This is a genomic window from Thainema salinarum CENA647 (assembly GCF_057732415.1).
Window position 1 is genome coordinate 5,468,166 of sequence record NZ_JBYJZJ010000022.1, and the last position, 55,523, is coordinate 5,523,688.

Sequence of the window (55,523 nt, forward strand, 5' to 3'; positions counted from 1 at the left end):
TATCGCCTTTTTGCTGAAAGAGTTGTTGAGATAGTTACAGTTACACCATCAACCGTTCAATTAATTGAACGGTTGATGGATTTCCCAATGTCCTAATCCATGCGAGTTGGGTGCTTCAACTGAGTGGCGACTGTTCTTGTTCAGAAAGTGATTGCCAACCCGCCTGCCACAGTCGTCGATTCTTTAAAAGGCTGGCATTAATCCAAAAGCGCACCTCTGGATCACAGGCCGCCACTAGTTCCGCAAAAACCCATTTCCCCTGATTTTTACGGTTCATCACCTGAAAATGACGCCAGCCCAGCATGGTTTGGCAGGCTGTCCACTTTGAACCAACAAGATGAGGAAATTTCTTCTGCTTCGGCATAACAAAAATAGATGGCTGGGCATACTACGGATGGAGTCTTCCCTTGGATAGATATTCCACTATTTCAAATTGCGATCGCACCACTGCACTGTCGCAACATCGTGTTCCCTGAGTCAACTTTGGATCAGATTGAAAGGTATGCCCGCATTTCGAGTGCCAACGTCTCGCCAGTTTTTAGAACAAGCTGCAACGCTCACGGCTTCCATAACAACGTTGCCCAGACTATTAACAGGAGCTGTGGTTGCGATTTGTATACTGCCTTTTATCCTAAACCAGCTTGGAGTTGATTTCGGCTCAACTTCGCCGAGCGTATCAAACGGATCCATTGAGGCATGGCTAGAGCAATCACCAGATCAGGTGATTGAGCAATTGCACAACACGCTATCGGGCAGCTTTATTCATACGATTTTAGAGTGGAGCGCATTTTGTGCGGCTCTATTCACAGCGACACTCGCCTTTTCTCACTTCAGCATTAAGCGAGACGCAACCACCCCAGTGATTGGGGTGGCGCTGCTATGTGCTGGGTTAATGGATGCTTTTCATACGCTAGCAGCGGATCATTTAATTACCGCCGTACCTGACCCCCAGAATCTAATTCCATTCACCTGGGCCATCTGTCGCATGGCTAACGTCTTGTTGACAATTGCGGGGATTGGTATTTTCCTCATATTCAAACCTGCACGGTGGCAGCGCAGTCTGACGTTTGTATTAATCACCTGTCTGGGCTTCGGTGCGATCGCATATAGCGTTATCTATTTTTGCGCCACGAGTGAAACTCTACCAACGACGCAATTCCCCAATTCGTTGATTACTCGTCCTTGGGATGTTGCACCCTTAGTTCTGTTTGCGTTGAGTAGCCTGTTCATTTATCCCCGCTTTTATCGGCAATATCCCAGTCTGTTCTCCCATGCGCTGATGATCAGTGCAATCCCCAATGTCGCCACACAGATCTACATGGCATTTGGATCATCCACACTGTTTGACAATGCCTTTAACATCGCCCACTTTTTAAAGATTTTGGCTTATCTGGTTCCCCTCATGGGCCTGGTGCTGGACTATTCACTAACCCACCAGCAATCCAAACTGATTACCGCTGGACTAGAGCAGGAAATCTACGAGCGCCAACAGGCCCAGCTTGCGTTGGAACACAGTGAGGCTGAAGCTCAGGAAAAATCACAGCAGCTTGAACAAGCGCTAATAGATTTGCGCCAGGCTCAAGCCCAACTGATCCACAGTGAAAAAATGTCGAGCTTAGGTCAGCTTGTGGCCGGAATTGCCCACGAAATCAACAATCCGATCAACTTCATCTACGGCAATATCATTCACGCCACCGATTATGCCGATGATCTGTTACGGCTCATGCAGGCGTATCAAGCTGAATATCCTCAGCCCAATGCAAACCTACAGCGACAAATTGACAAGGTTGATGTGGAGTTCATTGCCGAAGATTTACCGCGACTGATGGCGTCTATGCGAGTTGGCTCCGATCGAATTCGGCAGATTGTGGTGTCACTCCGCAACTTTTCGCGGCTGGATGAGGCCGATTTGAAGGCTGTGAATATCCACGATGGGCTGGACAACACGCTGATGGTGCTGAAAAGCCGGCTCAAAGCCAAGCGCGATCGCAGATCCATCCGCGTCATCACCCAATATGACGATCTGCCATCTGTGGAATGTTACCCAGGACAGCTCAATCAGGTGTTTATGAATCTGCTCAATAACGCAATCGATGCGCTGCGCAGTTGCCCCCAGTTAGAAGATCCCTGCATCAAAATCCAAACGCGACTGCTACCCGATAATCAGGTGCAGATCTCGATTCGCGACAACGGCCCAGGTATTCCCCAAAAGCTGCAAACACGCATCTTTGACCCATTTTTCACAACTAAACCTGTGGGACAGGGAACAGGACTTGGGTTGGCCGTTAGCTATCAAATTGTGGTTGACAAACACGGTGGATCGTTGATCTGCTGCTCTCAACCGAATGAAGGGGCTGAATTTATTGTGCAGATTCCGTTAGCGGTCGCTGGGGTAAGGTGAGGCAAGAGGCGAGAGGCGTAAGAAACAAAGCAAACTTCATGACAATCCGAAATCCAACATCCAACATCTAAAATCCCCCACCGTTGGATCAAACTGTTACGAGTTGCTTAAGAGAATCCTTTAATCCGCAAGCATTACAGAGCGCAGGCTGAGAATGGAGCTAGCGATCGCAGTTTTTGGTCTTTGATTAACCTGACCGAACTGAATATGAAACTGAATGTGCGATCGCATTAGCACATGATTCAAGAGGACACGATGAGCGACTTTCAAGATTTTCTACGGATTAAAACCGCTTACGTTGCTAAGGGTGAATTCAAGCCGGGTAAATTCAACGAAGCTAAGCAGCTTTATGCCGAGGCTGTTTCAACCTATGGTGCCGGATTTCAAGGAGCTTATCTCCTACAGGAACCGGGCACCGATCGCGGCATTGCCATAATTCTGTGGGAAAGCGTATCAGATATGGCAGAAAATCAGGACGATGCCCACGAAGCTGTGTTGCAAAAGATGAATCCCCTATTTGCTGGCAAACCAGAAACGGCGTTCTACGACGTTGTCTGCGATATCCAACCCAATGAAACCCATGCTGCCACTGAAGTCCGGTAGCAGGAGTGATCAAAGTTGGACGATATGACAGCCGTTTGCAGTTCGCACTCCGGAGTGTGCAGCATTTGGGAAACATCAAACGGTGTGAGTTGTGAGGAACTAATCATGCTTTGTGACACCTGTACTCGCCAACGTCTCTGCCCACCGTGGCAGCTTGCCCAGCGCGATCGCAAAATAGCAGCCATGCTTGAGCAACTGAAGCGCTGTGCATTGCGGATTCAAGTTGCATCCCATGTATCTCAACCTTCTCTTCATCCTCCTGCTCGATGAGTAGGCCAAAAGGGGCAGACTTGACTGCGAGGTTGACCAAGGGATAGACATTCAGCTCACTAAAAGCACCCATATGGAGGATGCGAAACAGGGGATCGGTTTGGGTAGGCTAAGAGCAGTATCGTTAAGCCAAAGGGTCTGAACTCCATATCTGACTCGATTTGAATTTTCTCATCACTCAGGTTCATCTCGCCTGATTTTATCTGGTGACTTCATGTGGGTGGATGCTGAAATGTTTAATCTCGTGCTAATCTCATGTTAAGAAAGGTAACAATTTTACCAGCAGGACTTGATTCCGTTGAGGATACTTGTCCGCAAGTTGTTGTGGTGAGGATCAAACACTCGTGACTTTAGCTGTACCATTCACCCAAGTTGCAGAAACTCCGCTGATTGTCAGCTTCTTCCAGCGGTCAGAAGGGAACTGGCGTTCAGAACGTCGCTATTACACCCTGCCCGATGGCGAAACCAAGGAAATGGTAAGCCACATTACGGTGGAGTTTTTAGAACAAGGATGTCCTGAACTGCGGCATCTAGCAGAACTTCATGAATTGCAAGACCTCAATGCCATGATCTGCGGCACCAAGGTCAGTTGGCAAAGTCATGAGTCAGCCACAGGACGCAAAAAGTCCAAAGGCTCAACCCTGTTTGGCGCTTTAGGCGATACGCTCTATCGCGATCGCGGTTTTGCTACCCTAAAGCCAATCACGGCTCAGTTCTATTTCAATAATCCTGAAACACTCTGTCTCCGCACCGAATATGACGGCTCGATGTTTGAGGAAGAACTGAAGCTTGTGGGCAGTCAGTATCGCACCCGCCAAACTATTATTTCCCGCGCGGGTGAACAGCAAATGATTGGTCAGTACCTAGAAAAGCGCGTAGTGTAAATCCAAACCCAAAAGAGCCGTAGGCCGCCGTAACGGCGGCCTACGGCTCTTTTGGGGTCTCGTACGAAATCTGCTCATAAAAAACCAGTTCTCATTTTGTGCGAAAGTCAGGCTGTGCCTGGCTTTCGCACAAAATGATTCGGCATTACATAGAGCCAGTTGATGAGGCAAATTCAGTCAGCGGTTTCCACATCATTACGGTGTCAAACAGCGACCGATAGCCCTCTACATTCGGATGAATCCCATCCTCGCAAAGCCGCGACTGCCACCAGTCATCTCCCTGACTCAGCCAGTGATCGAAGATATCCAGGTAGGGAACATGCAATTGGCGACAAATCTGCCGCGACGCTTCCTTATAGCGATACTGATCGCGATGGGAATAGTAAAGACAACCCGCGTAAGGCATCTTACGCTCGTCCACAGGCGGCATTCCCACCACCCAAACTGGGCAAAACTGTTTTGCCTGCTCGAGTAAGCGGGACATTTCTTGCTCAAAAACATCCAGCTCGATCATTGCCCGACCGTCAGGCCGACTCACACGCGCCGAATCATTCAGTCCAACACCCAGCAAAATACCGTCCGGTAGCCGATTACGCAACTCGCCCCGACAGCTAAATTCCGTCTCTAATCGCTGGGCAACCTGCTGCACACCATTACCTCGCACACCCAAGTTATAAACAATCACGCCTGGATCATTGGGGTTTTCAGCAAACATCCAGTAGCGGCGCAGCCGCTCTACCCAGCCACCGCCTTCCGGATCGCCATAGCCGTAGATCAAACTATCTCCTAAAGCAATCAGTTTGCGCGGATGGGCAATCACGGTCGATTGCGATCGCAATGGCACAGGACTGATAAGCGTCATAAGCGCGAATAAGTGATTTCAACGCAACATAAATTGGCTTGGCTCGATTAAGCAAACCTACCTAGCCAAAGAGAGTAACATTTCTATCGCCAACTTTGCAATTCTTGATAATCAGCTCAGTTGAATCCACATCATCACAGCCAACTGAATGAACACACTATTAACCGACCACCATCAACAACCATTGACTTACGACTCATGCCGCTCATAGGCCGCCACAATTTTCTGCACTAGCGGATGTCGCACTACGTCAGCTTGGTTCAGGTGGCAAAACGCAATTCCCTCAACGTGCTCTAGAATTCGATGCGCTACGGCCAATCCAGACTGTTGATTCAGCGGCAAATCAGTTTGGGTAACATCCCCTGTCACCACCATCTTGGATTTGAAGCCCAGCCGCGTCAGCACCATCTTCATCTGGGCTGGAGTTGTATTCTGTGCCTCATCCAGGATGACAAAGGCGTTGTTGAGCGTGCGGCCTCGCATATAGGCCAGCGGCGCAACTTCAATCACGCCCCGCTCCATCAGACTAGGAATTTTGGCCGGATCAATCAGCTCATGCAGTGCATCGTAGAGCGGTCGCAGGTAGGGATTAATTTTTTGCTGTAGGTCACCAGGTAAAAAGCCGAGCCGTTCACCCGCTTCAACGGCAGGCCGAGTCAAAATCAGCCGCTCAAATTCCCCTGCCATCAGCGCTTGCACGGCCACCATTGCCGCCAGAAACGTTTTTCCGGTTCCGGCGGGGCCAATGCAAAACGTCATATCGTAGCGACGAATCGATTGCACATAGCGACGCTGACGAAAGGTTTTGGGCCGAATGGTATCGCCACGCCGTGTACGGGCAATGACATCTCGCTGTAAATTCTGTAAATCATCTTGCCGCTGGGTATCGAGCGCTTGCTTCGCAGTCAAAATATCAGGACTGCTAACCGTTTGTCCCTGGCCCCAAATTTCCTCCAGCGACTGCACCAGCCGACGGCATAAATCAACCTGATTTTCCGTACCGGATATCAAAAGCTCCTGTCCCCTCATGACGGCAGTTGCGCCAGTCTGATGAGACAAGAGCTTCAGGTTTTCTTCTTGATATCCAGCCAGTGCGATCGCAGATTCTAAACTAGGCAGTTCTAGCGTAGTAGTGGTTGTCATGAAAGACGTCAAGCTTGTTCAAGAACATTTGAACTCATTCTAATTCAGTTATCACGAGGTTTGGGTCGCGACCTGCGCCCTGAATCAGGCCGAGGTTTCGAGCGGTGGTTGGATGAACTACGGTGCGATCGCTCCCGTGAATCACCGTCATTGCCGCTGGAAGAGCTGCCATGTACGTCTAAGTGAGCAGAATAGCCCGATAGCTGAGCTACGGCTCCCAAAATCGTTCTCACAGCCTGGATATTGCGCCCGCCTCGGCCAAACACCCGCCCCTTATCTTCACCATCGAATGCAACTCGAATTAAAACCCTGCCTCGGGTTGCTGAAGCCTCACAGTCAATCTTCAGCGAATCAGAAGATTCAACCAGAGGCTCCAGCAAAAAGCGAGTCAAGGCCGTGAAGTCAACGGGTGAAGAAGCCGCAACAACTGAATTTTCAGCCGATTCAGGCTTTGAGTTGTTCGAAGACACTAGCTTTCTCAAGAATGCTACGGACAGTATCAGTGGGCTGTGCACCCTGCTTTAGACGGCGCACAATTGCGGGCACATCCAAACGTGTTTCGTCGGTTCTGGGATTGTAGAAGCCCAGTTCTTCTAGAGGGCGACCATCGCGGCGATCGCTGCTGTTCATAGCCACAATGCGGTAGCTAACTTCCCGCTTTTTGCCGTATCGCTTGAGCCGTAACTTAATCATCCTGAATCAGACTACTCCTTAAAAATTTGCCAGTGAAGCGACAGATATTTCAGCTTCCTTCTGAATTCACAATTTTATCACAACAAACTCGACAGCTTGCCCCAATAAGCCAAGCTGTCTATTTGCCGCAATCGCATTGAGACAGAATAACCAAATATCTTAGAGGTATTCCACTATTCGGTTCTGTCTCGGTTATGTAAAGGCTCAGATGCCAGTTAGAATGACTCAGATTTTAATCTTCATGATCTTCAAAGGGATCACTGAGCTGCTTGGCCGGTGGGCCAAACGCCGTATAGACACCAATTCCGGTAATGACGACCAGAATGGCTGCGATGGAAATACTAAGAACTGTTGCAGGTTCCATAGGTTAAATGAGAAAGATAAGTGACCTTCTCCTATAATATTACGGATCATTAAAATAGATTTCAGTACAGGATAGCTATGGCACAACGGACTCGGTTGGGAGATTTGCTCAAGCCTTTGAACTCCGAATACGGTAAAGTTTCCCCTGGTTGGGGCACAACGCCGTTAATGGCTGTGTTTATGTTGCTTTTCTTAGTCTTCTTACTCATCATTTTGCAAATCTACAATTCGTCGCTGCTCCTAGAATCCTTCAACATGGATTGGAGGGGTTAAACCCAAGCAACGGGCTGCTTGTCTCCCCCTGCGGTGCGCCGCGCGGGGAGACTTTTTGTATGATGTCAGTGGCAAAAGCCCTAACATGGTTATAGTGACATTTGGTGAACTGACGCTCTGCTGGGTTCTAGTGCCCTAGATGTGAGGAGCAATACACCGTAACGAGACACAGTAGCTACAGGAGGACACAGCGTGAATATCTTTGGCATCGGTCTGCCGGAAATGGCGCTGATTTTTATCGTTGCCCTACTCGTTTTTGGCCCCAAAAAGCTACCTGAAATTGGTCGCAGCCTGGGTAAAGCCATTCGTGGATTTCAAGATGCATCCAAGGAATTTGAAAACGAGTTCAAGCGAGAGGCGCAAGAGATCGAAAAAAGCGTGCAGATGAAAGCTACGATTGAACCACCCCAACGCAAAGCTTTACAGTCTGATGCCGTGCCCTCAGCCGAAGAGGTAGATAAGGCAGCGGAGCCTACTGCTGAAACAGTGGCAACTGAATCTCAAGCAGATACGACAGAAGAGGTTGCCGCAACTCCATCAGAGCAGCCATCTAATACTTAGTATTTCTAAGCGATTTTGAGTGAAAATGATGAATGTGTCTGCTCAACCAGAATCCCAATCTATGGGCGATGCAACTGAGGCTTTAGTCATTCCTGAACTGATTGTAGGTTTGGGTAATCCAGGATCGAAATACGAAAATACCCGTCACAACGTTGGCTTTCAGGTAATTGATGCCTTGGCGAAACGGTGGCAGGTAAACTTATCCGAAAATCGTAAGTTTCAGGGCTGGTATGGCGAAACGACGGTTGGCAGTCAGCGCAGTAAAGTTCGGTTGCTGAAGCCGACCACATATATGAATCGTTCCGGGCAGTCGGTTCGAGCCGTACTGGACTGGTTCAAAGTTTCGCCTGCCAAGATCCTGGTGGTCTATGACGAGATGGATTTGCCGCTAGGTCGAATTCGGCTGCGTCTCTCGGGTTCAGCGGGGGGACACAACGGCATGAAGTCGATTATTTCCCATGTGAATACTCAGGAATTTCCCCGCCTGCGAATAGGCATTGGCTCACCCAAAGATGAGAATACAGTCACCAACGATGCAGTCGGGCATGTGCTAGGCCAATTTTCCAAAGCCGAACAGCCAATTCTGTTAGAAGTGCTCTATTTGGCGCAGGACAGCATTGAACTAAGCCTCAAGCAGGGCGTAGAAAAAAGCATGAGTCTCTACAACGGTCGAGCGGTTGAGATTTAGAGCATTCTCAAGCATCTAGAAACCCAAGTCCGCTTTGGCTGATTCCGCTGCTTTGAATACGGCAGCGGTCGGCATTTCTTCCCAAGCCGTGTCGCCAATTTCGGCATAGAAGCTTTCGTCATAGGGACGAGTCCGCACCACTACAGGCATCGGGACCGCGTGACCCAGAATCAGTGCTTGCTGTTTGGAATCTAACTTGGCCAGCACCGATCGTAAACTTTGGCTGCCTGCAACTCCGGTAAAAATTGCGTCAATATCTTTCTCGTCATTCAGCAATGCTGTGATCCGCGTGCCGACTTGGGACATCACTTCATTATCAATTCCAGAGGGACGCTGATCGACGACGAGCAGGGTGACAAAGTACTTGCGCATTTCCCGCGCAATCGTGCCGAAAATCGTTTGCCGAGCGGTCGCCGGATCGAGAAAGCGGTGGGCTTCTTCAATCGTGATCATGAGCTGACGGGGGCGATCGCAAATATTTTTGGTTTGCAGAAACTTCTCAGCTTTACGCACATAGCTGGCGTGAATTCGCCGCGCAATCACATTGGTTGCTAGCATGTAAGACAGCATGTTGGACTGAGAGCCAAATTCCACCACGACATGCTTCCCCGCATCGATCGCTTCGAGAATCTGGCCGATGTAATTATGAGGACAGGTGTTGCGGGTGTACTTCAAATCATCAAGTCGCGTCAGCTTGCGTTGAAGCGCCATAATCGATGACTTGCTGCCCATCTTCGTTTCACAGAACTCCTGAATTTCCTCGTTATTAAGGGTCAGTAGCCGCGAAATCCAAGATTTGCCAAACTCGTTACGCAGGATAATTGCATTTTCCAGGCTGGCCTCAGAAAGATTTAGTTCTCCCCGCACCAGCATCAGATCCTCCACATCAATTTGGTCATAGCTGATGTAGAGTTCTTGCGCGTCCCGGACGCCGCGCCGCTTCGTCGATTCCGGGTCGAGCGTAAAAATCTGCACCTGTCCCGGAAAGAGCTGCCGCAGTCCTTTGACCGTGCTGAACTGCTTGCCCTCACTGGCCGCTTCCCAGCCATATTCCGAGTGCATATCAAAAATCAGATTGACCGCCGCCTGTTTGCGAATCACGCCCGACAGTAGCAAGCGCGTTAGGAATGATTTGCCCGTACCGGACTTACCGAAAATGCCGTTGCTGCGCTCTACAAACCGATCCAGGTCAATACAAATCGGCACGTCCATATCAATCGGTTTGCCAATGGAAAAATTGCGCCGATGGGGGTCGTCTTCCCAGCCGAATACCACGCGGAAATCTCGCTCAGAGGCATCATAGACCTGGCTAAAGTGACTTGGGATCGTCTTGACAGGCAGCAGCTCGACAGGTTCACTACTCTGAGCTTGATATGATCCAGCCTGAGCCTGAGTCGAATGGGATTTGGATTGATTATTAGAAGAATCGCGCGACTTGTCCTGCTGGTGCTGGGTCTGAGGCGTAAACATAAGCATGGGCGACAGCGCAATCGTGCCGTAGGTGCCGGAACCGGCTAAGACTTCCTGCAAAAACAGATTACCAGGATCGGGCGGATTGGCGATAATTCGCTGGCTTGAAGTGCCGAGCGTGACGTCGGTAAGCATGCAGAAAAAGCGCGATCTCATTCCCTGCACCACCAGAAACTTGCCTACCCGCATTTCTTCCACCGAGACATCAGCGTGTAGACGTACCTCTAGACCTTGGCTGAGAGAACCTTGAATGACGGAACCCAGCGGCTTTTCTAAATCCATCGAAAACGCCCAATTAGCTCAATACATTTGATCGCTTTGGCCTATCGTAGCTCAGTTATTGTCTGTAATACGAGCGTTCTATTTGCATTTTGTAAGATATTTCCCCCTTAGCAGGCAGGTTCCGTCGCGATTTGGATTTAATACTCTGTAAATCAAGTTTTGATGGTTGATGTGCCGCGCGGAGCGCGGCACATCAACCATCAAAACTCATTAAAACTAAAGTTGACAGACCATTTAACGAGTTCACGGAACTTTTACCAGTGCTGTTCATAATGGAAGCTAGGAAAATGCGATCGCAGATTTGTAGTCAACGTCAGACAGGGGCGCACCGTTGCTACCTGTAACTACTAACTATTAGGAGGCTCAATGTTAATCACACAGCCATTTTTGGAAACTGAGCGCCTAATCATTCGCAGATGGCAGCCTGAGCAAGATGCTCATCAAGCATTTGCCATTTATAACGATGCAGAAGTGACACAGTGGCTCAGCAATCGCAGCGTAGCTGAAACAGTTGCCGATGTGAAAGAGCGGTTGCAGCGGTATGTGGAGCGATTTTATGAACGCGATCGCAATTTCGGCTGTTGGGCAGTGGTTGAAAAAACATCTCAAGACATCATTGGCAACCTACTCTTAATCCCATTGCCGGATGCGGAACACGAACCAACAGATGATTACGAAATCGGCTGGCACTTTCGCCGCCAAAGTTGGGGATATGGCTTTGCCACCGAATCGGCTCGCCGCCTGATGGATTACGGATTTCAGCAGTTACATTTACCCATGTTGTATGCCGTCACCAAGCCCAATAATCTCCGCTCAATCGGCGTTATGGAACGACTCGGCATGCAGCGAATGGGCCTAACACGACAGTACTACGGCGGTCACGAGCTGCTGCTGTATTGCACTGATATGAAATAGAAAGAGAAGGGCAGTGACTGCCCTTCTCCTTTTAGAGGCCGTATCTTGAGTGTTGTTTGATATCGGGTGTTTTTTATGTCATTCAGTGAAATCTAGCGCAGTGCAGTTGCATTGAAATCATTCCGAATTAAACGTTCTAAGCTTGCAACCTGTAGACCACGACTCCGGCGGTGACTGAGATCGCTGGGTAAATCCGGCATTTCCTGCCAGCAGTGGGAGCAAAACCAGTAAACATCAGCGCCACGTGCATGACGGAGGAGAGAGTTAGAGCAGCATGGACATGTTGTCATCTTTTATTATTTCAACCTGATACTGTTGCTTAGGTGAGTTTGGAGGTAGAGAAGTCTATCGTTCAATTGATTGTTCAGTTGACTGCTTATAGAGATTTAGAGAGAACAAATCAGACTTGAATTTCTAAAGCTTTCTTCGAAGACATTCGCGTTCTTTATATAAGGTCTCAAACTTACCCTTAAACTACAACCTGATAAATACCCGGATCAATAGGGAACTCCCCCCTTACTAAATGTAAAGCGCCTCTGTGATCATGCGGATAAACCCATTAAAAAATGTATATTGTAGCCATAAACACAATTTATTTTTAATAGTAGATTATAAGTTTTCATTCTATTCAGCCAGAAACAATAAGTACTTGTAACCCTTTAACAAAAAGAGTTTCAGCACAATCAGCGTCTCACGAATTTGTGACATTTGTTCAATCGGCTAGCTCGCATCAAGAAAATGAACCACAATTGCAATAAATATTTTTGTATCGCAGTTTACGTCTTTTGACAGATGTTTTTCTTATCTAGAAAAAGCTTTTACTAACTTTTTAGTAACTGTTGATTAGAGCTGTATTGATGGAGTTTACTTACTTATTTATTTACTTTTATGACTTTATTCGATTTAGCTTACTCATCTAGCCCAACTGCCCATCTAAGTAACCTTTGTAACCCAGCAAAAATCCTCTCTAGGAAGATGGGCGAATCTTTTCATCGCTCATCGCGAAACCTGAGTCTACGTTGGAGTTGACCTTCGATTCATACTCCACACGGCTGATGGGCTTTATTGCAGCAAACGAGATAGCTGATGTCTCAACTAACCCTTTAAGTGCAATATAAGTCCAGTGGGTAATACCGAATTTTGACCGTAATCATGTCTATCTGTGTTGTATCTAGAATTTAGTTAGATGCACAGCCCATATTCAACGAGGGTAGAAACCATATATGGCACAGCTTAAACGGTGGGAATCGCCCCGCCGCAAAGGACGGAACCGCAAAGGTCGAGGCGGTTCAGCGCGGCAGCGACAGTTAATCAAGCGACAAAAGCAGTTGCAGAAGAAGCTGAAGCAGCAAACTGACCGAGATTCATCAAACCAAGGCTCAACCCAAAATCCAAGCTCAAAGCGAAAGGCGAGAACTCGGTTCTCGCCTTTCGCTTTGAGCTTGGATTTTGAATCTGTAACTAGACTTTAGACATCGCTGGAAGATAGCCCATCTCTTCTAGTTTGGATAGTACCTTGCCCACGCTTTCTTCCAGGGTTTCTTCATGAGTTCTGCAGTTGACCTCTGGGTTGGTAGGTGGCTCGTAGGGATCATCGATACCTGTGAACTGCTTGATTTCTCCAGCCCGTGCCCGCTTATAGAGTCCCTTGACATCTCGCTCTTCACAAACTTCTAGAGGAGCACTAACGTAGACTTCCATGAAATCGCCGATTCGCGCTCGGACTTCTTCACGAATCGCACGATAGGGCGAAATCGCAGACACTAATACGATGACACCGTTGCGGGTGAGTAGATGCGAAACAAAGCCAATGCGGCGAATGTTTTCATCCCGGTCTTCTTTGCTGAACCCCAAACCTTTGGTGAGGTTGGTGCGAACGATGTCGCCGTCTAAAACCTCTAGTTTGCAATTGCGCGATCGCAACTCTTCAGCCAGTGCCTCGGTAATTGTGCTTTTGCCTGCGCCGCTAAGACCTGTGAACCAAATCGTTACGCCACGGTGTTCTTGACTCATAAATCGCGTCCTCTTGTGTAATGACGGGCCGAGAGCATTCAAATCACTCCTGAGCCACTTTACTTCCTTTTGTAAACCTACGTTAATGTTGCCCCACTGAAAAGATAAACATCAACAGAGGTTGGGCTGTGCTTCACTTAATCTTTGACTTTGAGCTACTTTAAGCTAGCTAAATTTACGTTGCCCTAAATTTGGGCAAATTTAACATGAGTCGCCTAATTGGCGTCATCTCATTGCACCAAATCCGAAAAGATGATGTTCCGCCACTATGCGCTCACAACATCACCTCTTCGAGTTCTTCGTTTACGTGATGCAAGATACTCGTGATGTCACGACCACGCCACAACTTGCACCTGCTTCAAGGATCTGCGGATAACTCTACATCTAGCGTGATCATCCTCACACCCGAATCCTGAAGTGAACTGTTAGAGTAAAAGAGAACATCAGTGAGATCTGGTGCTACAAGTCTAAGAGCATAAATGCCGCTAAAGCGTAGATTTCGATGGCAAAACTCATGCTCCTAGTACAAAAAATTACTATTAGCAATCTGCATAATTTATTGTCACTAACAGACTAAGATAAGATTGTCTCTTGCTTGAACCTATTTCAAGCTCACTTTGAGAAAGGTTGAAAGACATTGGAATTTCCTGCACTTGTTGGATACCCTTGGCGACCCTTGTGGTATCTGGATGTCAAATTGAAGCGCAAGCGGGAAAGCAATCCGGGTCTATCCTGGCTTGACCGATGCGAAGCTCCCAGTATGAGCTGATCAGTCCACGACGAATCATCCAGACTCGTTCAGTGGCGCTACACCTAGTAATCCCGTAGCGTCGAGTCAACTTTATTCACCACACGGATGACTTCAGGATTGATCAGTTTGCTTAGTTTTTAGTCTGACCTGAATCGGTAGGTAGTGCTTTTGGGTACTGCTGGGTAATTGACTGAAAAACTCTGCTTATTTTCTAAACCTAGATTGGCGCAGTTTGACTTGAAGGCTCCAGTTGCTCCCAAGCGCGTGAAGCACTCCTGAGAAGGACGTTTCATGAATGCTGAGCTGAGTTTTTATGAGTGAGTTTTCATTGACAGATTGGGTTGTTCCTGCGATTGGCACAAGCTCCACATGCTGGAGGTAGGCCAATTGGATGCTGTCTAGGTATGGGATGGGCTAATAGGGATGTTTGTGAATGTGCGATCGCACATTCGATCTAGCCCTGTGTTTTGAGTCATGACACTACCGCTTCTGCGGCATGCTGTTGCCGCCTGCACGCTATTTGTCATTCAGTTCGAAAGGATCGACCCGATGAAGAATTTATTCAGCAAAAAGATTGCACCCAACCCCATGCCCTCTGAGATCAGTGTGGTGGACTTGGTGAATCAGTATTTTACGGCATACAACTCGGCTCGGCTGCGGGAAGTGTGCCAACTGCTTAGCCAAGAGGTGTTCCAAGCGGGCGTGACCGTTGGCATGAGCCTCTCTGGCGCGATGACGCCCGCTGGTTTTGGCACATCTGCGATCGCGCCGCTGATGCGGCAGGGCTTTGTTGACTACATCATTAGCACCGGGGCCAATCTGTACCACGACATTCACTATGCGCTGGGACTAGACCTGTATGCCAGCCATCCCCTAGTAGACGACACGAAACTGCGAAAAGAAGGACGTGTGCGGATCTACGACATCGTCTTCGGCTATGACGTTCTGCTGGAGACCGATGCCTTTTTGCGTAAGATTCTCTGGGCCGAGCCGTTCCAGCGGCGCATGAGCACGGCGGAGTTTCATCACCTGCTGGGCAAGTGCATTTGGGACGTGGAGCAGCAGCTAGGGATTCAGCATTCCAGCCTCTTAGCAACGGCTTACGAGTGCGGCGTCCCCGTTTATACCTCATCCCCTGGCGATAGCTCCATCGGCATGAACGTAGCTGCGATCGCACTGGATGGTTCTAAGCTGGTGATTGATCCGTCTCTGGATGTCAATGAAACCGCTGCCATCGTATACGGCGCACGGGAGTCCGGCATTGAGGGTGTTACAGGTAAGAGCGCGGCTCTGATCCTCGGTGGCGGTAGTCCCAAGAACTTCCTGCTGCAAACGCAGCCCCAAATTCATGAGGTGCTGGGTTTGGAAGAGCGCGGCCACGATTACTTTGTGCAAATTACCGATGCTCGGCCCGATACGGGCGGTTTGTCCGGTGCAACCCCGAGTGAAGCGGTCAGTTGGGGCAAGGTTGATCCGAACGAATTGCCCAGTACGATTGTCTGCTACACCGACAGCACGATTGCGCTGCCGCTGTTAACGGCCTACACCATGAATCAAACTCCAGCTCGTCCGCTGAAGCGTCTGTACGATCGCCGAGGCGAGCTGGTGCAGCGGCTGATGAAGGATTACCAACAGCAGAAGCAACTGTCAGAATTAGCCGATTCATCCACTGAACCAGCTAAAGATTTAGTCGGTTCAGCCTCTGGATCAGCCAAGGGAGACGTGCCTCGCTATCCCTGTGGGACACCGATCTCTCCCCGCGATCGCTAATTCAAGGCTCTGTATGGGCGGGTTTTGTTCATCATTGTGGGCTTCGACCAACCATTTGACGGCTAAACCTGCCCCTACGCAACGTTTTGGTACGCCATTCATATTGAAATCCAGAAGGGGGGTTATGATGCCACATCGCGCCACAATCCCCCTTCTGAGTTTTGGTGTTACCTGAATCAATTGAACATTCGGCTCAGCAGTACAGGGCAGTTGGCGTGGTGAATTACATAGTCAGCCGTTGCCGTCAATCGCAGCAGCCGTCGTCGTCCAATTGGTGTAGACGGAGAGGATTTGCTACGTTTGGGGTTGGCATCGCTGCCAATGATGATCAGATTAGCTTGACGCTGTTCCGCCACTTGGCAAATGAGCGAACCGGGTTCTCCCGTTTGTACCAGCATTTCCAGTTCCACATCCAGATCCGATAGCGCTAATTCGGCCTGCTGCAAAATGGCTTCGCTTTGTTCACGCTGAGCAGCTTGTAGGGATTGAGTTAATTGCCAGCTTGGATTCGGGGTGGCAAAGGGGCCGAAGAGATAGTGAGATGTCAGCGGCGGTTGAACACACAGTACCGTCAACTGCTGAATGCCAATGGGGACAAGCTGACGGGTCAGCGCGATCGCACTTTGGGTAGATAGTTCTCCTGTAACCACTAGTAAGACATGCTGCCAGTTGGGTTGAGCGGGATGCTCCGGCTCCGCGCTGCGAGCAATCAGCACATGACTGTCTGCATAGCGAGCAATCTCTGCTGAAACGCTGCCGACTAGCATTTCGCGCGCGCCGCCTGTACCGTGACAGCCCAGCGCAATCAGGCCCGCTTGAGACTGACTGGCCTGTTTTAGAATCTCAGTGGCAGGTCGTCCTTGAGCAGCCACTAGGCTAGTGGAAACCTTATGGTTACTGCGCTCTAGTTCAGCCTGTAGAACCGCCAAAGCAGGCGGTAAGTCGGCAATCGCTGGCAGTGCTCCCGTGGGAGGAGTATCAGTGGCATCCACTCCAGAGGATGCTTCAGTTGGCGGTGCAGGCTCAGCAGATTCAGGAGCAGATGCGGAAGATATCGTCTCGTCAGATGAGGCTTGAGCGGGAGTACTGCTGGATGCTGCCGAGAAAGTTGTGGTCGGTTCCGGTTCACGTGAGGCGGCGGCGATTTGACTAGCGGGCTGTTCTTCTAAGTTATCAGGTATCGCTGACAATGACGTAGCTGACGAGGTCATGGCAGGCGGCTCAGGCGCTAGATCCTCTGAACTGCTCGGACTCCGCCCAGGGCGGCGAAAGCGACTGGGTTTCGGCTGCACATGGACGGCAATGAAAGCGGGTTTGGCCTCTGGTTCGTTATCTAGTTCGGCATCTGGCGTTTGGGTGGGCGATCGCAACGCTAAATGTTGCACAAGCGGCATGACCAGTTGTTGCGCTAATACGGCTGTGGGCGAACCGTCCGTCGCTAGCAGGATTGGCAAATGCAAAATAGGTGAAAAGGGTTGATTCATTGCGATCGCAGATAGCAGATGAGCAGATTAACGGGGCGTTTTGCCGAGTTCCAGTGTACAGCGATTTTCAATTGCCTCAAATTCAGCCACTTGAGCAGACTAAACTCTCTAGAACGAGGAAAAACGTTATCCCAAATCCACCAGTGAGAGTTAAGTTGAATCTTTGTGAGTGTTTGTGAATCGCGATCGGCATTTGCGCTTCACAAACATGACTACATCAAAATATTTTTGATCGGTGGATTGACAGCGCTATGCACATTGGTTCAGTACGGTGATGTGGGGCGTGTATGCCCCACATCACCGTTTTTGTACTTAATGCGGTTGCAAACCGCTATATATTTGAATCTATTTCGGCCATATTTGAGCCATATTTCGGTTTGGCGACAGATTTTGTCCCTCTCGTTCCACGTTAAGATGGCAAACTGCGCTTGGGCTACGTTGACCTCATCGCATCTCGGTGTACAAGGAGCAAATACATGCGGATTCTGGTGTTAGCTTGGGAGTTTCCCCCCCGGATTGTGGGCGGGATTTCTCGTCATGTCGCCGAACTGTATCCTGAACTGGTCAACTTGGGACATGAGGTGCATTTAATGACCGTTGAGTTTGGCACCGCTCCTCATTATGAAGTTGTGGACGGCATGCATGTGCACCGAGTGAACGTAGGGCCGAGCCACGATTTTTTCCACTGGGTCAACAACATGAACCAGAGCATGGGGCATCAGGGCGGCCAGCTTCTGCTCGATCAAGGCCCGTTTGATGTGATTCATGCCCATGATTGGCTAGTGGGTGATGCTGCGATCGCACTTAAAGAGCATTTTAAAGTACCGCTCATTTCCACGATTCACGCTACAGAATTTGGTCGCTACAATGGCCTGTTTGACCCGACGCATCACTACATTGCCAGTCGAGAAGGGATTTTAATTTACAACTCGTGGCGCGTGATTGTCTGCACTGACTACATGCGACGAGAAGTGGAACGTGCTTTAGCTTGCCCCTGGGATAAGGTAGACGTGATCTACAACGGCATCCGACCGGAGAAGAAACACACGCCACCGGACTTTGATCACGCCGCTTTTCGAAGTAAATTCGCTGGAGCCGACGAAAAAATTGTCTACTACGTGGGGCGGATGGCCTACGAGAAAGGTGTCCATGTCTTGGTGGAAGCGGCTCCGAAAATTGTGTGGGCAATGGGCGGTCAGGTCAAGTTCGTCATTATTGGCGGCGGTAATACCGATCATCTAAAGCGCATGGCCTGGGATATGGGCCTCTGGCACAAGTTTTATTTCACGGGCTTTATGCCGGATGATGTTTTGGACAAGTTTCAGGTCGTGGCCGACTGCGCGGTGTTTCCTAGTCTGTATGAACCCTTTGGCATTGTGGCCTTAGAGAGTTTTGCCGCCCGCGTGCCTGTCGTCGTCTCTGACACGGGCGGTTTACCGGAAGTGGTACAGCACGGCAAAACGGGTACGATTACTTACACGCATAATCCGGATTCGCTAGCCTGGGGCATTCTCAAGGTGCTGAAAGATCCGGACTATGCCCAACATCTCGTGGCAAATGCCTACGCTGATTTGGATCAGCGCTTTAGCTGGCCGAAAATCGCCAAACAGACAGAATCGGTTTACAAACGGGTGGTAAAAGAGCGATTGCGATCAGATTGGTAAATCATTCGACAGATAAACCCCACATTTCGATTTTCAACCCATACCCCGTAGGGGCGATGCATTTGGCCGATACGTTTATTTTTAGAAACGAAATGTTGCCCAAATGCATCGCCCCTACAGTTCTATCCTCTTTGCGTTTTAATGAGGGCAGATGCACACCGGGGGAGGTGAGCAATGGAACATGCAGAACAGGTGCAGTGGCTACGAGAAAGCACCCTTTTTCAGTCGCTATCAGACGAAGCATTAGGTGCGATCGCACATTCTTACATCGAAGAAACCATTCAGGAAAATCGGCGCTTAGTCTTGGAAGACACGCTGCCGGAAGCGCTGTATATCCTCAAAGCAGGCTATTTGGAGCAATATCGCACGACAAAAGATACTCCAGCGCAGGTGATTAACTTGCTGCCCGGATCGGTACTGTATCTCAAAGAACTGGTGCTGGATCAGGCGGCGGAGCAAACGACAGTGACGCTGACGGACTGCACGTTTTGGAAAATTCCGCGTGATGCCGTTAAAGAATTGGCGGAACAGTATCCTGCGATCGCACAAATTGTCACTCGTCAACTGGCCCAAAAATTAGATGAAGTCTCGGCGCAGCTTTCCTATGAGCAGGAGCGCCAAGCTGAGCTACGTCCATATCTGGTTCCCAAAGCGGATCGGGGCGTCGTAGGTTCTAGCCGCTACGCTAAACGGTTACGGCAGGAAATCAAGAAGGCTTCGGCTCAAGGGGAGGAACCGGGAAAGCACAACGTGCTGATTTTCGGTGAACCCGGTTTGAACAAAGATGTCCTAGCGGCGCTGATTCACTTTGGCTCGAAGCGGCGACGTGAACCGATGATCAAGCTCAACTGCGAAACGCTGCAGGCCAGTGGAGCTGAACTGTTTGGTCGCGCGGGCGGCAAACCGGGGCTGATTGAATGGCTGGGCAACGGGACGCTGCTGCTCAACAATATTCAGGAAGTGCCCAAGGAACTGCGTCCCAAACTGCTTCAGCTCTTGGAAACTGGCACCTATCAGCCTGTTGCCCGTTCCGACAGTCCACCGCCGTCAACCAAAACCTGTCAAGCCCGTATCCTGATGACGGCTGAGCGGATTCTACCGGACTTCGACTGCAAATCGCGGGTTGAGCAAACGATCAAAGTGCCGCCGCTGCGGGTACGCAAGGCCGACATTGCCATGCAGGCTCAGTATTACCTCAGTCTGTTCTGTCGCACCAAAAGCATTGCCAAACCCCGGATTACACCCGAAGCGATTCGTCGTCTGCAAAGCTATGATTTTCCCGGTAACTCTTCTGAACTCAGGAGCCTAATTGAGCGAGCCGTGATCCAGGCCGATGGCGCGACGGAGCTGACCGAAGAAGTCTTTTGGTCAACCAGTCCCAAAGGCCGCCGCTTTCGGTTTAATCTGCTCAATGGCTATCCTAAACTGCGCCAGTTTCTCCGCAGTCCCTGGTGGCCGGATCGGATCAATTACTGGTTTGTCACGGTAGCGTTCGCCCTAGTCGTCGCCATTCTGTTTCTGGGGCCGCAGACCCGCGAGACGAACATCGGCCTCAACCTGTTTTGGGCCTGGTGGTGGCCCGTGATGCTGCTGGTCTTTCCCTTTCTGGGTCGAATTTGGTGCTCAGTCTGTCCTTTCATGGTCTACGGCGAAATTGCCCAGAAGGTATCGCTCAAACTGTGGCCACGTCGGCTCAAACCCTGGCCCCGTCAGGATGCCGATCGCTGGGGCGCGTGGTTTCTGGTCAGTCTCTTCACGCTGATTTTCCTTTGGGAAGAACTGTGGAATCTGGAAAATACGGCTTACCTGTCGGCCTGCTTACTCTTACTGATCACAGCCGGAGCCATCATCTTTTCACTGCTGTTTGAACGGCGGTTTTGGTGTCGCTATCTCTGCCCTATTGGCGGCATGAATGGCCTCTACGCCAAGCTGTCGATGATCGAACTGCGGGCGCAACAGGGCATTTGCTCGGCTTCCTGCACAACTTATCAGTGCTACAAAGGTGGCCCCGAAAAAGGCGAGGGTCAGGCCACTGGCGGCTGTCCCATCTACTCCCATCCAGCGCAACTGGTGGAAAATAAGGACTGCGTTCTCTGTATGACTTGCCTGAAAGCCTGTCCCCATCGGTCAGTGGAACTGAACCTGCGACCACCAGGGATTGAGCTGTGGACAACCCACAAGCCCACCTATGCCGAAGTGGCGCTGCTGTTTTTACTCTTCGGCGGCATCTTACTACATCGCCTGCCCGAAATTGAGCAGCAGTTTGGCTGGAACCTGCATCTGCACAATTTCGCGGCTCACGCTGGGGTTTCCCTAGCCGTTTTGTTTGTCCCGGTCGCAATTGCCCTACTCGCCTACGGCCTCATGCGCGGTGTCCAATCCAGGCCCAAACCGTTTATTGAACTCGCCTACGGCTACTTGCCGCTGGTGCTCTGCGGTACGCTAGCTCATTACTTACGCTTAGGCTTATCCGAAGCTGGCCGGGTTGTTCCGGTCACTCTCGCAACGTTTGGGCTTAATGGAGCGGGAATGCCAATTGCGATCGCAGATCCGATCATTATTGCTTTTCTGCAAGGCGTGGTATTAATCGTCGGTGTTTGGCTCACGATCTTTCTCACCCAGAAGATTGCTCGGCAGTCGTTCTGGCTGATGCTACCTCAGCACATAGCTGCGATCGCGCTCGGCACAACTCTCTGGAAAATCATCGTCGGCTGGTAAACCCACATTTTGTACCAAAACCCGAAGAGAGCATTTTGCCGCCGCAATGCGGCGGCAAAATGCTCTCCTGGGTTCTTAAATTTGCAAAGTGCGCGATGTTAGTAAAACGAGCGTTATGAAGTGCTGAGTGCTGAGTAACTGCAATACGCCTTACTCCTCACGCTTCTCACCTCCCTTTCTAAGCCAACAAAAAAGGACTGGCAGCGCCAGCCCAGAAGTTAGGGGATTGAAAGGAGACTTGAGTTGTTTAGGAGCATCAAGCAGATATTAGATAATGCCAGTGCCTTTGCCGCGTTCATCATGGCCCATCGTCAATTCACCGTCTTTATCGGTGTCGTTGACTTCTTCCAGTTCTTGCGCTCGCCGAGCTTCGTCTTCCTGCTCTTCCTGGCGTAGATCACCGGGTTCATTGACATACATTTCCGGCTCAATCGCAAAGTTATCAATCAAGCCTTCTTTGTCCGTCGTGTAGCCATCGGTGGTATGAACGCTGTCATCATCGGCAGCGGGTTTATCGCCTTCGTTGGGAATATGTTTGTAATTTTGCCCTTCTCGCTCTCGTCGCGCAGCCGTTTCGGCTGGAGTAATATGGGGATCGTAATTTTCTTGTTGACGAGGCGTCGTACCTGCAGCTTTATCGGGTGTTTGGGCGTTAGACATGTATGAAACTCCTTTGGATGTTTCGTGAATTTGTTAAACAGTTGGTGGTGTCTCGGTAATGATTTTTGCTATGCAAGCTCAGCCTGTACAACGAAATCATTACCGATTAGAAACCACTAAAAAGGGAGAAATAAAAGCCATTGCAAAAAATCAGCATAAGCAGTTAGGAAAAATAACTGTATGTGAGACGCAACGTATTAAATGAGCTTTTGAAAACCAAAAGTTATTGCTTATTTCATCTTCAACAATAGGTTCTTCTACCCAAGCCATGAATCCGTGCAGCGGTAGATCCTGCCCTCTATCCTCGGATCAGATAAATTTAGATGTCTCTATGCCTAAAGACCAGTGCGATCGCACTATCCCATCATCCGATCTGATAGCGAAAACTCGAACACATTAAGGATTATAGGGATTAACTCAGTACAGGCTGTTGCGGACAGGTCAACCCTTACCGTTTGCTCTATATCCGTCCAATCTGTAGTCCCTCGGGCTGTTGAACTGCTCGTATCGGCAGCTCTCAGCAGTGGTGTCATGAGCCAATGTGCTTGAATAGGTTTATCGCCAAAGGTTGCTCCTTTACCGTAGAAAGACGGGCTGTGCTTATCGTCAATGTGTGCGATCGCAATCTTTTGGGCAAACTCCGGCCCATTTGGTAACAAATCATTCAACTTTCAGGGGTTGCTTCTTGGCACTCTAGCGAGTGTCACCAACCGCTTAAGAAATCGTCATCGCAAAAAAATTGTCCTTGCCAAAAATGCTAAAGTTGACGAAATTTCTGCCTTCCTATCTATTGCCAGTTTGAATACCACATGAATGACACTATCCTCGACGTTCGCCATCTCACGGTTGACTTCCAGACTGATGAACGCCTGGTTCGGGCGGTCGATGATGTTTCATTTCAGGTTAAACGGGGACAAACCGTTGGCATCGTGGGCGAATCCGGTTCAGGCAAATCGGTCACGTCGCTGGCGGTAATGGGGCTGGTGCCAAATCCACCGGGACGAGTAACGAGTGGCGAAATCTGGTTCAAAGGGCTGGAAGCCGAGGGCGATGCCATCGATCTGCTGAAGCTGCCGTCTGAAGATATGCAAAAGTTTCGCGGCGGTCAGATCTCCATGATTTTTCAGGAACCGATGAGTTCGCTGAATCCGGTCTATACCTGTGGTTATCAGCTCGCTGAGGCGATTCAACTGCATCAGGATGTAGGCAAATCGGAAGCTCGCCGCAAAGCGATCGCACTTTTACAAGAGGTGCAGTTAATCCAATCCGACGATGAGCTGTGGAAGCAGCACTTAATTGAGCGGAACTTAGTCAACATTGCCGATGTGGATGAAAGTTTCAGTGCTGAACCGACTGCGCCAGTGGATTCGTTCGAAACTTCCGTACAAGTTGTCGAATCCGATCGCTTACAAGTCGCAATTGATCGGTTGAGCGATCGCGATCGCACCGAAATCCAGCAAGAAATTAATCGCTACAAGCAATCGTTTCTGGATCGCTATCCCCATGAGCTATCGGGGGGACAAATTCAGCGGGTGATGATCGCCATGTCGATTTCCTGCAATCCCTCGCTGCTGATTGCCGATGAGCCAACCACGGCGCTGGATGTGACCGTGCAGGCCCGCATTTTGGATCTGATGCGAGAATTGCGCGATCGCAGAGGCATGTCCCTCATGTTCATCACTCACGACCTCAGTATTGTGGCCGAAATTGCTGACATGGTGGTGGTGATGTACCAGGGTAAAATCGTCGAGTACGGCACCGTTTGGGATATCTTCTCCAACCCTCAGCACCCCTATACCAAAGGGCTACTGGCCTGCCGCCCTCAGCCGGATAAGCGCTTGCGCTATCTGCCCACCATTGCCGACTTTATGGAAGAGGTGGAAACGCCCACGGGAGAAATCCAAATCCAAGAGCGCCAAATCTCGGTAGCCGAGGCGGAAAAACTCAACGATCCGATTTCCGAAGCCGAAACGCGCCAGCGTCTAGAAGAACTCAAAAAGCGCGAACCGCTGGTGCGAGTGGAAGATTTCAAAGTAGCCTTTCCCGTACGTGGCTTGTTTGGGCAGGCCAAGCGCCACATCATGGCCGTCGATGGCGTGTCGTTCCAGGTAAATCGCGGTGAGACGCTGGGACTGGTGGGCGAATCCGGCTGCGGCAAAACTACGCTGTCTCGCGCCTTACTAAAGCTGGTGCGACCGTCCGGTGGCCGAGTCTGGTTTGAAGGACGAGAAGTCACCAACGTCAGCGGACGGGCGCTGCGGCAACTGCGGCGCGATATGCAAATCATTTTCCAAGATCCATTTAGCTCTCTCGATCCGCGCATGACCGTTGGTGCAGCCATCATGGAGCCACTGCGGATTCACGGCGTCGGTAAAAGCAAGCGCAACCGTAAAGAACGCACTGCTTATCTACTAGAGCGGGTCGGGCTGAATCCAAACTGCATGAATCGCTATCCCCACGAGTTTTCCGGCGGTCAGCGGCAGCGAATTTGTGTGGCGCGAGCCTTGGCGCTCAATCCCAAATTTATTATCTGCGACGAATCCGTATCAGCTCTAGACGTATCGGTGCAGGCCCAGGTACTCAACTTGCTGAAAGAACTCCAGCAGGAGTTTGACCTCACCTATATCTTCATCTCTCACGATCTGAGCGTCGTCGAATTCATGAGCGATCGCATTATGGTGATGAACGATGGCAAGATTGAGGAAACTGGCCCCGCAGGCGAGATTTACTATCATCCCAGCCAGCCCTATACGCAACGGCTGATTGCCTCCATTCCAGTCGGCAGTTTAGAGCGCATCAAAGAACAGCAGATGGGCCGCATGGTGAGCTAATCGAAGTATGTGCTGCCGCGACGCGGCAGCACATACTTCGATTTTAGGTTTAAGTAGACTGGAGATACCGCAGGACGATAAGCCCTGCGACCTCCTTCACGATTGATGTCAGTCCGATTTTGACGCTTTTACCCGACTGCTCTACAGCTCAATTGGCTCTGGCAAGACAGCTAGCGAATAAAACGATCGAGCGCCGCTTTCAGTTCTTCGATTTCCGCTTCGATATTTCCTTCAGCGGCAGCGCGACCAATACACTCAGAGAGGTGCTCGTCGAGAATGATTCGCGCCACCCGATCGAGGGCACCGCGCACGGCGGCGATTTGCACCAAGATATCTGGACAGGGGCGGCTTTCTTGCACCATCGTTTTGATGCCGCGAATATGGCCTTCTACGCGCGATAGGCGATTGACGATTTGCCGCAGCGATTCCTCGCTGTGAACATGGGGATGGGTATGGGAGTGATGACCAGTCTCATCCTGCCCAGAGTCAGCATGGATGTGATCAGCAGAGACTGTGCGTTCTTGCCGATCTATAGATTTTATGGATTTTATGGATTTAGATTTAGCTGAGGATGCACCACTCCGAGTGGAGGCGATGCGCTCAGATTCGGACGATTTTGAGGTGGTCATAGAAGGCAGAAAGAGGGTAGGAAAGAATCGGCAGGCCAGATGGGGTGCTAGTTGCGCTGGATCTCGTAAGCGGTTTCAGGAATTTCGCCCGTAAAGCCAGAGAGTTCTGCCAGTTCTCCGAGCGACTTCACCCCTGGCGAGAGCTGACCGTTAACTTCCCAGGTGGGATAGCCCTGAATATTCTTGGCTTGACACAACTCGGGCTGAGCATTTTCGCCTTCTGGGTCGCACTCAACGTAGGGAATTGCATCAACGGCATTGCCAAACTGCGCCTTCTGAGTTTGGCAGTGGGGGCACCAAAATGCACCGTACATTTGGGCTCCGCTTTCGCTGAGATGGGTCGCCAACTGCATGGGGAATGAATCACCACCAGCTGTTGAGGAGCCGCTAGCGGAACAACTAGCGACTAACCCAATGGCAAAGCCAAGGCTCAAGCCCAAAAAGCGCCGCCGCGTTTGGCTTTGCCGTCTCGCAGAGAATCGCACATTCAATCCCAGTCGCGAGGGTTGATTGGGGGGTAGTGGGTTCATCTTCATCAGAACGTAGTTGGGCGTAATTGGGCGTAGTTGGACATCGACCAATGGCGGCAACAATGGCGGAAATCCGAATTGGACGGGTTGCCCATTGATTTGCTATCCAAGTCAATATGTTTATATCTTGCACCTTGTTATACCCAAGACTGCTACTTTACCGCCGCGTTGCAGCGGCAGAGCGACCCTCCTGGGTTTTAGGGCAAGATGTGAGTAGGAAGTGAATAAGTAAGCTACACATATGACCTAAGAAGCCGGGGGAGCGCCCCGGAGGAGAACTCCCCCGGTTTCTTAGATGCGTTTATTTATGCAACCTACTTAGGTTCACTTGCATTTCTTTCTTAGACTATCGTACTGAATAGTCTCGGGTTCTTACTGAATCGCAACTGAGATGACGAAGATGATAACGAAACAACGGGCTGGAACGCTGTACAGTATGGGACAACTACTAAAACTTGCAACTATGGCAACTCGGTTTCGTCGATGGGTCAGGATGAGCGTTTTGGTGCTGATGGTTGCGATCGCAACTCTATGCAGCCCTAGCACAGCACAAGCGCAGGTATTAGGCGCAGAAACAAACCCTGAGGCGGCACCGATTGTCCAAGATAGCTTTGTGGCTGCCGCCGTGCGTCGCGTTGGCCCCGCCGTTGTCCGCATCGATACAGAACGCACCATCACCCGTCAACCGAATCCGCTGTTTGACGATCCATTTTTTCGAGGCTTCTTTGGCGCGCCCGAAGGATTCAACGTTCCTCCTCAAGAGCGTACCCTGCAAGGCCAGGGTTCCGGTTTTATCGTGGATTTGAACGGTGATATCCTCACCAACGCCCACGTGGTGAATAATGCTGATAAGGTGACCGTCACACTCAAAGATGGCCGCACGTTCGAGGGCACCGTGGAAGGGGTAGATCAAGTCACTGATTTAGCTGTGATTCGCATCCAAGCCGATGATCCAGATTTACCGATTGCACCACTGGGTGATTCCGACACGATTGAAGTGGGTGACTGGGCGATCGCAGTTGGCAATCCTCTCGGTTTGGACAATACCGTTACTCTCGGCATCATCAGCACGCTCAAGCGCTCCAGTGCGACGGTTGGCATCCCCAATAAGCGCCTCGAATTTATTCAAACCGATGCGGCAATTAACCCTGGTAACTCTGGTGGCCCGCTTCTGAATGACCGAGGCGAGGTGATTGGCATCAACACCGCCATTCGCGCCGACGCGATGGGAATTGGCTTTGCGATTCCCATTAACAAGGCGAAGGAAATTTCGTCTCAACTGATTGAAGGCAAACAGGTTGACCATCCTTATCTCGGCGTCCAAATTGCCACGCTGACGCCCGATGCCGCTAAGCGCAATAATGACGATCCCAATGCGGCCATGATGCTGCCAGAAGTTGAAGGGGTTCTAGTCGTGCGCGTTTTCCCCAATACGCCTGCCGCCGAAGCCGGGATTCGTCGCGGCGATGTGCTGCAATCGATTGACGGGACACCCACTAAAAATGCTGAAGATCTGCAAAGTCTAATTGATCACAGCCGCGTGGGTCAGCGCCTCCGAGTCCAAGTGCGTCGCGGCCAGCAAACCTTACAAGTCTCGGTTCGCACTGCAGCGTTAGAAGCCGATAGTTGATGATTAGTCTCCAATCACCAAATCTGATTAGCGCATCGCCCCCCGTAGGTTGGCGTTGAGCCTGCGAAACCCAACAGTTCGTGGCTGTTGGGTTTTAGTTTATCAAAATCGCAAATGCGGTTTTTGAATATTAAAACTGCGAACTACACTAGGGCTAGTTCCTGAATGGGAAACTATAGGTATGACTTTAGAGGTTAATCAAAACCCAACAATTATTCGTACAGAGCGTGGTCTAACCGTCTCAGGAACACGTATCACTCTTTACGATGTGATGGAATATATCAAAGCGCAATATCCGCCAAAGTTTGTCCGTTCTTTGTTTGATTTAACAGAGGAGCAAATGAATACAGCTTTAGCGTATATCGAGAAGAATCAGGCTGAAGTTGAAGCAGAATATCAAGTTGTTTTGCAGCAGGCCAAGGAAACTCGGCAGTATTGGGAAGAACGCAATCGTGCTCATTTTGCTCGTATTGCAGCAATGCCTCCTAGCCCAGACAAGAACGTTCTCAGAGCCAAACTTGAGGCACAGAAGGCTCAACATGAACTAGAAGTATGATCTTCCTTGTTGATCACATTTAGGGGGACATGCAGAGATTTTACTTGGCAATATTGCTAGTCAAGGTTGGTTAGACTTACTTCCAATTCGCTTTTTGACTTTCAAGGAAATGAATCTGCCAATTGACAGCAGCGATCGCGCGGTTTGGAGAACTGCTCAGTCGAACCGAATGATTTTGCGGACAGCTAATCGCAGCATGAAAGGTGAAGAATCATTGGAACAGGTTCTGCGTGAGGAAAATACGTCAGAGTCTTGGCCGGTGATCACAATTGGCGATCCTGACCGTTTTCTGGACGCTCGCGTTTACCGTAACCATTGTGTTGACCGTATCCTAGAAATTTTGATTGATGCTGAAAATTTTATGGGAGCTGGTCGTCTTTTTGTTCCATAAGCGATCGCAGTTTAAAGTATTGACGGTAAACGAATCAAATTGCTTGTGTGGATCAAGGCGAAACAAGCTATAAGATGTCGCGTCAATAGGTTTATGTTTGAGTGATCGGAGGTGCAAGTGGTACGAGTAAACGCTACAGCCTTGGTACTGGGAACATTAGCGCTCTCTGCTTGCAGTTTATCGCCGCAAAATGAAGCGGATACTAGCCCTGTTGAAACGGTACTACCGAGTGCTGCGAATCCAACCGATACACAGGACAGCAATCAGGAGGACAGTGTATCGTTTTGGACGTTCAAAGACATTAATGGCACGACGACTGCGATCTATGGCTATGAGGCCAGTGATGCAGTCTTTTCGGTCAGTTGCGATGATTTGGCTGAAGAGTTGGTGTTTTATCGGGCGGCGAATGCACCGGAGAACAGCATTATAGCCGTAGCCATTCTCATTAGGACGCCGCTTGCTTGAGAACCGCTTCCATTGCCTGGCGTAAACTGGTTGAGGAGGGGAGACGCTTTCGAATGCGGCTTTTTAACCAAGCCCAACACTTCTCAATGCGATTGAGGTCAGGAGAATAAGGGGGAAGATAAACCAGGTGAGAGTTGGCGGCCTCAATCAGTTCGGCGATCCGTCCGCCTTTGTGAAAGGTGGCATTATCCACAATCACCCAGTCCCCTGGCTGCAAGGTCGGAATTAAGCAAGTTTCAAGCCAGGTCTCAAAGACCACTCGATTACAAGTTCCTTCAATGGTAAACGGAGCAATCAGCTCAGAGCCTCGATAGCCCGCGATCATATTGACTCGCCCGTGGCGTTGGCCAGATTTGAGGTCGTAAACTCGTTCACCGATAGGGGCATATCCATAGCCGTAGTCGTCGCGCTCATCCATGCCCGATTCATCGACATAGACTAAATGAGTCGCCTTTGGATCGCCGAGTTGAGCTTGAAACTCAGCCCGTTTCCCCTCGTCTCGTTGGCCGTAGCCATAGGTCTTTTTTTTCGCGTAAAGCCAATCTTTTGCAATGCCCGAGACATCGTTCGTTGGCTGATGGGGTCGGGCCACAAGGCGGCCATCTCCGCTTGCGTTTTGTCTTGATGCTGCTTGACAAAGCTGCGAAAGGCATCCCAGTCTTTGATTTTGGCTCTTGGATTGGCAGTTGTCCTGACGTTGGCTTTGAGATGCCCTAGTTCAGCCTTTTGCCGATACCAGCGGTTTATTGTATTGCGGCTGATGCCAAATCCTTCACTCACCTCACTTTTCTTGAGGCCGTTTAACTCAATCGCGTCGATCACTTTTTGCCGAAAATCTTCGCTGTAGGGTTGAGCCATCCAATTCCAAGCGCAAAATACTACCTCTTAACCCTAGCTTATGTCCTAACCTAAGTGGCTACAGCTATATCAATATGAATCTGTTGTTGCCGGAAGGGAACACACTGCTGCGAGCCACTGGTACCAGTTGGGAGCTGCCAGGCTACACAGGCCGCATGGTGAACACCGATCCGTGGTTAGAGCAGTTAGCTGAAGCGGATACGCTAACTGTTGATCTTCAGGGTGAAGATGCGCTGACAGTGGCCGTATCGCCTGAACTGAAGCGAGTGATTGCAAGCTGTAAGTAGAAGATCAACTACTGCTTTCATCAGTTACAGGTTAGTCTTCTAATGCTGAATTTCCAGGTTCAACACGTAGTGGCCCAGATGAAGCTGGTTAGCCCATAGCTCATACTCTAATCGCAGACGCTCTGGCAGCGGCTCACCGCTCACCGTCAGGCTACGGGTGTAGTTCCGCATACGAATCTGCTCAACGTCTTTTAGCTTGGGATGCTGGAGCCAGTAGCGGCTGAGGCCAAAAATTCCCGGCCCCCAAAGATGGCGATAGCTGAAGCGACCATTGCCCTGCATGGTCATGATGACTCGATAGGGCGAGATCTCAAACCACAGGAGCCGAGGCGTTTCAACCGTAGAAGTGAGGCCAAAAGGAGTGACTGCCGCATCGTTGAGGTGATCTTGACCGAGGCTGGCCTCTTTGATCACAGGTTCAGTTAGCAGTAGATGAAACCGCTGCTCGTCTTTTTGGTAGAGCGTGGCTGCCGTTTCAATCGTTGACCAGACGGGTAAATCAAACGACAGCAGAGACAAGCTGACGGGCCGATGGCGATGGGTTAGCATGGGCAAATTTTAGGAGTGTGAGGAGCAGAATTTGTCGCGAGAGGTGGCTCAAAAACGGGGTAGGATGGCTAGACGAATGCTTGCCTAATTTAGCCTAATGCGATCGCACAAGACTGTCACCCTCAATTCCGCTGAATCTCATCAATCTTTAGTAATTCATCCACCCACAACCGGATTGGCGCTACGGGGACGCATCCGGGTGCCGGGTGATAAGTCAATTTCCCATCGGGCACTGATGCTGGGCGCACTGGCCGAGGGCGAGACAATTATTCAAGGCTTGCTGCTAGGCGAAGATCCGCGCAGTACGGCTGAGTGCTTTCGAGCCATGGGAGCGCAGATTTCGCCGCTGAATGAAACCGAAGTGCGGGTGCAAGGGCTTGGTCTTGGCCAACTGCAAGAGCCGATAGACGTGCTGAATGCGGGCAATTCTGGCACCACGCTGCGGCTAATGCTGGGCATTTTGGCATCTCATCCCGATCGGTTCTTTACGGTGACGGGCGATGATTCGCTGCGATCGCGGCCTATGTCACGAGTCGTTAACCCGCTGCGGTTGATGGGAGCCAATATCTGGGGCCGCTGTGGCAGCACATTGGCACCGTTGGCGATTCAGGGTACGGCGCTGAAGCCGATTCACTACCAGTCGCCGATTGCGTCTGCCCAGGTGAAATCTTGTGTCTTACTGGCAGGACTGATGGCCGAGGGGGCAACGACGGTGACGGAGCCAGCGCGATCGCGGGATCACAGTGAGCGGATGCTGGCGGCGTTTGGGGCCAATATCCAGGTTGATGAGGAAACCTGTAGCTCGACAGTGATTGGGCCTGCCAAGTTAAACGGACAAACCGTTGTTGTTCCCGGTGACATCAGTTCTGCCGCATTCTGGCTGGTGGCGGCGGCAATTGTGCCGGATTCGGAGTTGGTGATTGAAAACGTTGGCGTTAATCCCACCCGCACAGGCATTCTAGAAGCCCTGGCGCAAATGGAAGCTGATATCACGCTGGAAAATCAGCGGGAAGTGGCGGGAGAACCCGTGGCCGATTTGCGGGTGCGCTACAGTCCACTGAAGCCGTGCCACATTGCTGGGGATCTGGTGCCGCGCCTGATTGATGAAATTCCAATTATTGCGGTGGCGGCGGCTTTTGCTGAAGGGACAACCGTGATTGAAGACGCAGCAGAACTGCGGGTGAAAGAGAGCGATCGCTTAGCGGTGATGGCAAAACAGCTCACGGCGATGGGTGCCAATGTGACGGAACGACACGACGGCCTAGAAATTACGGGCAAAACGTCGCTCAGCGGGGCCGCACTAGATAGCTACACCGATCACCGAATTGCGATGAGCCTTGCGATCGCAGCTCTAGTGGCCTCGGGTTCAACTACCATTGCCCGCGCTGAAGCCGCGTCCATTTCCTATCCGGATTTTGTGGCAACGCTGGAAAGTATCTGTCATTAATGCAGGTCACATAGGGGCGAATGGCCATTCGCCCCTACAGATAAGGTATATATGGATTGAATTAACGCCGATAGTGAACGCGGGCGTCCATGCCGAAGGCGCGCAGGTAGTTTTCCCAGTTTTGGGCGGTGCCGCGATCGCGGAAGGGGCCAACGCGGACGTGGGAACCCAGATGGCTACCGATTTGCACCCCGCTAGCTGGGGCATCTAGGGCTAACTGAGCGACATATTGGCTCATTGCCTCTACACTTGCGCCGTTGCTGGGTACGACTACAAAGTAGTTAGCAGAGTCCTCAGAGTCCTCGTCACTTTGATTGACGGGGATGGGCACACTCGAACTCGGCGCGACAGCAACCGTTGACTGGCCGAACTCCACCTCGCGCGGCGCAGAACCACCCGTACCCGCGAACGAATTAGTTAATGCACCGCTAGCGGCAACTTCGACCCGATCCAAACCTGCACCAATGCCGCGCGACTCAAGCTGGGCGATTTGCTGGTTGGCGTCGTCCTGCTGCTGAAACACGCCAGCATCGATCACGGTGCGCCCCTCATGCTCTCGATAGTCGGCAGACGGAACGATGGCTCGCACCTGCTGGAGCATCAGCGGACTGTCGCCATTGACAAAGACAAGATAGGCGTCCTGTGTAGCGGCTCGACTCGAAGCTGAGCTGCTGCTGCGGTAGGGAACGGGGGTGGCGGTTGGCAGCGTTTCGCCAAAGGTGACATTCGGCGGTGGCGGTAGCTGCTCCATGACTTGAGCAGAGGCTGGATTGGCTCCCGACACGCTGGCTGCGATCGCAACTCCGGCTAGCCAGCCGTAGGCAACTGGCGCATCATTCAATCGCAACGAAAATCGAGACGAACGGTTAGACAGCAGCATGGCATCAAGCTCGCGGGTAGAGGAATTCATGATGTCTCCGATGCGATCGCGATTGAAGGTTACGGTCGGGGACATTTGACAACAATATTAAGACTTTTTCATGACAAATTCCACCAGGGATAGCGCTTTACATATCGCAACATAGGCTTTATACCCTAAATGCAGATTGGGTTGTGATGACCGTAGTTACATTGGTTGAGTCTATTGGAAAACTCTGAAAACAGGCAAGCGCTGGATTTCGTAGAGGTCTCAATCAAAATGGCAAAGGCTATAATGGCGTGTTTTAGATGCAGAGCAATGGTTAAACTGGATCATAGATGCTGCAACAATTTTTCATCCTGCAGGCTTTCTGCAGGCTTTCAATACGTGGCGGATTGCGTGACCACAAGGCATGATGCTGGTCTCAATCCGTAGCACACCCCCACAACCCAACGCTATGACCGTTCCTGAATTACCGAAAGTCCGCTTCCTAACTCCCACAACGTTAAAACCCAGTCATCCCCTGTTTATCTTTTTGCCAGGGATGGATGGCACAGGCGAATTGCTGCGAACTCAGCTAGATGGACTGGAGCGCAGTTTTGATATTCGCTGTCTGTCTGTGCCTGCAGACGATTTGACGAATTGGGACGGGCTGGTTGAGCAGGTGGTGCGTTTAATTCGACAGGAAGTGCGATCGCACTTGAAGCGCCCCGTGTATCTCTGTGGAGAATCCTTCGGCGGTTGTTTAGCGCTCAAACTTGCGGTCGCCCATCCGACAATTTTTGACCGGATGATTTTAATTAACCCAGCTTCTTCCTATGGTCAACTGCCCTGGATGCACTGGGGTTCGGGTTTAACGCCGCTGATTCCGAGTCCGCTGTACCAGTTGTCTACCTACGGGCTGTTGCCGTTTCTCGCCGCCCTGGAGCGGATGGATGATCATGCACGTCAGGCGCTGCTGGAAGCCATGCAGTTTGTTTCGCAGAAAAGTTCGGCTTGGCGGCTGTCGCTGCTGCGCGATTTCCATTTGCCCAAAACGCAGTTGAAAGCGATTACGCGTCCGGTATTGCTGATTGCGGGACAGGCAGATCGACTCTTGCCATCGGTGTTAGAAGTGCAGCGCTTGGCTCGATATCTGCCCAACGCGAAAACTCGGATTCTGCCCAATAGCGGTCATGCTTGCCTGTTAGAAAAAGATGTCAATCTGCACCAAATTTTGCAGCAAGAGGCGTTTTTAGTGCGATCGCGCCAGTCACCGTCGTCAACGGCTAAATCGGCCTAGTAGGGGCGAGAATGGCCATTCACCCTACTCCTGCACAACGTACTCTGACTCGACAGGTTCAGCCTGTCCAATTTGCACCAGTCCCTGATACACCATTGCTGCAATATCGGCGCGGGTGGCGGGCTGACTCGGTTCAAACTGATTGAGATCGGGATAGTTGCTGATCAGGCCAGCCTGAGTTGCAGCTGCGATCGCACCACGGGCATAGTCTGGAATCTGATCCGCGTCGCTGTAGCGATTTAGGATGTCATCTGGATTTTCAGGGGGCTGCAAATCCAGACCATTGGCGAGGGCAACGATGGCCTCGGCTCGCGTCAAATTCGTATCAGGCCGAAACTGGTTATCGGGATAGCCCTTGAGGAATCCAGAAGAAGACGCTTCTGCGATCGCAGCTTGCGCCCAAAAATCGGCTGAAATATCGCCGTAGTTAGTGGCTGTCTGCGACTCAGACGGCTGGTCGAATGCGCCCGCCAAAATAGCGGCATATCCGGCACGGCTGACGGGCTGATCCGGCGAAAAACTGCCATCGGGGAATCCAGAAATCACATCTCGCTCAGCTAGTTCAGCGATGAACGGAGCAGCCCAGTATTCACTTGAAACATCGGGAAACGTAACGGCAACTTGGCTCGGTTCTTCAGGAGCCGTTTCGGTAGTAGCCTCACCTTCGGGAAATGCGGCGGTTCTGGCAGGTAAGACCGTTTCGGTTTCAATTTCATCTGCCTCAGAACGGGTTGGCCGAGCTCCGATTAGCGGCAGTGCTGAAGTGCGGCGCGACGTTGAAACATTTTCTTCTTCTTCCTCTGGAGCTGGAACTGGAATCAACGTTGGCAAAGCGGCTTCAGGCTCCTCAGCTTCTGCGTCCTCGTCATCTTCTGTGCTGAACGGCGCAAACAAGCCATCCTGTAGTGAGTCAGATTGCCCAGATAATGGCCCCGTAGACAGCAGCGAACCCGTCGGTCGCCCCATGCCCCACCACAAAATTGCGCCCATGATGGGAAACGTAACTGCGATCGCAATTAGCTCATCAATGCTTAAGCGACGATTAGATTGTGGATCGGGAGGAGGGGATTGGGTCATGATTAGTTTAGGGCAACTTTAAAGGGCTACGCTTAGGCATAGCGTACAGCATGATTTTCTCGATCCGGCTAAAAAAAGGCAAGATCTGGTCAGTAAGATCTGACTTCCGATAGAAAGCGCTATCATGCAAGTCGCCTTCGACAGTATCTAATCATCACTCAACCGTAAACCGATCCTATGACTTTAGAAATGGATCAAGAAACGCGCCAGTGGGCAATGGCCTGTCATCTCAGTTCCCTAATTGGCTTCGCCGGAGTTCCTTTCGGCAATATCATTGGGCCGTTAGTGATTTGGTTGATTAAGCGAGAAGAGTCGCCGTTTATCGACGCCCACGGCAAGGAATCGCTGAACTTTCAGCTCACGATGACGCTGTATGCCTTTGCCTCGATTATTTTATTTATTTGTGGCATTGGCATTTTGACGCTGATTGGCGTCATTATTGCCGGACTTGTGTATTCCATCAAGGCAGCCATTGCCGCGAATCAAGGCCGAACGTACTCCTATCCCGATTTCCTACGGTTACGTTTTATTGATTAGGTTGACTTCTTATGGATGGAACGCGCCACAAGGGCATCTTTCTAGTTTTCTAAATCCCGATTGCATCAGGAGCGGAAATCTATGACGACATCAGAACTCACGCCATCTGCCCGTATCTGGAGCATGATTTGCCACCTGAGTGCCCTGTCGCTGTACTTGGGCATTCCGTTCAGCAATATTTTGGTGCCATTTGCGATCTGGTCGCTGAAACGGGCAGAATCACCGTTTGTCGAACAGCAGGGACGCGACGTAGTGAACTTTCAGCTCACTGTTACCCTGGCGCTGTTGGCGGTTGGCATTCTCATGCTGCCGCTATTGGGATCGCCCCTATTTTTGCTGCTGGCGGCTATGCTGATCGCGGGATTAATTGGGAATTTAGTGGTCGTGATTTTAGGTGCGATCGCAGCTTTCAAAGGAGAACCGTATCAGTATCCGTTGGCGATTCGATTTATTGACTGGTAGGGGTGAATGGTTATTCACCCTCACGTCTACAGCCGATACTCCGATGCCACAATCATCGAGCCAATGCCCATGTCGGTAAAGATCTCCAGCAGCAGAGCATGGGGCACGCGACCATCAACGATGTGTGCCGCTTTGACACCTTGGGCGAGCGATCGCACGCAGCAGGTGACTTTGGGAATCATGCCACCACCGACAACGCCATCGTCAATTAACTTGCGAGCTTGCTGAATGTCCACGCGTGGAATCAGTGTTGAGGGATCTTGGTAATCTTTGAGAATGCCAGCTGTATCGGTAAGCAAAATCAGCTTTTCGGCTCCCATTGCCGCTGCAATTTCGCCAGCCACCGTATCGGCGTTAATGTTGTATGCCTGCCCCGTCTCATCGGCAGCTACGCTGGAGACAACTGGAATATAACCCGCTTCGACCAGTTCCTCTAGCAGCCGCACATTAGTGCTGGTCACTTCACCCACAAAGCCGATCCCTTCTTGCCCTTGGGGACGAGCCATAATCAGGTCGCCATCCTTGCCGCAGAGGCCAACAGCGGAGCCACCTGCCTGGTTAATTAGCGACACAATTTCTTTGTTGACGCGACCAACTAGCACCATCTCCACCACGTCCATTGTGGGGGCATCGGTGACGCGTAAACCGTTCTTAAACTGCGGTTCGATGCCTAGCTTCCCAAGCCAGGAGTTGATTTCCGGCCCGCCGCCATGCACCAAAATGGGCCGAATGCCCACACAGGCCATGAACACGACATCGCGAATCACTTTGGCCTTGAGGGACGAGTCCTTCATGGCCGCACCGCCATATTTGACGACAACGGTGCGCCCCCGAAATTGCTGAATGTAGGGTAGCGCTTCACTGAGTACCCGTACCCGTGTGGCTTCGGTTTCTTGGATGTATTCGCTCTCGCTGCTCATGAGGCCGTTCTGCTTTTAGTATCTTGAATATCTATCGTGTTGCCAAGCTGACAGCAGTGTAAGGGAGGCTACTCGCGATCGCAACGTTATCTAGACGAGAATTCAATCAATGTCAGGAAATGACTATAGATTGGAGTTGATTTTGCCTTCGGTCACTTCAGGCCGGAGAACGTGGGGCAGTTCGGTGAGGATGCGATCGCAAGTTTCGCTTGGCGATTCATGCGGCTGAATGGTTATTGTCAAATCGGCTTGGCTGTAAAGATGCTCGCGCTGTCCCAAGATGGTTTGCAGTGTCTTTTGGGGATCAGGGGTTTGTAGGAGTGGACGGGTAGCGTCATCTTGTAAACGTTCGTACAGCAAATCCACCGCAACATCGAGCCAAACGACAATGCCGTGACGCAAATAGCTCCAGTTCATGCGCTCCAAGACAATACCGCCGCCCGTGGCAATCACCAGATGCGTATAGGCGGAAAGCTGAGAAAGCACCTGAGTTTCAAGCTGGCGAAACGCGACTTCGCCCTCGGTGGCAAAAATGTCGCGAATCGGACGATGGGCGGCCTGCTCAATCACGGCATCGGTATCAAAGAACCGATAGCTGAGCTGTTCAGCTAAAAGTTGGCCAACCGTGGTTTTACCCGATCCCATCATGCCAATGAGAAAAAGGTTCACGCCTTGAAGCAAATCAGTAGTCACGCGCTTGGTCTTGAATCACTGCACCTGCCTATTGTTGCAGATTGCCTGCACCAAAACCCAATTACCTAATCCGCATGGCCTGATGACGTAGGTTGGGTTGAGCGTGCGAAACCCAACGTTCCGACTCGCTTCAGATGTTGGGTTTCGTTATCACTCAACCCAACCTACAGGAAGCTTTGAATCGATTCCGTAGGGACACGGCATGCCGTGTCCCTAATCCAGGTGTTGGGTAGGGAGAGGCTAGTTGTATAGGAACACGGAGTGCCGTGTCCTACTTGACGCGCATGGCCTTGAGCATGTGATAGGTAATCAAGAGCTGGGTTAGTGCCAGTGGATAGCTTTGCAGAATTTCGCCCGTGGTGCCGACGACTTTACCGATATCGTCATTGCCATCCAAGCTGCAAAACTGGCCCAGATAGGGAACTTCATTGCAGAGCACCTTTTCTAGCTCCTGCACCTGCTCTTTATTAGCGTGACCATCGACCTGTAAAACATCGACGGGTTTACCCATGTCGCGATCTAGTTCGAGTCGAATGGCATCACCTAAATGACTACCGCTGGCATCTAGAAAATGGGTAAAGTCGGGGTGGGGAATCGTAGGACGCAAGACCAGTCGAACGTTGAGTAATAAATCATCTTGTCCTGACCCCTCGTCGGGTGGATAGAAGGTCACAACGACGTCAGCCCACTGCCGCTGATGTCGGATATAGGCTTCTGAATCCGATTCTCGCTTGCGGAGTTGTTCCATAACTTGTTCGGGTGTGTAGCCCCGCTTGCGCGTGTCGCGCTTGATTTTCCAGTTTGCCCGTAAATCTTCGGGTGGAGCAAGGTAAACGCGTACGTCATAGGCTTCTCGCATGCCGCGTGTGGAGTAGCCCAGCAGTCCTTCCACGATCACAAACTTGGCTGGTTTGATATATTCGGGCGGATCAAACTCACCTGTACTGTGGTTATAAATCGGCTTGAGGATGGACTGTCCGGTTCGTAGCAAGCCCAAATGCTGCTGAATAATATCCAAGTAGTTACAGTCAGGATGAAGCGCAGAGATCCCCATCTCAGCTCGCTGCTTTCGATCGTAGCGATGATAGTCATCCGTGCAGATAATCGTGACGCTGTCTTCGCCGAGAATCTTGGCGATGCCTCGGGTAAGGGTCGTTTTTCCGGCTGCACTGTCACCAACAATGCCGAGAATGATGGGGCGCTGAGACATAGGTTAAAACCCAGGTGAGGAAAGGACGAAGGATTGTAGAGTGACCTCATTATCTCAGGGCGATGCTGAACATGCATCTTTTCGGGAACGAGAAATGCGATCGCGTAATTTTTCGCAATATTGACAGTCTTGTACTTGCCTTAAACGTGAAGGTCTGCCGTCACGATGCGATGACAGACCTTCACAAATTCTGAATTGTTTATTCTTTGACTTTCGGCTGAGGCTTTTCAAAATCAGCACTGCCCACCAAGTATGTCATCTGATAGGGATTATCCACTCGCTGAGAGGCTTTCCGTATTTCCAGTCCAATCACTCGCCCGTCTTCGTCATAATCCAACACGAACCCTGGAGCCATCTGCGTTGTCTCGTATGCAGCGTTGGGCGAAAACGTAATCTGGAGAATGTCTTTGTCGGGGTCGTAGATGATTTTCATGACGTGACGGACGAGGCAAGTAAATCTGCTGAATGTTAAGCATATAGTTGAGCGGCGATCATGTGCATGACCGCCGCTCAAATGTCATCGAATTATCACACCCTAAGCCTCTTTTTTGTCTTTGTCCTTGGGTCGATAGGTAGACTTCACCTCTAGCTCTCGCAGTTGCTTTTCATCAACGCTGGATGGTGCATTGGTCAGCAAGCAGCGCGCCTGCTGCGTCTTCGGAAAGGCAATGGTGTCGCGAATCGATTCCTCGCCTGACAGCAGCATGACGAGTCGGTCGAGCCCATAGGCGATACCGCCGTGGGGCGGAGTGCCATAGTCAAAGGCATCTAGCAAGAAGCCAAACTTATTACGGGCTTCCTCTTCCGAGAGACCAATCGCTTCAAACACCTGAGATTGAATATCCGGCTGATAAATCCGCAGGCTGCCGCCACCGATTTCAAAGCCGTTGTAGACCAGGTCATACGCCTGCGCCCGTGCCGTTTTGATATCGTCCATATCATCTGGATGAGGGGCGGTGAAGGGGTGGTGCAGGGCTTCCAGCCGCTGCTCGTCCGCATTCCACTCAAACATGGGGAAGTCGGTAATCCACAGCAAATTGATCTTGTCAGGATCAATCAGGTCGAATTCTTGCGCTACGAGCTGCCGTAGTCGATCCAGCGTCTTGTTGACGGTATCAGTATCGCCTGCGCCGAAGAGAAGCAAGTGACCGGGTTGGGCTTGCGTCCGGCTCAGCAGTTCCTGCTTCTGCTCGTCTGTGAGATTGTCCTTGATGGCACCGATGGTATCGATCTTGCCGTCTTCGCGCACCCGAACGTAGGCCAACCCTTTCGCGCCCATTTCAGTCGCGGCGTTAAATAGATCGCCACCGGGTTTAATCCGCACGTTGGAAATGCGATCGCCATCGGGAATGGGCAGCACTTTCACTTTGCCGCCGGACTTGACGGCACCAGAGAAGACCTTAAAGCCGGAATCCTGCACGATGTCGGACACGTTAACCAGTTCTAAACCGTAACGGGTATCCGGTCGATCTGTACCATAACGATCCACCGCCTCCGCATAGGTCAGCCGAGGAAAGGGGCGCGGTAGTTCAATGCCCTGCACAGTTTTGAAAATGTAGCTGACCAGTGACTCATTCAGCTCAATGATCTCTTCCTGAGTCATGAAGCTCATTTCCATGTCGAGCTGAGTAAATTCCGGCTGACGGTCGGCTCGCAGGTCTTCATCGCGGAAACAGCGGGCAATTTGGTAGTAGCGATCGACGCCGCTGACCATGAGCAATTGCTTAAACAGCTGAGGCGACTGGGGCAGTGCATACCACTCACTCGGATTGACTCGTGAGGGGACGAGATAATCCCGCGCACCTTCTGGCGTAGAGCGCGTCAGAATTGGCGTTTCAACCTCCATAAAGCCTTCTTGATCTTCTAAGAAGCGGCGCATGGCTTTGACCGTTTCGTGGCGGATGCGCAGATTGTGCCGCATGCGATCGCGCCTTAGATCTAAATAGCGATACTTGAGCCGCAGGTCTTCCCGCACGGATTCAGTTTCAGCGCTGGAGACTTGAAACGGTAGCTGTTTGCGAACCGGATTGAGCAGCTCAATCTGATCGGCATAGATTTCCACCTCACCCGTCGGCAGCTTGGGATTGAGGGATTCTTCGGGTCGCTGGCTGACTCGACCCGTAATTTTGACGACGTACTCATTCCGCATTTGGCCCGCAAGCTCGTAGGAGTCGGGAGTTCGCTCTGGGTCGCTGACCACTTGGGCGATGCCAGTGCGATCGCGCACGTCGAGAAAGATAACGCCCCCGTGATCACGGCGACGATCGACCCAGCCACAGAGGGTTACGATTTCTCCAATGTGATCAGAGCGAAGTTGGCCGCAATAGTGGGTTCGCATGGTTCTTCAAACTAAATTCTGTAGTAAATAAACGGGTTGACTTAAAAATCGAAAACCTCTCCATTATCGAGGATTGTTCGGCATCTTGAACATCGATTTTTGCAAATTGGTCATGATTCGATCTGATCCCATTTGAGCGCTAATGGCAGTCTGCAAATGCGCCTTTGGGGTTCTGACCAGAGGGATTGGGTCTGCCCAAAGCGTGATGTGAAAGGTTACAACCGCTACTTAGGATATCGATATTCCGTTACGGGATTGCCTTATCTGGGTATGGAGTGAGAGGTGAGGACTATGTTCTCGCGTCTAGCTTCATGCTCAGAATCCTAATCACAACTAAATATAAAGTCTGGTTGAAAACCCATGATTTATTTTTGTGAAACGCTTGCTGAGCAAGCGTTTCACAAAAATAAATCGGGTTCTTATACGCGGATTTGATATAACCACCAATTATCAACAATTACAAGTTACAGGCAGCAATTACGATGGTTTTGCCCAATCATCAACAGGCATCAACAGATTCTAAATCTCTGCTGGGGATAGTTATGCAGGCGCAAAGCCCTAGCGAAGCCCTTGGCTCTGCGTTGCCTGTTTTAGGACAACAGTTAAGCTGCGATCGCATTTTTCTATACCTGCGTCACCCCGATTTAAATCAGGGTCGCGTGCCATTCTGCTGGTGCGATCGCGCCGATGTTCCACCCATCTATGACCGGACGTGGAAAGAGGAACCCGCATCGCTGGCTGACGACGATCCGATGTTTGCAGCAGCTCTTAATGCCGAACCCAGCATTTTCGTTGCTGACGTAGAAATGGCTAGCCCCAATACGTTGAACCGCGAGTTTGAAGCACAAACCTTTGGCCATCGAGCCTTGGTACATGCTCATCTCTGCCGCGATCAGCAGCTTTGGGGCATTCTGCAACCCGAAGTCTTTGATCATCCCCGTCTCTGGAGTTCCACCGATCGCCATTTGATCAACCAAGCGGTTAATTTATTGACGCCTCTGGCTGTGGATTATGTGCGGCAAGCGCTGCGATGATGGGTTCTTTTTCACATGGATTTAATAAATCCGCGAATTGTAAGGGCGGGTTTTGCTGTCAAATCAACGACACGGTGCAGATTGGTCTGCCAAACCCGCCCTTACTTCAAATTTGATTTATTCACGCGATTGATTCGCACGACTAAACATGATCATCAATTTACAAGAAACCGGATGGGAAGTGATTTACCATCGCGCTCATGCTCTGCTGGCTGCTCAGATTGCGGGATATTGGGACTTTGGTGATGCTTCGCACCGACTGTATGAAACAATTGTTGCGATTTCGCACCACGATGACTTGGAGAAAGAGTGGGAAGGCGATCAGCTGACGGAAGCGGGTGCGCCGCTGGACTTTATGCTAGAGCGCGATCCCAAAATTGAAGACCTGCGTCGTCATGCCGATGAAGCGCTCTATCGGGGTCGCTGGGTGGCCATGTTGACCTCCATGCACCTGTCGTTTCTGAATGCGGGCAAGGCGAGTGATGATCCAGAGATGGCTGAATTTCTAGAGGAACAGCGAGAACATCAGGCCCAGTGGAGAAAAGAACTAGGCATCAGTAAAGACAAAGCTGCTTCGGTGTATGACTTTATGCGCTGGTGCGATCGCATGTCGCTGATTCTCTGCCAGCGGCAGATTCCAATGGGCGATCGGTCACTGGAAGTTACGACTGGCCCGGATGGTCGAGACTATTTTGTAAAACAGCTCGATTCTGGCGATTTAGCGGTTGAGCCTTGGCCGTTTAAGCCCGATGCGTTCACGGTGGAGGTGGAAGCCTGCATTTTGAATCAGCTCAAATTTCAGGATCAAGAAGAGTTAAGTAATGCGTTGAAAAACGCGCCCCGTCAGCAGTTGACTTGGACATTTAGGCAAAATTAAGGAGTGGATGTCGTTTTCTCTCTATTTTGAGGAGCGTAAAGATGTCAATCCTTGAGTTGCTAATTTTGCTGCTGATTGCTGCCATTTGCGGCGGCATTGGGCAGGCAATTGTGGGATACACGGTTGGTGGCTGTCTCGTTTCGATTGTGATTGGCTTAATTGGGGCGTTTCTGGGAACTTGGTTAGCTCGTGAATTGGGTCTGCCTTTGCTACTGCCTATCAGCATCGGCGGCAACACGTTTCCTGTGCTGTGGGCTGTGATTGGTTCAGCAATTTTTGCTGCGATCGCAGGTCTCATCAACAAGCTGCTGCGTACTCCTCCAAGGCGTTATTAACTTTGCGTCACGGAAGAAGTGAGGCGAGAGCGATTATCTTAAAAGTCAAGTCGAAAGGAGGTCAATTACGTCATAGCAGCCTCCGGTGGTTGCCAGTGCGTGCCGTGCTTGAGCATGGCATTGAGGATCGTCAGCAGCTTGTGCATAGCGGCAATGCGGGCGACTTTGGCTAACTTGCCACGCTGTTGCAGCCGCTCATAAAAGGCTTTGATGACAGGGTTGTAACGAACTGCAACTAGAGTGGCCATGTAGAGCATCTGCCGAACGGGTTTGCGGCCACCAAAGATCGAGCGCTGCCCTCGCTTTTGCCCACTATCGCGATTGAGCGGAGCCACCCCAACGAGAGCGGCAATTTGACGGTGTGAGAGCGTTCCTAGCTCCGGCAGCAGAGCCAACAGGGTGTTGGCAACCACCTGACCGACACCTGGAACAGAGGTCAGTTGAGCCTGGTGCTGCTGCCACTGTTGGTTGTGTTCCACTTGCTCATCAATCGCTTGGTCAAGGTCGCTGATGCGGTCTTTGAGCCAGTCGATATGGGCTTGAACGTCTTCCTGAGCGGGACCTCGCAGTCCAGCTAAACGGTTGCGCTCCATGGTGAGCATCTCCACTAATTGGCGGCGACGGGTCACCGCATCCTGTAACTGTTGGTGAGCCTCACTGGCCAACGGTCGTAGCGGAGGCTGCATCGCTTCGCCAAACCAGGCGAGGATCGCCGCATCGATTCGGTCGGTCTTAGCCAGTTGATTGGCAGCTCTGGCAAAGTTGCGAGCTTGCTTGGCGTTGATCACCGCTAGTGCATAGCCCTGCTGCTGTGCTGCAAGCGCGATGTGTCGCTCATAGCCACCTGTGGCTTCAACGATGATGCGACCCACCTGCGACGGCTTGGCCAACCGACGGGTTAAATCCTCAATTCCCTCACTGCTGTTGCTCACTCGGAAGTTCTCTCCAGACGGTCTAACATAAACATCCAGCCACCGTTTACACACATCAATGCCGACCCACTGCTTGACGGCTGATGACCTTGAGTCGGTTGATTGCGCGCACATAGTACTCTCCTTGTAGCGAATTCTAGATGGACGATACACACAACTCAGCCTTGCGTCATTCGGGATCTCTTTGTCCCTGCCGATGATCCGAGTTTGGGGTATCAAGTTGAGAGGCGACCCTGGCTCTCGCACGATGTCTCGCATCTCAGGAGGGTCGGTCTACCTCTCTTCTCTCAACATACAAGGAGTGAGGAGTATTTGCGTCTGGATTAGAGGTCTAGCGATTTTTACTGCGATCGCAGGTTTCCATCGACCTTATTAAGAACGTGATTTGTGGCGAAACTATCAGGAGCAGCAAGAGGAGTAGTTGCGAGCACGTTGAAAACTAAAAAGGATCACCGATTCGGTAATCCTTTTTTGGTTTTGATTAGGCTAAACAGCCCTCAAAGATAGAGCAGTCGGCAAACAGATAGACAGAAAGCTCCCTTACTCCCTTACTCCCTTGCTCCCCTGCCCTCTCACCCCTTCTGCTTCTTCCTCGACGAATTCGGATTATCCGGGCCAACCGCATCGGGGTCTGGAGCATTTGCCGAAGGAATATCAGTCGCTTCTGGTTCTGAACTACTCGGCACGCGGTCATCAACTGTACTGGGGATTTCAACACCGCCTGCTCCGGTCGGACTTTCTTCCGCCTCCGCATTCTGGGCTTCGTGGTCGAAAACCTCTGGATCGGTATGGATGTTTGCTTTTCGAGCTTGATCTTTACGATCAGCTTGTTGGTTTGCCATCGGTTGTATCTCCTACATATCAAGTCCGTATGTGAGAACTCAGTAATCCATTTTTTGTGAAAGGCTAACCGAGCCAGCCTTTCACGAGAAATTAAATTGGGTTTTAACCGGACTTTGTGTAACTAAGCTGCAAAGGGTTTGAGGACAACCTTGATGCAGTTTTCTTCTTTGTCGCGGAAAATGCGGTAGGCACGGGGCGCTTCTTCAATCGGTAGCGTGTGAGTGATCAAAAAGGTTGGATCAATGTCGCCCTGCTGAATGCGCTCTAGCAGTGGTCGCAGATACTTGTGGACATGGGTTTGGCCGGAGCGCATCGTCAACCCTTTATTGACGAATGAACCCATTGGCATCTTGTCGATAAATCCGCCATATACCCCCGGCACAGAGACTTTGCCGCCTTTCCGACAGGCTACAATCGCTTGACGCAGCACCATTGCCCGACCCGTTTCCATCCGAATCGCCTGCTTCACCGTGTCATACAGCGCCATTACGCCTGTCCCGTGAGCTTCCATTCCTACTGCGTCAATACAGCAGTCCGGGCCACGACCGCCCGTCATTTCCTTGAGCGCGACGCCTGCATCAAACTCTTCGTAGTTAATAGTTTCAGCGCCGCCCGCTTTAGCCAATTCCAGCCGTTCGGGGATGCGGTCAATCGCAATCACCCGCTCGGCTCCCAGCATGAAGGCGCTGCGAATGGCAAACTGTCCAACTGGGCCACAGCCCCAGACCGCGACCACTTCTCCTGGCTGGATATCGCAGTTTTCGGCGGCCATATAGCCTGTGGGGAAGATGTCGGTCAGGAAGAGAACTTGCTCGTCCGTTAGCCCTTCGGGTACCTTAATGGGGCCAACATCGGCAAAGGGCACTCGTACATACTGTGCTTGCCCACCAGCATAGCCGCCGAGTAAGTGAGAATAGCCAAACAGGCCAGATGGAGAGTGACCGTAGAATTTTTCGGCCATCCAAGCGTTTGGATTGGAATTATCGCAGAGCGACCAGAGATCTCGATTGCAGAAAAAGCAGTTACCGCAGGAAATCGTGAAGGGCACAACAACGCGATCGCCAATTTGCAGATTTTTGACTTCAGGGCCAACTTCGACCACTTCACCCATAAACTCATGGCCCAGGATATCTCCTGACTGCATGGTGGGAATATAGCCATCATAGAGGTGCAGGTCAGAGCCGCAAATGGCCGTTGAAGTGACTTTGAGAATGGCATCGCGCGGGTTCAAAATTTTGGGGTCGGGCACATTATCCACCCGCACATCCTGAGAACCATGCCAGCAAACAGCTTTCATCGTAATTCTCCCTAATTTCCTATGTCTTCATGAAGCGAGGCGCTAAGTTATCCGAAATCCGGTTAAGGCTTAATTTTTTGTGAAAAACTAGCTGAGCCAGCGTTTCACGAAAATAAGTTGGGTTCTTGGACTCGGACTTGAGATTACTGTTGCTCGTCGGTGTAGCGCAGGGTTGGATTTTTCTCAGGATTTACATCCGATGAGGATGTTCCAGAAAACGTCTCTTTGATCTGATCGGTAATCCGTTCCAGCGGCGTTCTGTCCTCTTCCGGCTGGCGAGCCTGTTGGTTTTGATGCTCATAAACCACCGAGGGATCAACACCGCCGTTGTAGTTTTCTTTGCTGATGGGATTATGAGTCTGACGCACGGGGCCGTTCTCATAGGCTTTTGCCTCAGGCGTCATAGCAGCTTGGGCAGGTTGTAGATAAGCGCTTGCGGCTCCAAACCAGAGCGCAATAGCCAATACGCTAATCCCAAACAGGCGCGTCAGTCGGCCATGTTTGAAAGCAGACAAGAATGAAGGGATAGCCTGCACAGCGTTCATGCCGGGAATTGAAAAGCGAAGACGAGAAAGTTGCATAGTAATTAGTTAATGGTTGTTGGTTGATTAATGAGGATTGAATGGGGTGGTTAGTACACGGCCTGCACCACCGACCATTAGCAACTCATCTGCATTTACGAACAGACAATGCGAACAGATTACTAATGGAATAATTTGAGGACTTAAGCGCCTTTCGGTTGGCCTTCAATAGTGGCGATTTCGCCCGCTTCCATGAGCTGCTTAAAGCGGTTCAGCTCATCGCCAATCTGCTGCTCAGGTTCTTCCCCAAACAGTTTTGCGATCGCAGCCGCTAAAACTCCACCCGGTGGCTGATATTCCATAACCACTTTGACCTCCGTGCCGCGATTGCCAGTGGTGGGTTGGAACCGGACAAAACCAGAATTTTCGATGTCGGAACCCTCTTCGGATGCCCAAGCAATCAGGTGATCTGGCTCATCGTTGACAATTACCGCATCCCATTCAATCGTTTGATTCAGCGGCGCATTGGCCACCCAGTGAGAACGATTGGCATCGATATTTCGCACTGACTGGAGATGCTTCATAAAGCGGGGCAGATTTTCGAAATCACGCCAGAAGCTGTAGAGTTCTGAGGCAGGTCGATTAATCGTGACGGTCTTTTCTACGCGAAGCGCATGATCCAGGCCGACCGCATCTTCTACCTGCTTCAGGGTGCTGTTGCCCTGTGTGCCTTGATAAACTAATCCACCACCTGCGATCGCCATCAAGATGCCACGTAGCGATCGCTGTTGCAGCCCAGTGAGGACTAATGCGCCACCGCCAATTAACGACGCCCAACGCTCCAAATCACCAGCCTTTTGTGTGACTGGAGTTTGTGTGCTCATAGAGTTTTCCATACTGGCATCTCCTGATAACAGTGCTAATAGGTCGGCTAGAAATGGGTGGTATAGCTAAGTCTCAGTGCTGTTCTTCAAGGTTGTTCTTCAAGATTGCTAAAGCAGGCTTAGCTCAGCTATTTGTTGCAGTTGTTGATGAAGCTGATCGAAATAATTTTGCAGAAGATATTGAAGAAGATTTAGCGCCTAAGTTTTGGCCACATTGCCAGGATAGAAAGCCAGCGTTTTGGCTCCTTCACTCATAAGGTAGAGAGTTAGAAATGAGCGAGATCTGCTTTAGGAAGAGATTAATAAATACGTTTTTGAGATAAAAACAAATGGATTGCCTTTGGCACTCGAAACCGCGAGTTGCAGCCCAATATGAACTGAATCAATGGCTCATCTATAGATTTGTTGCAAATGAGCAGATTACTGGCTTACTGTTCTTTGGATAGATGAGATTTCGTTCTTGGAGTTGCCACATTTAAAGGCGAAGATTTGGAATTTTTACTATGCCAACAAGTCCACAAACCCAACAAGTTGTTAGCGATTTGGAATATGATTGGCTAACTGTAATGCACAACAAAGCTGAAGCACTACAAGCTTACGATCAGTATATTGAAGATGCACGTAGTGCAAACGCTCAACCTTGTGTTGAACTGTTTTCAAAGCTGAAGCAAGCTGAAGCAGAGCATATTCAAGAAATTCGTAAGCATCTCATGGATGTTATGCAAAATAGCTAATCATCGCTATTTGAGTGCTTCAAAACATTTGAGTTCAGGACAAGTTTCTGTCCTGAACTCAAATAATATTATTTTTAGAATTAAATTTGCTTGGGCGCGATCGCATATTCAGAGGCATGTAATCATGTATGGGATGTGCGATCGCACAATCGCTACAGGATCGATATAAATTCAATAAAATTAAATTTAGACATTCTTGGGCGCTTTTCCCGTGTTTTGCCATGACTCGATCTTGTCAAACCCGCCGCAATTTCTTACTCAGGGCGCTCAGCACAATGGGCGGAGTTATTGGAGTTTCTGCCTGTCAGCAGACCATCAATCACGTGCAAATGGCTCAACCCAACGCTTCGATAACGCCATCTCCCCAATCCGCGTCTACTGCATCAACCACTGCATCAACCGAGACATCAACAAAGGCAACACCAGCGACTACTGAACAACCGCCTGCACCGACTTCGATGCCAGAACGTCTGCTGGGTAAAACGGGGCAAATGCTGCCCGTGCTGGGTTTGGGCGGTTCCGCGTCACCACTGTCGCAGCCGAGCCAAGAAGCCACAGCGCTGGCCATCATTCAGCGGGCGGTGGAGTTAGGGATTCGCTATTTTGATACAGCGGCCAACTATGGCCCCAGTGAAGATTTTCTCGGTAAGGTGTTGCCAGCCCATCGCGAGAACGTGGTGATCGCGACGAAGACCAGTAAGCGGGACTATGACGGCGCATGGCGCGAACTGGAGCGATCGCTCCAGCGACTCAAAACCGACAGCATTGACCTCTGGCAGTTCCATGCACTCACCTATGATTGGGATGTGGATACGCTCTTGCAACCGCAAACGGGAGCAATTAAAGCCGCTCAGGAAGCGCAGGAGCAGGGATTAATTCGCTATGTCGGGGTCTCAGGCCATCACGATGCCAACATTATCGCTACTGCACTGCGGCGCTATCCGTTTGACACGGCTTTAGTGCCAATCAACGCAGCCGATAAGCATACCGACCAACCCTTCATCACCACATTGCTATCTGTGGCTCAAGAGCAGAATGTAGCGGTTATTGCCATGAAGGTGCCTGCTTATGGCAAGTTATTCAAGCCAGGAGTGCTGTCCGGTATGCCGGAAGCGCTGGGCTATACGCTGTCTCAACCCGGTGTACAGCTTTGCATCATTGCCGCTGATACGGTAGCTCAGCTAGAGGAAAATGTTGCCGCTGCTCAAGCGTTTCAACCAATGGATGCAGCAACGATGGCCGATATTGAACAGCGCACAGCCAGCGTTTGGCAAGAAAACAGCTTCTTTCGCCGCTGGACATAATTAACCAAAAGGGGCGCGATATCGCGCCCCTTTTGGCTGAAACTATGAAATTGACTAGCGGGTGTGGTTGCGATCGCGGGGTTCGGTCAGCACTTCCCATGCGGCCTTGGCAGCATCGGATAGGCGATCGCCGAGGGACTGAATTTCAGTCAAGATTGAATTCCAGTTTTGCTCAGCATCTTCCTGGAGATGTCTGACGGCAGTTTCAATGCGATCGGGATCAATCAGCCGATTTTCTTCCAACGCCAAGCGGGCATTTTTAATCGCCGCGAGATAGGTTTCCCGACCTGCCGCTTCAGCGGCCTGAACCTCGGCCTGAGCGCGCTTTTTGATCGCTTCAATCAGCGCATTAGTCTCAGCCTGCATATCGGCTTCTCGGGTGCGGGTCGTTGTTTCAGGAGTCATATCTGTTTCAACTAGTGCTTTTGATTCGTCCGTTTCAACAATTGCCGAAGTTACAGGAACTTGATTTTCTTCGCTCATGATGCCTCCTTGGGAGCTAGAGTGTTCAGAATTTTGGACGTATTAAACGAGTGCTCCGGGCCGGGTAATGCCACTACCGTTGATCTGGCGATCAAGCTGGAGCAACCGCTCAACCCGCAAATCTGTAGCTGGGTGAGTGGAGAATAGACCCGACAGTCCTCCCTTCAGGTTATTCATAATCAGCAGTGGTTCAAAGGCCGGATTGGCTTCCAGCGGCATTTGTCGAGCACCTGCTTCCAGTCGCTTCAGCGCCCGAGCTAGAGCTTTGGGGTTGCCCGTAATCTGTGCTGCCCCGGCGTCAGCGGAGAATTCACGCGTTCGGGAAATACCCATTTGAATGACGCTAGCCGCTAGTGGTGCCAGAATCACGGTTGCTAGCAGGCCGATGGGGTTGGGGCCATTGTCATCTCGCCCGCCGCCACCAAACCACAGGCTATAGCTGAGGATTTGCGCCAGGAAGGAAATCGCGCCGCCAATCGTGGCTGCAACGGCTTGGGTCAACGTGTCGCGATTACGGATGTGGGTCAACTCGTGGGCAATGACGCCTTCTAACTCATCGGCTGGCAGCATCCGCATGATGCCCTGAGTGACTGCAACTGCCGCATGTTGGGGATCGCGGCCCGTTGCAAAGGCATTAGCGGATTGAGTTGGAATAATATAAACCCCCGGCATCGGCAGGTCGGCCTTTTGGCTAAGACGCTGCACCATCGCATAGAGTTCAGGGGCTTGTTGCGGGGTCACGGGTTGGGCGCGATAGGCTTTCAGGGCTATCTGATCAGAATAGAACCAGGAGCCAAAGTTCATGACTGCTGCGACTCCCACGCCGAGCAATGCTCCGCCTGTGCCGCCAAAGATCCAGTAGCAGATGGCAATTAACAGGCCACTGAGCAGTCCGAGTAATGCTGCTGTTTTGACTTGGTTCATAGGTAAATTCGTCCTTTTTATGAGGTGCAAAGTGGATAACCCGATTGCCCGTCAGGACTCCGCCTTGCAATTAATGTTTGTTTACAAACCTTGTTTAAATTTTAGGCAGACTTTTTAAAAAGCATGAGGGGAGACTGCGACGTTTGCGGTACGGATTCACGCACTCTCCAGGTTGACGACTGTCAATACTTGTGCATTATGTATAATGTATACCTTGCAACATAACTTGTCAGACCAAAGCGGTTAGGCCAACCGAATTCCACGTCTATAACCTACTGGACGGATCGGCTGATCTAAATCGTGATTTAGGTTGATTTGTCGTAGATTTATGCTGTTTCCTTGGGATTCCCATGCCATCCAGGTTATTTTTGTGAAGGCTATGTTTTAAGCGACTTTCGCCAGCGCGATCGCACTTTTCACCTAAACGAGCAATGAGGAGACAGGCTATGCGGCACCAGCAGTTCAGCCACTGGCAGACAGGACTACTTGGCAGTGCGATCGCAGTTCCCTTTGCTCTTTCAATGCTTGCTCTGCCTGGCTTCGGCCAGTCTGCTGAGCCAACTGACTCAGAGCAGGAGATTGACTCGACGATCGAACTGGACGTGGAATCGAATGGAGAGATAGAACCTGAATCTGAACCTGAACCAGATACCGCCACAGAGCCTGCTGTTGAACCGGATGCCGATCAGACGAATGCCGAACTGTTACCCGATGAACCGTTAGCCGAAGCGCCTGCCATTGTGCCCAGCGTCGCAACCATTTTGCCTGCGGACGTGGCGGGAGTGATTCTGCTCAGCACCCAGGAAGAACAGTGGCAGTCTCTGTTGCAATATCAAATGATTCGTCTATTTGAGGAAAGCTTTGGTGCTGTACCCCTGAATCCCGGCACTCTCAGCTTTGTGCCCTATCAAGTGGATTATGAAACTGCGATCTCACCTTGGATTGGCGACTACGCGGCTACGGTAATCATGCCTGCTCATCCCAATAGCGAAGCGACTATTGCCGAAAACAGCATGATGGTCGCTCCGGTAACGGATGCCAGCGCTATCCCACAGTTTCTCGATGCTATTCGGGCGACGCGGGATGAACTCCCGACGGAGATGACCTATCGCGGTATTCCCATTCTGGCCTGGGCAGAAATCGCGCCAAGCTTTCCACAGGAAGAGTTTGAGCCTATTCCATCTGAACCAAGCTCGGTGCCGCTGCCTGTAGTGCCGCCAGATCCGCAACCCTCCAGTGATTTGCCTGAGAACAACGTGCCAACTCTGGATGCTCACGACTCATCTACAAGTTGGGAAATAGCCGATGCTGATGTTGTTGAACCCGACACGAATCAACCATCCATCGTCAAAATCGAAGTAGAGATCGATGGTGAGGTAGTCACGGTCAAAACGACAGAAGCGGGAAGTCGCCCATTTGAGCTAGATTTGGGATTGTAAATTAGATTGTGTCAAAGGTCAGAGATGAGATCTAATGAACTATTGAACCTAAGAGACTCGTACTATGACTTTTCGACCTGAACTCCTGGATGAATTGCTTAAAGGCTATCAGAATCCCGAAGACCTGCTGGGGGATGGAGGGATTCTTAAGCAGCTCACGGCGGCTTTGGTGGAACGCTGCTTGAATGCGGAAATGAAAACCCATCTGGACGAGCAACAGGCGGAGCCTGAAAGCGACGTCAAGCCAACTCGTAACCGCCGCAACGGCCACAGCAAGAAGACCATCAAAGGGGAGTTTGGAGAAGCTCAAATCAATGTTCCCCGTGACCGCAACAGTGAGTTTGAACCCATCATCGTCAAGAAGGGGCAGACCCGCTTCGAGGGCTTTGATGACAAGATCTTGTCCCTCTATGCCAGGGGCATGAGTACCCGTGACATTCAGGCTCAACTGCAAGACCTGTATGGCGTTGAGGTCTCAGCCGGGCTGATCTCGAACGTCACGGATGCGGTTGAAACGGAGCGTAAAATTTGGCAAAATCGCGCGCTCGACCCGGTTTATCCCATCGTCTATTTTGATGCCATCGTGGTCAAAGTCAGACAAGACGGGCGGGTGATCAACAAAGCGATTCACTTGGCGCTTGGGGTTAACTTGTCTGGCACCAAAGAACTCTTGGGGATGTGGATGACCCAGAACGAGTCTGCCAAATTTTGGCTTCAAGTGCTCACAGAGCTGCAAAATAGGGGTCTCAAAGACATCTTCATCGCTTGCTGTGATGGCCTCACTGGCTTTCCCGATGCCATTGAAGCGGTCTTTGCTCAAACCCAGGTGCAGTTGTGCATTGTTCACATGGTACGAAATTCACTCCGCTATGTGTCCTACAAAGACCGTAAGGCGGTTGCAGCAGACCTCAAGCTGATTTACACGGCCAGCACTGAGACTGAAGCAGAGCAGCGCTTAGTTGAGTTTGCCGAGCAGTGGGACCAGCAATATCCAACCATTAGCAGGTCTTGGCTTCATCATTGGCAGCGGATTATTCCCTTCTTTGCTTTTTCACCGGAGATTCGTAAAGCAATCTATACGACCAATGCGATTGAATCGATGAATATGACTCTTAGAAAGGTGATTAAAAACCACCGAGCTTTTCCAACCGATGAATCTGCCCTAAAAGTTATCTACTTGGCAATTCAAAATATTGCCAAAAAGTGAACCATGCCCATTCGCGACTGGAAACCCGCTCTCAACCGCTTCGCGATTGAATTCAGCGATCGCTTTCCAACTTGAGTTTTTACCTTTGACACAATCTATTTGACATACCCCTAGATTTGCCCGATGGAGTGGAAACTCAAATTCAGGGATTAGACGAACTTGAATCCTCTGAAATGGAACCACCTCCAGTCGAACCGTTCGGCATAGAACCCTTTGAACCGGGTTCTCCAGAGATCGAAACAGGCGAAGATTTCCCCTTGGATGAGATCACTCTGCCGCCAATTCCGGGACTTGCGATCGCAGTTCTACCCGATTTCATCGCCCTCGCCGCCTCCCCCGAACCCATCCAGCAGTGGCTCGACAACCCCGTCACCCACGCATTCGGCGTCGAATCTGCGATCGCACCCCCAACACCAGCAAATCCGACCACAGACGCTCTAGCTCCTAACTCTACCCCCCTGCCCCCCACCTCCCCTACTCCCTCCGACTCCCTAACCCCTGACTCCCTACCCCCCGACTCCCAAACTTCCAACTCTGCACCCTCGCTTCCTATCTCCCCTCCCCCCTCTCCCTCCCCCCCGAACCCCTCGCCGACAACACCGACTTCCAGCGCGTCCTTGCCGATGACAAGTTTGAGCGCTCTTTAATCGTTAGCTACGGTAATCTCGATCAACTCTCCCGCTTTAGCGG

58 protein-coding genes and 1 pseudogene are annotated in these 55,523 nt (G+C 50.9%); 29 read left to right on the forward strand and 30 right to left on the reverse strand.

Annotated features, from left to right (window positions below; translation table 11 throughout):
- Nucleotides 1-115 precede the first annotated feature (115 nt).
- Nucleotides 116-364 carry a TIGR02450 family Trp-rich protein gene (locus tag AC286M_RS30635; RefSeq protein ID WP_488207997.1) on the reverse strand — a complete coding sequence of 83 codons (249 nt, stop codon included), beginning with the start codon at nucleotides 362-364 and terminating at the stop codon, nucleotides 116-118.
- Between the two features lie 138 nt (nucleotides 365-502).
- Between AC286M_RS30635 and AC286M_RS30640 the strand changes: the two genes are divergently transcribed.
- The 4 genes from AC286M_RS30640 (at nucleotide 503) to AC286M_RS30655 (ending at nucleotide 4,158) form a co-directional block, all read left to right on the forward strand.
- Complete coding sequence (locus AC286M_RS30640; RefSeq protein WP_488207998.1) at nucleotides 503-2,401, forward strand: sensor histidine kinase; 1,899 nt, start codon at nucleotides 503-505, stop codon at nucleotides 2,399-2,401.
- Nucleotides 2,402-2,656: 255 nt separating this feature from the next.
- Entirely contained in the window at nucleotides 2,657-3,004 is a 348-nt protein-coding gene (locus tag AC286M_RS30645) for an antibiotic biosynthesis monooxygenase family protein (protein WP_488207999.1), read from the forward strand.
- Between the two features lie 105 nt (nucleotides 3,005-3,109).
- Nucleotides 3,110-3,274, forward strand: coding sequence for a hypothetical protein (locus tag AC286M_RS30650; RefSeq protein ID WP_488208000.1), 165 nt, complete (start codon nucleotides 3,110-3,112; stop codon nucleotides 3,272-3,274).
- Between the two features lie 344 nt (nucleotides 3,275-3,618).
- The gene (locus tag AC286M_RS30655; RefSeq protein WP_488208001.1) at nucleotides 3,619-4,158 is read left to right on the forward strand and encodes a phycobiliprotein lyase; all 540 of its coding nucleotides are present in this window, start codon (nucleotides 3,619-3,621) and stop codon (nucleotides 4,156-4,158) included.
- 145 nt (nucleotides 4,159-4,303) lie between these two features.
- Here the strand turns inward: AC286M_RS30655 and AC286M_RS30660 are convergent, their stop codons facing one another.
- The 5 genes from AC286M_RS30660 to psbN form a co-directional block, all read right to left on the reverse strand.
- Complete coding sequence (locus tag AC286M_RS30660; RefSeq protein ID WP_488208002.1) at nucleotides 4,304-5,020, reverse strand: GDSL-type esterase/lipase family protein; 717 nt, start codon at nucleotides 5,018-5,020, stop codon at nucleotides 4,304-4,306.
- A gap of 189 nt (nucleotides 5,021-5,209) precedes the next feature.
- Nucleotides 5,210-6,163 carry a PhoH family protein gene (locus tag AC286M_RS30665; protein ID WP_488208003.1) on the reverse strand — a complete coding sequence of 318 codons (954 nt, stop codon included), beginning with the start codon at nucleotides 6,161-6,163 and terminating at the stop codon, nucleotides 5,210-5,212.
- A gap of 44 nt (nucleotides 6,164-6,207) precedes the next feature.
- Complete coding sequence (locus AC286M_RS30670) at nucleotides 6,208-6,633, reverse strand: KH domain-containing protein (RefSeq protein ID WP_488208004.1); 426 nt, start codon at nucleotides 6,631-6,633, stop codon at nucleotides 6,208-6,210.
- Nucleotides 6,608-6,856 (reverse strand): 30S ribosomal protein S16, encoded by a 249-nt coding sequence (gene rpsP, locus AC286M_RS30675; RefSeq protein WP_488208005.1) that lies wholly within the window; start codon nucleotides 6,854-6,856, stop codon nucleotides 6,608-6,610. Before rpsP ends, AC286M_RS30670 begins: the two co-directional genes overlap by 26 nt.
- Nucleotides 6,857-7,088: 232 nt before the next feature.
- Nucleotides 7,089-7,220, reverse strand: a complete 132-nt coding sequence (gene psbN / locus AC286M_RS30680) for a photosystem II reaction center protein PsbN (RefSeq protein ID WP_488208006.1) — start codon at nucleotides 7,218-7,220, stop codon at nucleotides 7,089-7,091.
- 77 nt (nucleotides 7,221-7,297) lie between these two features.
- Between psbN and psbH the strand changes: the two genes are divergently transcribed.
- The 3 genes from psbH (at nucleotide 7,298) to pth (ending at nucleotide 8,741) form a co-directional block, all read left to right on the forward strand.
- Nucleotides 7,298-7,492, forward strand: coding sequence for a photosystem II reaction center phosphoprotein PsbH (gene psbH, locus AC286M_RS30685; protein ID WP_488208007.1), 195 nt, complete (start codon nucleotides 7,298-7,300; stop codon nucleotides 7,490-7,492).
- 192 nt (nucleotides 7,493-7,684) lie between these two features.
- Nucleotides 7,685-8,053 carry a TatA/E family twin arginine-targeting protein translocase gene (locus AC286M_RS30690; protein ID WP_488208008.1) on the forward strand — a complete coding sequence of 123 codons (369 nt, stop codon included), beginning with the start codon at nucleotides 7,685-7,687 and terminating at the stop codon, nucleotides 8,051-8,053.
- 61 nt (nucleotides 8,054-8,114) lie between these two features.
- Nucleotides 8,115-8,741 (forward strand): aminoacyl-tRNA hydrolase, encoded by a 627-nt coding sequence (pth, locus tag AC286M_RS30695; protein ID WP_488208009.1) that lies wholly within the window; start codon nucleotides 8,115-8,117, stop codon nucleotides 8,739-8,741.
- Nucleotides 8,742-8,756: 15 nt separating this feature from the next.
- Here pth and AC286M_RS30700 read toward each other — a convergent pair whose 3' ends face one another.
- The gene (locus tag AC286M_RS30700; protein WP_488208010.1) at nucleotides 8,757-10,493 is read right to left on the reverse strand and encodes a helicase HerA domain-containing protein; all 1,737 of its coding nucleotides are present in this window, start codon (nucleotides 10,491-10,493) and stop codon (nucleotides 8,757-8,759) included.
- 366 nt (nucleotides 10,494-10,859) lie between these two features.
- Between AC286M_RS30700 and AC286M_RS30705 the strand changes: the two genes are divergently transcribed.
- Complete coding sequence (locus AC286M_RS30705; RefSeq protein WP_488208011.1) at nucleotides 10,860-11,408, forward strand: GNAT family N-acetyltransferase; 549 nt, start codon at nucleotides 10,860-10,862, stop codon at nucleotides 11,406-11,408.
- A 92-nt stretch (nucleotides 11,409-11,500) separates the two neighbouring features.
- Here the strand turns inward: AC286M_RS30705 and AC286M_RS30710 are convergent, their stop codons facing one another.
- Nucleotides 11,501-11,698 (reverse strand): hypothetical protein, encoded by a 198-nt coding sequence (locus tag AC286M_RS30710; protein WP_488208012.1) that lies wholly within the window; start codon nucleotides 11,696-11,698, stop codon nucleotides 11,501-11,503.
- A gap of 1,171 nt (nucleotides 11,699-12,869) precedes the next feature.
- Nucleotides 12,870-13,463, reverse strand: a complete 594-nt coding sequence (gene cysC / locus AC286M_RS30715; RefSeq protein WP_488208013.1) for an adenylyl-sulfate kinase — start codon at nucleotides 13,461-13,463, stop codon at nucleotides 12,870-12,872.
- A gap of 1,258 nt (nucleotides 13,464-14,721) precedes the next feature.
- On the opposite strand from cysC, the gene AC286M_RS30720 reads away from it, so the two are divergent.
- The gene (locus AC286M_RS30720; protein ID WP_488208014.1) at nucleotides 14,722-15,942 is read left to right on the forward strand and encodes a homospermidine biosynthesis protein; all 1,221 of its coding nucleotides are present in this window, start codon (nucleotides 14,722-14,724) and stop codon (nucleotides 15,940-15,942) included.
- Nucleotides 15,943-16,118: 176 nt separating this feature from the next.
- Here AC286M_RS30720 and AC286M_RS30725 read toward each other — a convergent pair whose 3' ends face one another.
- Complete coding sequence (locus tag AC286M_RS30725; RefSeq protein WP_488208015.1) at nucleotides 16,119-17,426, reverse strand: universal stress protein; 1,308 nt, start codon at nucleotides 17,424-17,426, stop codon at nucleotides 16,119-16,121.
- Between the two features lie 476 nt (nucleotides 17,427-17,902).
- Here AC286M_RS30725 and AC286M_RS30730 point away from each other — a divergent pair, with 476 nt between their 5' ends.
- The gene (locus AC286M_RS30730; protein ID WP_488208016.1) at nucleotides 17,903-19,090 is read left to right on the forward strand and encodes a glycosyltransferase family 4 protein; all 1,188 of its coding nucleotides are present in this window, start codon (nucleotides 17,903-17,905) and stop codon (nucleotides 19,088-19,090) included.
- A gap of 174 nt (nucleotides 19,091-19,264) precedes the next feature.
- Nucleotides 19,265-21,808 carry a sigma 54-interacting transcriptional regulator gene (locus AC286M_RS30735; RefSeq protein ID WP_488208017.1) on the forward strand — a complete coding sequence of 848 codons (2,544 nt, stop codon included), beginning with the start codon at nucleotides 19,265-19,267 and terminating at the stop codon, nucleotides 21,806-21,808.
- 267 nt (nucleotides 21,809-22,075) lie between these two features.
- Here the strand turns inward: AC286M_RS30735 and AC286M_RS30740 are convergent, their stop codons facing one another.
- Both AC286M_RS30740 and AC286M_RS30745 read right to left on the reverse strand, forming a co-directional pair.
- Nucleotides 22,076-22,468: a hypothetical protein gene (locus tag AC286M_RS30740; RefSeq protein WP_488208018.1), complete on the reverse strand. Its 393-nt coding sequence runs from the start codon at nucleotides 22,466-22,468 to the stop codon at nucleotides 22,076-22,078.
- 356 nt (nucleotides 22,469-22,824) lie between these two features.
- Nucleotides 22,825-23,136, reverse strand: a complete 312-nt coding sequence (locus AC286M_RS30745) for a hypothetical protein (protein ID WP_488208019.1) — start codon at nucleotides 23,134-23,136, stop codon at nucleotides 22,825-22,827.
- 141 nt (nucleotides 23,137-23,277) lie between these two features.
- Between AC286M_RS30745 and AC286M_RS30750 the strand changes: the two genes are divergently transcribed.
- A complete protein-coding gene (locus AC286M_RS30750; RefSeq protein WP_488208020.1) occupies nucleotides 23,278-25,299 on the forward strand; it encodes an ABC transporter ATP-binding protein in 2,022 nt (673 codons plus the stop codon).
- Nucleotides 25,300-25,469: 170 nt separating this feature from the next.
- On the opposite strand, the gene AC286M_RS30755 is transcribed toward AC286M_RS30750, so the two are convergent.
- Together AC286M_RS30755 and AC286M_RS30760 are read right to left on the reverse strand one after the other, a co-directional pair.
- A complete protein-coding gene (locus AC286M_RS30755; protein ID WP_488208021.1) occupies nucleotides 25,470-25,928 on the reverse strand; it encodes a metal-sensing transcriptional repressor in 459 nt (152 codons plus the stop codon).
- Nucleotides 25,929-25,975: 47 nt separating this feature from the next.
- On the reverse strand, nucleotides 25,976-26,458 hold the full coding sequence (locus AC286M_RS30760) for a thioredoxin domain-containing protein (RefSeq protein WP_488208022.1): 483 nt from the start codon (nucleotides 26,456-26,458) through the stop codon (nucleotides 25,976-25,978).
- 463 nt (nucleotides 26,459-26,921) lie between these two features.
- On the opposite strand from AC286M_RS30760, the gene AC286M_RS30765 reads away from it, so the two are divergent.
- The 4 genes from AC286M_RS30765 (at nucleotide 26,922) to AC286M_RS30780 (ending at nucleotide 29,500) form a co-directional block, all read left to right on the forward strand.
- Entirely contained in the window at nucleotides 26,922-28,088 is a 1,167-nt protein-coding gene (locus AC286M_RS30765; RefSeq protein WP_488208023.1) for an HhoA/HhoB/HtrA family serine endopeptidase, read from the forward strand.
- Between the two features lie 181 nt (nucleotides 28,089-28,269).
- Nucleotides 28,270-28,644: a DUF433 domain-containing protein gene (locus AC286M_RS30770; protein ID WP_488208024.1), complete on the forward strand. Its 375-nt coding sequence runs from the start codon at nucleotides 28,270-28,272 to the stop codon at nucleotides 28,642-28,644.
- Between the two features lie 196 nt (nucleotides 28,645-28,840).
- The gene (locus tag AC286M_RS30775) at nucleotides 28,841-29,035 is read left to right on the forward strand and encodes a hypothetical protein (protein WP_488208025.1); all 195 of its coding nucleotides are present in this window, start codon (nucleotides 28,841-28,843) and stop codon (nucleotides 29,033-29,035) included.
- Between the two features lie 117 nt (nucleotides 29,036-29,152).
- Nucleotides 29,153-29,500 carry a hypothetical protein gene (locus AC286M_RS30780; RefSeq protein ID WP_488208026.1) on the forward strand — a complete coding sequence of 116 codons (348 nt, stop codon included), beginning with the start codon at nucleotides 29,153-29,155 and terminating at the stop codon, nucleotides 29,498-29,500.
- Here AC286M_RS30780 and AC286M_RS30785 read toward each other — a convergent pair.
- A protein-coding gene (locus AC286M_RS30785; protein ID WP_488204631.1) for an IS630 family transposase occupies nucleotides 29,481-30,358 on the reverse strand; the annotation gives its coding sequence in 2 pieces (ribosomal slippage) (nucleotides 29,481-30,026 and nucleotides 30,029-30,358; 876 coding nt in all). The genes AC286M_RS30780 and AC286M_RS30785 overlap by 20 nt on opposite strands.
- Nucleotides 30,359-30,432: 74 nt before the next feature.
- Between AC286M_RS30785 and AC286M_RS30790 the strand changes: the two genes are divergently transcribed.
- Nucleotides 30,433-30,645, forward strand: a complete 213-nt coding sequence (locus tag AC286M_RS30790; protein ID WP_488208027.1) for a hypothetical protein — start codon at nucleotides 30,433-30,435, stop codon at nucleotides 30,643-30,645.
- Between the two features lie 39 nt (nucleotides 30,646-30,684).
- Here AC286M_RS30790 and AC286M_RS30795 read toward each other — a convergent pair whose 3' ends face one another.
- Nucleotides 30,685-31,194 carry a hypothetical protein gene (locus AC286M_RS30795; protein ID WP_488208028.1) on the reverse strand — a complete coding sequence of 170 codons (510 nt, stop codon included), beginning with the start codon at nucleotides 31,192-31,194 and terminating at the stop codon, nucleotides 30,685-30,687.
- 97 nt (nucleotides 31,195-31,291) lie between these two features.
- On the opposite strand from AC286M_RS30795, the gene aroA reads away from it, so the two are divergent.
- Complete coding sequence (gene aroA, locus AC286M_RS30800) at nucleotides 31,292-32,641, forward strand: 3-phosphoshikimate 1-carboxyvinyltransferase (protein WP_488208029.1); 1,350 nt, start codon at nucleotides 31,292-31,294, stop codon at nucleotides 32,639-32,641.
- A gap of 61 nt (nucleotides 32,642-32,702) precedes the next feature.
- Here aroA and AC286M_RS30805 read toward each other — a convergent pair whose 3' ends face one another.
- Nucleotides 32,703-33,551 (reverse strand): hypothetical protein, encoded by an 849-nt coding sequence (locus AC286M_RS30805; RefSeq protein ID WP_488208030.1) that lies wholly within the window; start codon nucleotides 33,549-33,551, stop codon nucleotides 32,703-32,705.
- A gap of 406 nt (nucleotides 33,552-33,957) precedes the next feature.
- On the opposite strand from AC286M_RS30805, the gene AC286M_RS30810 reads away from it, so the two are divergent.
- Nucleotides 33,958-34,782, forward strand: a complete 825-nt coding sequence (locus AC286M_RS30810; protein WP_488208031.1) for an alpha/beta fold hydrolase — start codon at nucleotides 33,958-33,960, stop codon at nucleotides 34,780-34,782.
- A gap of 24 nt (nucleotides 34,783-34,806) precedes the next feature.
- Here the strand turns inward: AC286M_RS30810 and AC286M_RS30815 are convergent, their stop codons facing one another.
- Nucleotides 34,807-35,859 carry an S-layer homology domain-containing protein gene (locus AC286M_RS30815; protein WP_488208032.1) on the reverse strand — a complete coding sequence of 351 codons (1,053 nt, stop codon included), beginning with the start codon at nucleotides 35,857-35,859 and terminating at the stop codon, nucleotides 34,807-34,809.
- A gap of 177 nt (nucleotides 35,860-36,036) precedes the next feature.
- Between AC286M_RS30815 and AC286M_RS30820 the strand changes: the two genes are divergently transcribed.
- Together AC286M_RS30820 and AC286M_RS30825 are read left to right on the forward strand one after the other, a co-directional pair.
- Nucleotides 36,037-36,396, forward strand: coding sequence for a DUF4870 domain-containing protein (locus AC286M_RS30820; RefSeq protein WP_488208033.1), 360 nt, complete (start codon nucleotides 36,037-36,039; stop codon nucleotides 36,394-36,396).
- An 81-nt stretch (nucleotides 36,397-36,477) separates the two neighbouring features.
- Nucleotides 36,478-36,858: a DUF4870 domain-containing protein gene (locus AC286M_RS30825; RefSeq protein WP_488208034.1), complete on the forward strand. Its 381-nt coding sequence runs from the start codon at nucleotides 36,478-36,480 to the stop codon at nucleotides 36,856-36,858.
- A 26-nt stretch (nucleotides 36,859-36,884) separates the two neighbouring features.
- On the opposite strand, the gene argB is transcribed toward AC286M_RS30825, so the two are convergent.
- The 5 genes from argB to aspS all read right to left on the reverse strand — a co-directional run bounded on the left by argB (nucleotide 36,885) and on the right by aspS (nucleotide 42,019).
- Nucleotides 36,885-37,778 (reverse strand): acetylglutamate kinase, encoded by an 894-nt coding sequence (gene argB / locus AC286M_RS30830; RefSeq protein ID WP_488208035.1) that lies wholly within the window; start codon nucleotides 37,776-37,778, stop codon nucleotides 36,885-36,887.
- A gap of 123 nt (nucleotides 37,779-37,901) precedes the next feature.
- Complete coding sequence (locus AC286M_RS30835; protein ID WP_488208036.1) at nucleotides 37,902-38,471, reverse strand: shikimate kinase; 570 nt, start codon at nucleotides 38,469-38,471, stop codon at nucleotides 37,902-37,904.
- A 271-nt stretch (nucleotides 38,472-38,742) separates the two neighbouring features.
- Nucleotides 38,743-39,681 (reverse strand): phosphoribulokinase, encoded by a 939-nt coding sequence (locus AC286M_RS30840; protein WP_488208037.1) that lies wholly within the window; start codon nucleotides 39,679-39,681, stop codon nucleotides 38,743-38,745.
- 199 nt (nucleotides 39,682-39,880) lie between these two features.
- A complete protein-coding gene (locus AC286M_RS30845) occupies nucleotides 39,881-40,114 on the reverse strand; it encodes a DUF2283 domain-containing protein (RefSeq protein WP_488208038.1) in 234 nt (77 codons plus the stop codon).
- 102 nt (nucleotides 40,115-40,216) lie between these two features.
- Complete coding sequence (aspS, locus tag AC286M_RS30850) at nucleotides 40,217-42,019, reverse strand: aspartate--tRNA ligase (protein WP_488208039.1); 1,803 nt, start codon at nucleotides 42,017-42,019, stop codon at nucleotides 40,217-40,219.
- A 482-nt stretch (nucleotides 42,020-42,501) separates the two neighbouring features.
- On the opposite strand from aspS, the gene AC286M_RS30855 reads away from it, so the two are divergent.
- The 3 genes from AC286M_RS30855 to AC286M_RS30865 all read left to right on the forward strand — a co-directional run bounded on the left by AC286M_RS30855 (nucleotide 42,502) and on the right by AC286M_RS30865 (nucleotide 44,265).
- On the forward strand, nucleotides 42,502-43,053 hold the full coding sequence (locus tag AC286M_RS30855; RefSeq protein WP_488208040.1) for a GAF domain-containing protein: 552 nt from the start codon (nucleotides 42,502-42,504) through the stop codon (nucleotides 43,051-43,053).
- 148 nt (nucleotides 43,054-43,201) lie between these two features.
- Complete coding sequence (locus AC286M_RS30860; RefSeq protein ID WP_488208041.1) at nucleotides 43,202-43,930, forward strand: DUF3891 family protein; 729 nt, start codon at nucleotides 43,202-43,204, stop codon at nucleotides 43,928-43,930.
- A gap of 41 nt (nucleotides 43,931-43,971) precedes the next feature.
- Entirely contained in the window at nucleotides 43,972-44,265 is a 294-nt protein-coding gene (locus AC286M_RS30865; RefSeq protein ID WP_488208042.1) for a GlsB/YeaQ/YmgE family stress response membrane protein, read from the forward strand.
- A gap of 65 nt (nucleotides 44,266-44,330) precedes the next feature.
- Here the strand turns inward: AC286M_RS30865 and AC286M_RS30870 are convergent, their stop codons facing one another.
- The 5 genes from AC286M_RS30870 to AC286M_RS30890 all read right to left on the reverse strand — a co-directional run bounded on the left by AC286M_RS30870 (nucleotide 44,331) and on the right by AC286M_RS30890 (nucleotide 48,742).
- Entirely contained in the window at nucleotides 44,331-45,311 is a 981-nt protein-coding gene (locus AC286M_RS30870; protein WP_488202946.1) for an IS110 family RNA-guided transposase, read from the reverse strand.
- A gap of 458 nt (nucleotides 45,312-45,769) precedes the next feature.
- Entirely contained in the window at nucleotides 45,770-46,039 is a 270-nt protein-coding gene (locus AC286M_RS30875) for a hypothetical protein (protein WP_488208043.1), read from the reverse strand.
- Nucleotides 46,040-46,161: 122 nt separating this feature from the next.
- Complete coding sequence (locus AC286M_RS30880) at nucleotides 46,162-47,337, reverse strand: zinc-dependent alcohol dehydrogenase (protein WP_488208044.1); 1,176 nt, start codon at nucleotides 47,335-47,337, stop codon at nucleotides 46,162-46,164.
- Between the two features lie 143 nt (nucleotides 47,338-47,480).
- Entirely contained in the window at nucleotides 47,481-47,918 is a 438-nt protein-coding gene (locus AC286M_RS30885; protein WP_488208045.1) for a hypothetical protein, read from the reverse strand.
- Between the two features lie 143 nt (nucleotides 47,919-48,061).
- Nucleotides 48,062-48,742 (reverse strand): SRPBCC family protein, encoded by a 681-nt coding sequence (locus AC286M_RS30890; protein ID WP_488208046.1) that lies wholly within the window; start codon nucleotides 48,740-48,742, stop codon nucleotides 48,062-48,064.
- Between the two features lie 503 nt (nucleotides 48,743-49,245).
- Here AC286M_RS30890 and AC286M_RS30895 point away from each other — a divergent pair.
- Nucleotides 49,246-49,476, forward strand: a complete 231-nt coding sequence (locus tag AC286M_RS30895; protein ID WP_488208047.1) for a hypothetical protein — start codon at nucleotides 49,246-49,248, stop codon at nucleotides 49,474-49,476.
- Between the two features lie 221 nt (nucleotides 49,477-49,697).
- Complete coding sequence (locus AC286M_RS30900) at nucleotides 49,698-50,780, forward strand: aldo/keto reductase (RefSeq protein WP_488208048.1); 1,083 nt, start codon at nucleotides 49,698-49,700, stop codon at nucleotides 50,778-50,780.
- Between the two features lie 54 nt (nucleotides 50,781-50,834).
- Here the strand turns inward: AC286M_RS30900 and AC286M_RS30905 are convergent, their stop codons facing one another.
- Together AC286M_RS30905 and AC286M_RS30910 are read right to left on the reverse strand one after the other, a co-directional pair.
- Nucleotides 50,835-51,263 (reverse strand): hypothetical protein, encoded by a 429-nt coding sequence (locus AC286M_RS30905; RefSeq protein ID WP_488208049.1) that lies wholly within the window; start codon nucleotides 51,261-51,263, stop codon nucleotides 50,835-50,837.
- A gap of 42 nt (nucleotides 51,264-51,305) precedes the next feature.
- The gene (locus AC286M_RS30910) at nucleotides 51,306-52,187 is read right to left on the reverse strand and encodes a M48 family metalloprotease (protein WP_488208050.1); all 882 of its coding nucleotides are present in this window, start codon (nucleotides 52,185-52,187) and stop codon (nucleotides 51,306-51,308) included.
- A gap of 446 nt (nucleotides 52,188-52,633) precedes the next feature.
- On the opposite strand from AC286M_RS30910, the gene AC286M_RS30915 reads away from it, so the two are divergent.
- The 3 genes and pseudogenes from AC286M_RS30915 (at nucleotide 52,634) to AC286M_RS30925 (ending at nucleotide 55,480) form a co-directional block, all read left to right on the forward strand.
- Nucleotides 52,634-53,626, forward strand: a complete 993-nt coding sequence (locus tag AC286M_RS30915) for a DUF3352 domain-containing protein (protein WP_488208051.1) — start codon at nucleotides 52,634-52,636, stop codon at nucleotides 53,624-53,626.
- Nucleotides 53,627-53,690: 64 nt separating this feature from the next.
- Nucleotides 53,691-54,908 (forward strand): annotated as a pseudogene (locus AC286M_RS30920) (IS256 family transposase).
- Between the two features lie 53 nt (nucleotides 54,909-54,961).
- Nucleotides 54,962-55,480, forward strand: coding sequence for a hypothetical protein (locus tag AC286M_RS30925; protein ID WP_488208052.1), 519 nt, complete (start codon nucleotides 54,962-54,964; stop codon nucleotides 55,478-55,480).
- The last annotated feature ends 43 nt before the right edge of the window (nucleotides 55,481-55,523 follow it).

What these genes read in the sequence shown, in the direction of transcription:
- AC286M_RS30635 (WP_488207997.1), bottom strand. Translation starts at nt 364, where the DNA reads ATGCCGAAGCAGAAGAAATTTCCTCATCTTGTTGGTTCAAAGTGGACA.
- AC286M_RS30640 (WP_488207998.1), top strand. Translation starts at nt 503, where the DNA reads ATGCCCGCATTTCGAGTGCCAACGTCTCGCCAGTTTTTAGAACAAGCT.
- AC286M_RS30645 (WP_488207999.1), top strand. Translation starts at nt 2,657, where the DNA reads ATGAGCGACTTTCAAGATTTTCTACGGATTAAAACCGCTTACGTTGCT.
- AC286M_RS30650 (WP_488208000.1), top strand. Translation starts at nt 3,110, where the DNA reads ATGCTTTGTGACACCTGTACTCGCCAACGTCTCTGCCCACCGTGGCAG.
- AC286M_RS30660 (WP_488208002.1), bottom strand. Translation starts at nt 5,020, where the DNA reads ATGACGCTTATCAGTCCTGTGCCATTGCGATCGCAATCGACCGTGATT.
- AC286M_RS30665 (WP_488208003.1), bottom strand. Translation starts at nt 6,163, where the DNA reads ATGACAACCACTACTACGCTAGAACTGCCTAGTTTAGAATCTGCGATC.
- rpsP (WP_488208005.1), bottom strand. Translation starts at nt 6,856, where the DNA reads ATGATTAAGTTACGGCTCAAGCGATACGGCAAAAAGCGGGAAGTTAGC.
- psbN (WP_488208006.1), bottom strand. Translation starts at nt 7,220, where the DNA reads ATGGAACCTGCAACAGTTCTTAGTATTTCCATCGCAGCCATTCTGGTC.
- psbH (WP_488208007.1), top strand. Translation starts at nt 7,298, where the DNA reads ATGGCACAACGGACTCGGTTGGGAGATTTGCTCAAGCCTTTGAACTCC.
- pth (WP_488208009.1), top strand. Translation starts at nt 8,115, where the DNA reads ATGGGCGATGCAACTGAGGCTTTAGTCATTCCTGAACTGATTGTAGGT.
- AC286M_RS30700 (WP_488208010.1), bottom strand. Translation starts at nt 10,493, where the DNA reads ATGGATTTAGAAAAGCCGCTGGGTTCCGTCATTCAAGGTTCTCTCAGC.
- AC286M_RS30705 (WP_488208011.1), top strand. Translation starts at nt 10,860, where the DNA reads ATGTTAATCACACAGCCATTTTTGGAAACTGAGCGCCTAATCATTCGC.
- AC286M_RS30710 (WP_488208012.1), bottom strand. Translation starts at nt 11,698, where the DNA reads ATGACAACATGTCCATGCTGCTCTAACTCTCTCCTCCGTCATGCACGT.
- AC286M_RS30720 (WP_488208014.1), top strand. Translation starts at nt 14,722, where the DNA reads ATGAAGAATTTATTCAGCAAAAAGATTGCACCCAACCCCATGCCCTCT.
- AC286M_RS30725 (WP_488208015.1), bottom strand. Translation starts at nt 17,426, where the DNA reads ATGAATCAACCCTTTTCACCTATTTTGCATTTGCCAATCCTGCTAGCG.
- AC286M_RS30730 (WP_488208016.1), top strand. Translation starts at nt 17,903, where the DNA reads ATGCGGATTCTGGTGTTAGCTTGGGAGTTTCCCCCCCGGATTGTGGGC.
- AC286M_RS30735 (WP_488208017.1), top strand. Translation starts at nt 19,265, where the DNA reads ATGGAACATGCAGAACAGGTGCAGTGGCTACGAGAAAGCACCCTTTTT.
- AC286M_RS30740 (WP_488208018.1), bottom strand. Translation starts at nt 22,468, where the DNA reads ATGTCTAACGCCCAAACACCCGATAAAGCTGCAGGTACGACGCCTCGT.
- AC286M_RS30750 (WP_488208020.1), top strand. Translation starts at nt 23,278, where the DNA reads ATGAATGACACTATCCTCGACGTTCGCCATCTCACGGTTGACTTCCAG.
- AC286M_RS30755 (WP_488208021.1), bottom strand. Translation starts at nt 25,928, where the DNA reads ATGACCACCTCAAAATCGTCCGAATCTGAGCGCATCGCCTCCACTCGG.
- AC286M_RS30760 (WP_488208022.1), bottom strand. Translation starts at nt 26,458, where the DNA reads ATGAACCCACTACCCCCCAATCAACCCTCGCGACTGGGATTGAATGTG.
- AC286M_RS30765 (WP_488208023.1), top strand. Translation starts at nt 26,922, where the DNA reads ATGGCAACTCGGTTTCGTCGATGGGTCAGGATGAGCGTTTTGGTGCTG.
- AC286M_RS30770 (WP_488208024.1), top strand. Translation starts at nt 28,270, where the DNA reads ATGACTTTAGAGGTTAATCAAAACCCAACAATTATTCGTACAGAGCGT.
- AC286M_RS30775 (WP_488208025.1), top strand. Translation starts at nt 28,841, where the DNA reads ATGAAAGGTGAAGAATCATTGGAACAGGTTCTGCGTGAGGAAAATACG.
- AC286M_RS30790 (WP_488208027.1), top strand. Translation starts at nt 30,433, where the DNA reads ATGAATCTGTTGTTGCCGGAAGGGAACACACTGCTGCGAGCCACTGGT.
- AC286M_RS30795 (WP_488208028.1), bottom strand. Translation starts at nt 31,194, where the DNA reads ATGCTAACCCATCGCCATCGGCCCGTCAGCTTGTCTCTGCTGTCGTTT.
- aroA (WP_488208029.1), top strand. Translation starts at nt 31,292, where the DNA reads ATGCGATCGCACAAGACTGTCACCCTCAATTCCGCTGAATCTCATCAA.
- AC286M_RS30805 (WP_488208030.1), bottom strand. Translation starts at nt 33,551, where the DNA reads ATGAATTCCTCTACCCGCGAGCTTGATGCCATGCTGCTGTCTAACCGT.
- AC286M_RS30810 (WP_488208031.1), top strand. Translation starts at nt 33,958, where the DNA reads ATGACCGTTCCTGAATTACCGAAAGTCCGCTTCCTAACTCCCACAACG.
- AC286M_RS30815 (WP_488208032.1), bottom strand. Translation starts at nt 35,859, where the DNA reads ATGACCCAATCCCCTCCTCCCGATCCACAATCTAATCGTCGCTTAAGC.
- AC286M_RS30820 (WP_488208033.1), top strand. Translation starts at nt 36,037, where the DNA reads ATGACTTTAGAAATGGATCAAGAAACGCGCCAGTGGGCAATGGCCTGT.
- AC286M_RS30825 (WP_488208034.1), top strand. Translation starts at nt 36,478, where the DNA reads ATGACGACATCAGAACTCACGCCATCTGCCCGTATCTGGAGCATGATT.
- argB (WP_488208035.1), bottom strand. Translation starts at nt 37,778, where the DNA reads ATGAGCAGCGAGAGCGAATACATCCAAGAAACCGAAGCCACACGGGTA.
- AC286M_RS30840 (WP_488208037.1), bottom strand. Translation starts at nt 39,681, where the DNA reads ATGTCTCAGCGCCCCATCATTCTCGGCATTGTTGGTGACAGTGCAGCC.
- AC286M_RS30845 (WP_488208038.1), bottom strand. Translation starts at nt 40,114, where the DNA reads ATGAAAATCATCTACGACCCCGACAAAGACATTCTCCAGATTACGTTT.
- aspS (WP_488208039.1), bottom strand. Translation starts at nt 42,019, where the DNA reads ATGCGAACCCACTATTGCGGCCAACTTCGCTCTGATCACATTGGAGAA.
- AC286M_RS30855 (WP_488208040.1), top strand. Translation starts at nt 42,502, where the DNA reads ATGGTTTTGCCCAATCATCAACAGGCATCAACAGATTCTAAATCTCTG.
- AC286M_RS30860 (WP_488208041.1), top strand. Translation starts at nt 43,202, where the DNA reads ATGATCATCAATTTACAAGAAACCGGATGGGAAGTGATTTACCATCGC.
- AC286M_RS30865 (WP_488208042.1), top strand. Translation starts at nt 43,972, where the DNA reads ATGTCAATCCTTGAGTTGCTAATTTTGCTGCTGATTGCTGCCATTTGC.
- AC286M_RS30870 (WP_488202946.1), bottom strand. Translation starts at nt 45,311, where the DNA reads ATGTGCGCGCAATCAACCGACTCAAGGTCATCAGCCGTCAAGCAGTGG.
- AC286M_RS30875 (WP_488208043.1), bottom strand. Translation starts at nt 46,039, where the DNA reads ATGGCAAACCAACAAGCTGATCGTAAAGATCAAGCTCGAAAAGCAAAC.
- AC286M_RS30880 (WP_488208044.1), bottom strand. Translation starts at nt 47,337, where the DNA reads ATGAAAGCTGTTTGCTGGCATGGTTCTCAGGATGTGCGGGTGGATAAT.
- AC286M_RS30885 (WP_488208045.1), bottom strand. Translation starts at nt 47,918, where the DNA reads ATGCAACTTTCTCGTCTTCGCTTTTCAATTCCCGGCATGAACGCTGTG.
- AC286M_RS30890 (WP_488208046.1), bottom strand. Translation starts at nt 48,742, where the DNA reads ATGAGCACACAAACTCCAGTCACACAAAAGGCTGGTGATTTGGAGCGT.
- AC286M_RS30895 (WP_488208047.1), top strand. Translation starts at nt 49,246, where the DNA reads ATGCCAACAAGTCCACAAACCCAACAAGTTGTTAGCGATTTGGAATAT.
- AC286M_RS30900 (WP_488208048.1), top strand. Translation starts at nt 49,698, where the DNA reads ATGACTCGATCTTGTCAAACCCGCCGCAATTTCTTACTCAGGGCGCTC.
- AC286M_RS30905 (WP_488208049.1), bottom strand. Translation starts at nt 51,263, where the DNA reads ATGAGCGAAGAAAATCAAGTTCCTGTAACTTCGGCAATTGTTGAAACG.
- AC286M_RS30910 (WP_488208050.1), bottom strand. Translation starts at nt 52,187, where the DNA reads ATGAACCAAGTCAAAACAGCAGCATTACTCGGACTGCTCAGTGGCCTG.
- AC286M_RS30915 (WP_488208051.1), top strand. Translation starts at nt 52,634, where the DNA reads ATGCGGCACCAGCAGTTCAGCCACTGGCAGACAGGACTACTTGGCAGT.